Genomic DNA, 57,671 nt, shown 5'->3' on the forward strand with positions numbered 1-57,671 from the left:
TGGCCGCGGGTCAGCAGGACACCACACAGATCAGCTATACCGTCAGCGACGGTCAGGGTGGCACTTCTACCTCGACACTGACCGTGACGGTGACCGGTACTAACGATGTGCCGGTGGCCCGCGCCGATACCGGCAGCACGAGCGAGAACGCCACCCTCAACGTCGCCGCCGCCCAGGGCGTGCTGGCCAATGACAGCGATGTCGACGGCGGGACGCTAACGGTGAGTGCGGTCAATGGCGTGGTAGGTAGCGTGGGGCAGTCCATCGCTGGCTCCAACGGTGGCACCTTCACACTCAATGCCGACGGTAGCTACAGCTTNNCAGATCAGCTACACCGTCAGCGACGGTCAAGGCGGTACCGCCACCTCGACACTTACCGTGACGGTGACCGGCACCAACGATGCGCCAGTGGCCCGCGCCGATACCGGCAGCACCGGTGAAAATGCCACCCTCAACGTCGCCGCCTCTCAGGGCGTGCTGGCCAACGACAGCGATGTCGACGGCGGCACCCTGAGCGTCAGTGCGGTCAATGGCGTGGCAGGGAGCGTGGGGCAGTCCATCGCGGGCTCCAACGGCGGCACCTTCACGCTGAACGCGAATGGTTCCTACAGCTNNTCGCCTGGCCGCAGGTCAGCAGGACACCACCCAAGTCAGCTATACCGTCAGCGACGGCCAGGGCGGCACCGCCACCTCGACACTGACCGTGACGGTGACCGGCACCAACGACGTACCGGTCATCACGGGTGCCGACACCGGCTCGGTGATCGAGGACAGCAACGTCAATGTCTCGGGTAACCTGACGACCAACGGTGCCTTGACGGTCACCGACGCTGACTATGCCCAGAGTGCCTTCGTGCCAGGCAATGCCAGCGCTGCCGCCGGCACGCTGGGTGCCCTTGCCATCACGGCCGGGGGGAACTGGAGCTATAGCGTTGCGAACAGTGCCGTGCAGTATCTGAAAGCGGGTGAGAGCAAGATCGAGAACTTTACCGTGACCACTCTCGATGGCACGGCGAAGACGATCTCGGTGACCATCGTGGGTACCAACGAGCTGCCAGAGGCACGGGATGTCAGTGTCACCGGCACCGAAGATCCGTCACCGCTCATCGCGGTCAACCTGTCGGGTACGGATGTGGATGGTTCGATCGCCAGCTTCCAGATAACCGCCCTGGGGGCCAACGGCAAGTTCTACAGCGATGCGGCAGGCACCCAGCTTCTGACTGCTGGCGCCAACGTCGCGGCTAGCAACAATGGAGCGACGGTCTACTTCAAGCCCGATGGCAACTGGTCGGGTGCCACTTCGCTCAAGTACACGGCGACCGACAATCAGGGTGGCAAGGATGCGACGCCGGCGACAGCCACGATCAATGTCACGGCAGTGGCGGATGCGCCCTCGTTGACGCTGAGTGGCAATAGCGCCAACGGGCAGGGACTGCTGCGCGAGACCTTCGCCATCAATTCGCTCGGCAACAATGGCAACGGCGCTGATCCCAAGACCATGCAGACTGCCATCGACGGTGCCGGTACGCCGACGAGCAGCGGTAATACCACCACTGCCGCAAACGGCGACGTGGCCGCCGGTACCGCGACTCACCTCTCCGGCCTGATGTATCTGGAAGCGGGCAAGACCTACGCCTTCAGCGGGGTCGGCGATGACAGCATCCGTCTGCTGGTCGGCGGCAATGTGGTTGCTCAGGCCACCTGGGGTGGCTCCGCCGGTGCCTACTCAGGTTCGTTCAAGCCGAGCGTGAGCGGCTACTACACGCTTGACCTCTATCATCACAACCAGGCGGGCGCGGGCAACTACAGCCTCAATGTCGGCGTCAACGGTGGCACTGCAGTCCCGCTCAACACTTCCAACTATGTGCTGATGCAGAACGTCAGCGCGCTCGACGCCGCCAACGTCAACCACTCCGGGCTGCTCGGCGGCGACGGTAATGGCAACGGCTACTATCAGCTCTACGCCATGAACGAGGGCGACGAGGACTCGGTAATCCACCTGTCCAAGATCGCGGCGGCACTGACCGATACCGACGGCTCGGAGACGCTCGGCGGCGTCAGGCTGAGTGGTATTCCGGCAGGTGCCACCCTGAGCGATGGCAGTCATACCGTCGTCGGCAGCAGCGGGCAAACCAGCGTGGATCTAAGCGGTTGGAATCTCAACACGCTGACGCTCAAGCCGGCCGCCAACTACAACGGTACGATCAACCTGACCGCCGCGGTCACCTCGACCGAGGGCAGCAACGGCGACAGCGCGACGACCAGCGTGGCGATTCCGGTCACCGTGCATGCGGTCAACGACGCGCCGGTGGTCGCGGCCCAGGGATACAGTGCCACCGTCTCCGAGGAGGGGCTGCCGGGCGGCGTGCCGGATACGCAGGGTACGTCCGACACCACGGATTCGGCGACCGCCAGCGGCCGCGTGATAGCCACCGACGTCGATGGCGACAAGTTGACCTATACGCTTACGGCGCCGACCACGGTGTTGACCTCGGGGGGGGCGGCGATCACCTGGAGCGGCAGCGACAGCGGCACGCTCATCGGATCTGCCGGTGGCAAGGAGGTGATTCGCGCCACCATCGATGCCAATGGCCAGTATCAGATCACCCTGAAGGCTGGTGTGGACCACCCCGGCAAGGGCGAGGACACACTGAGTTTCAACCTCGGGGTCAAGGTCAGCGATGGCAGCCTGAGCGCCAATACCAGCGTCGCGGTCACCGTCGAAGACGACTCGCCGGTTGCCCAGTCCCAGTCGATCAGCTTCGTGCAGGGTGCGATCAGCACCAATGTGCTCCTGATCGTGGATACCTCCGGCAGCATGAACGACAAGGTGACCGTTGGTGGCGTCGAGCAGACGCGTCTCCAAGTGCTGCAGCAGTCGATCAAGGAGATGTTGACGAAGTACGACGACATCGGAAACGTCAAAGTGGCGCTGGCGCCGTTCTCGGATCAGCTCGATAGCTCACCCAAACAGTGGATGACGGTCTCCGATGCACTCAAGGCGGTGGATGCGCTGCAGGCCAATGGCGGCACCAATTATGACTACGCGCTGAGCAATGCCCAGACTGCCTGGAACGGCAGCGGCAAGCTGACCGGTGAGGTGCAGAACGTCTCGTACTTCTTCTCCGATGGCGAACCCACCTTGTCGAGCGCCTACCCGACGGCATCACAGGCCAACCCGGGCAACACCGTGGACGTCAATCGGGGCGACGGTATCGATGCCAGCGAAGAGGCGGCCTGGAAGGCGTTTCTCGGCAAGAATGCGATCGACTCACTGGCACTGGGGATCGGTGGTGACGTGAGTCAGACCTATCTCAACCCGGTAGCCTACGATGGCCGCACCGGCGATAACACCGATGCGGTGGTCATCACCAATCTCGATACGCTCTCGAGTGTCGTGAACGGTACGGTGCAGATGCCGCTGCTGCAGGATGGCCTGTTGAGCGGTACCGCGCATGGGTTGTCTTCATTCGGCGGGGATGGCGGCTACATCAAGAGCCTGGTGGTCGATAGCGTGACCTACACCTTCGACAAGAGCAGCGGCGCTGTCACTGTCTCCTCGAGCGGGGCCGTCTACACCTATGACAGCAGTTCGCACCAGCTCGGCATCACCACGGAGCTGGGCGGCAAGTTGGTCATGGACATGGATGACGGAAGCTACCGCTACACGGCCAAGCTGGGCAGCTTCGGCACCGACGCCATTCGCTACACCCTGAGCGACGCCGACGGTGACACCGCCAGCGGGGTGATGAACATCAACGTCAAGAACGGCGTCACCTCGGCGCATGACGACCACATCATCACTAATATCCTGAGTCCGAGCCTGAGTATTGGCGCCGACGTGCTGCTCGCCAATGACGCCATTGCGGCGGGTAGCACGGCGACCACCAACGGGCTGACGCTGACCACCGGCTGGAAGGATCGTGCGGCCGATTTCACCGCGACCAGCGTACAGACCCAGGACAAGCGCAACGCCGACAGTTTTGCCCTGGATCGCGGCAGCTTCTCCACCGCTGCCCAGGCAGCCAACACCGCGGCGACCGTGGTGCGCGGTAGTCTGGCCGGCGGCAACTGGCTGTCGGGATTCGGCAGCAATGCCAACGATCTCATGACACTGACCCTGCGTGCCGGAGAATCCCTGACCCTGGCGACCACCGTCGCTGGGGGGGTGGCCCTGGCCTACAAGGGCGCGGGGGATAATGGCTTCACCGCGCTGGCCAACGGTGGCACCTTCACCAACTCGAGCGGCGGGGACAAGAGCTACACCGTTGCGGTCATGAACGTGAAGGACAGTGGCTCCGGGATCTTCGACGGCTATGGCGCCGAGACCTATGACCTGTCGATGAAGATCGGCTACGCCAACGCCGCCGATACGGCCTCGACGCTGAGAACCGACTACACCCTCACCGACAGTCAGGGGAGCACCGACACGGCGTCGGTGACCGTCGACTACCAGCGCGGACAGACATTGACCGGCAGCGACGGCGACGACACCCTGATGGCCAACGACAGTGGCACGACGCTCAATGGGGGCAAGGGCGACGACGTGCTGATCGGCGGCAAGGGCAATGACATCCTTACCGGTGGTGACGGCGACGACATCCTGCGCGGGGGCGAAGGCAACGATACCCTGAGCGGTGGTGCCGGTCGCGACACCTTGACCGGCGGCGCCGGCAACGACACGCTCGACGGCGGCGCTGGCGCTGACCGTCTCGAAGGTGGCAAGGGCAACGATATTCTGACGGGCGGTGACGGCAGCGATACCTTTGCCTGGATGCGCGGCGACCAAGGCGCCCCGAGCGCCCCGGCGATCGATCGCATCACCGACTTCAAGGGCGGTGACGGCGGTGATCGGCTCGACCTCTCCGATATGCTCGACATCGGTAACTCGAGTCTTTCCAACGCCGACCTGGCCTCACTGGCGGCTCAGCAGTTGCACTTCGTCAAGGGCGAGGCCAGCGGTGCCCCGGGTACCGCCACCAGTGGCGGCTCGACGCTGGAAATCAAGACAGGTGGTCCGGACGGTGCCGTGACGCAGAAGATCGTCTTCAGCAACGTCGACATGACAACGCTCGGCGGTTCGGATACCGAAATCATCAAGTCGCTGCTGGATCACGGCAACCTCAAGACGAATCTCGACGGCTGAGGATGGCCGCCGAATGACAGGAGACCATTGGTTTGGTTGATGAACCGACACCGCTTCGTCCGGATCCGGCCGGGGAGAAGGAGATCGACCCGCTACTGGGTGCGCTGGTCTTTCTCTCCCGCCATCACGGCTCGCCGAAATCGGCCGATGTGATCAGCGACGGCTTGCCGCTGGACGATGGCAGGCTGACGCTGTCGCTGGTCCCGCGAGCCGCACAGAGAGCGGGGCTCTCGGCAAAGCTGGTGAGTCAGCGCGCCGATCGCGTGGCCGACATCCTGTTGCCGTGCATCTTGATCCTGCAAGGGCGGCGCGCCGTGGTGATGCTGGCGCGCGATGCCCAGCGCCAGCAGGCGACGGTCTACCTGCCGGAGGCGGACGGTACCCAGACCGTCGACATGGAGTCGCTGATCGAACAGGCCACCGGCCAAGTGATCTACGCTCGTCGGGAACACCGTTTCGATGCGCGGGCGCCGGAAACGGTCAAGCTCGCAGAAGGGCACTGGTTCTGGTCGACGCTCAAGCTCTCGACACCGATCTATCGTGACGTTCTGATCGCCTCGTTATTGATCAATCTGTTCGCCCTGGCGGCACCACTGTTCACCATGAACGTCTACGACAAGGTGGTGCCGAACCTGGCGTTCGATACGCTCTGGGTGCTGGCGACGGGGATGGCGATCGTCGTCGGTTTCGACCTGCTGATGCGTCAGATCCGATCGTGGTTTCTCGATACGGCGGGCAAGAAGTCGGAGGTGCTGCTGTCGGCCAAGATCTTCGCCAAGGTGATGAATCTGAGGATGGAAGCGCGCCCGGTATCGGTAGGCGCTTTCGTCAAGCATCTGCAGGAGTTCGATTCCGTTCGCGATTTCTTTACCTCGATGACCATGACCACCCTGGTCGATCTGCCGTTCGCGATTCTGTTTCTGCTGGTGGTATGGATCGTCGGCGGTGCGCTGGTGTGGGTGCCGATCGTTGCGCTGCTGATCCTGATTGGCTACAGCATCATCATCCAGTGGCCGCTGAAGCGCTCGATCGAGCTGGGCTCGCGCCTGGCGACGGAAAAGCATGCGCGGCTAGTGGAGAGTGTGGCCGGGCTGGAGAGCATCAAGCTTGCCAATGCCCAGGGCGAGACCCAACGCCGCTACGAGCGGGCGGTCGGGGAGATCGCCAAGTGGGGCGTCAAGAGCCGTAACCTCTCGACCTCGGTCTCGTCGCTGACCATGTCGGTCAATCAGCTCTCCACCGTGGCGCTGGTGGTGCTCGGGGTCTACCTGATCGGCAACGCCCAGCTGTCGATGGGCGGGCTGATCGCGGCCGTGATGCTGACCGGCCGTGCGCTACAGCCGTTGGCGCAGATGGCGCTGCTGATCACGCGTTTCGGTCAGACCCGCAGCGCCATGGCGGCGATCGACCAGATCATGCACCTGCCCGACGAGGTCGAAGAGGCCAAGAACTACGTCCATCGCGACAAGCTCAACATGCGCATCGAGTTCGATCACGTTGGCTTTCGTTACGGCGAGCAGTCACCGGAAGTATTGACCGATGTCTCGTTCACCATCGAACCGGGGGAGCGGGTGGCGATCATTGGCCGCATGGGCGCCGGCAAGAGTACCGTCGAGCGGCTGATGAGCGGTCTCTATCGTTCGACCGCGGGCAGCGTGCGAATCGACGGGCTCGATATCAACCAGATCCATCCCGCGGACGTGCGCCGGCATATCGGGTTCGCCGGCCAGGACAGCTCGCTGTTCTTCGGCTCGGTTCGCGACAACATCATCCTCGGCCACCCCTATGCCAGTGACGAGGCGGTTCAGCGCGCGGCGGATATCGCTGGGGTGGGCGAGTTCACCCGACGCGATCCCGATGGCCTGGATCGCCAGATCGGCGAGGGAGGACGACTGCTTTCCAGCGGACAGCGCCAGACGGTGCTGCTGGCGCGAGCGATTCTGACCAATCCTTCGCTGCTGCTGCTGGACGAGCCCGGCTCGCACATGGACAACCGCGCGGAGGCAATGCTGCGCCGCACGTTGCGTGACCTGCCCCGAAGCCAGACCCTGGTGCTGGTGACGCACAAGAGCTCGATGCTGGAAGTGGCCGACCGGATCATCGTGCTGGATTCCGGTCGGGTGATCGCCGACGGGCCCAAGCCCACCGTTCTCAAGGCACTCAACGAGGGGCGTGTCCAGGCCCCCGCGGAAACGAACTCCGCAACGCCCCAGGCCGACGGCCAGCAGGAGGTGCGCCATGGCCAGCGCGGATAATGTCGTCAAGTGGCCTCGGCCAAGCGCGCGCGAGCTCGAGCTGGCCGACGATGCCAGCGCCGCCACACTGCTGGCGACGCCGTGGCGATCGCGCATCATCATCTGGGTGCTGTTGGCTGCGCTCATCGCGTTCCTGGTGTGGGCAGGGCTGTCGAGCATCGAGGTGGTGACGCGTGGCACCGGGCAGGTGGTTCCCTCTTCCCGGCTACAGACGATCCAGAACCTGGAAGGCGGCATCGTCCGCGAGATCTACGTCGAAGAAGGCGACGTGGTCGACGCCGGCCAGCCGCTGGCACGGATCGATCCGACGCGAGCGACCTCCGACCTGGCGGAACGCAACTCGACCCTGGCCGGCTTGCAGGCCTCCGTGGCGCAGTACCAGGCGGAGCTTGCCTCGGTCACGGTATCGCCCGACGCCCCGGAGTGGCGGGATCAGGTCAGCGTGTCGGCCCAGAAGATTCCACTGAGCGATGAGTTCGAGGCCACCAATCAGGATATCTACAGCGCCGCCTCCAGCGCCTACAGCGAGCGGATCAACGGCCTGCGTTCCCAGCTCGATCAGGCGGCCGCGCAGATCCAGCAGCGTCAGCAGGAACTGCAGGAGTTGCGGGCCAAGGCGGATTCGCTGTCGCGCAGCTATCAACTGTCACGCCAACAGTTGGGTATTACCGCGCCGCTGGTGAAGGAAGGCATCGTCTCCCAGGTCGATCTGCTCAATCTGCAGCGTCAGGTCAACGATCAGCGCGGTGAGCTGGAGTCCGCGCAGCTGTCGATCCCGGCCAAGCAGTCAGAGTTGCAGGAAGCCATCAGCAAGCGTCGGGACGTTGCCGCGCAGTTCCGGTCGCGAAGCGCCGACGCCCTGACCGAAGCGCGAAACAAGCTCGACAGTCTCCAGCAAGGGCGCGTCAGTCTCCAGGATCGGGTAGATCGCACCCTGATCACGTCGCCGGTTCGAGGCAGCGTGCAGTCGATCAACGTCAATACCATCGGCGGCGTGGTCGATCCCGGTGCCAGCCTGATGGAGATCGTGCCGATCGAGGACCAGCTGCTGGTCCAGGCGAAGGTCTTGCCGCGGGATGTGGGCTTCATTCGTGTCGGCCAACCCGCCACGGTCAAGTTCTCGGCCTATGACTTCACCATCTACGGCGGCATGAAGGGGCAGGTCATGCGAATCAGCCCGGACACCGAAGAAGATGAAAAGGGCAATACCTTCTATGAGGTGACGGTCCGCACCGATAGCAATCATCTGGGCAAGAACGTCGACGACCTGGCGATCATTCCAGGCATGCAGGCCACGGTAGACATCATTACCGGTGAGCAGACCATTTTGCAGTACCTGCTGAAGCCGATACTTCGGGCGCAGCAGGGCGCAATGCGTGAACGCTGAGTGCGCAGCGAGACAAGAAACGGGGTGAGACAAGCGTGATGATGAAGAGATGGGTTCTGTCCGCCGGTATCGCGACATTAGCCGGCAGCGCTCAGGCGCAAACCTTGACCGAAGCCGTGACCCAGGCTGTCATGGAGTATCCCAGCACGCGCACCGAGATGGCGCGCTACCAGCAGAACCTGGAGGACGCCCGGGCGCAACGGGGCGCCTATCTTCCCTCGCTCGATCTGGAAGCGCGTGTCGGCTATGGCGAGAACGAGAGCGAGACCAACGGCGTCTCGCAGTCCAGCGACCCCCACAGCTATCGGCGCGCCTATCTCACGCTGTCGCAACTGATCTGGGACGGTAACACGACGATCGAGCGCATCCGCCAGGCGGATGCCGAGAGCGACTACCAGCGCTGGCAGGTCGCGGCGGCGGCCAATCAGGTGGGCCTGGTCACGGTTCAGAGCTATCTCGACGTGTTGCGGTCGCAGCGCCTGCTGGAGCTGGCGCAGCGCAACGTCGACACTCATCAGCGCATCGCTGCCGACATCCGGCGCCGTGAGGAGTTGGGGGCCGGTACGGCTACCGATACCAGCCAGGTCGATGGCCGTCTTGCCCAGGCCCAGGCGAGCCTGATCGCCGCACGCAACAACCTTGACGACGCCGTTTCCGCCTTCATCCGCTATGTCGGCGAATCGCCCAAGAACCTGACCTTGCCGGAGGACGTCGACATGCACGGCGTGCCCGGCGACTTCGATGCCGCCATGGCCATGGCTACGGCCAACAACCCGCTGGTCATTTCCGCCTCCCATTCGATCGCCGCTGCCCAGCACGAGGTCGCCGCCGAACGTGGCAATTTCCTGCCCACCTTCCGCGCCGAGGCGAGCCGACTGGCCAGCCGCGATTACGATTACGAAGGCAATGACGCGGATGACTGGAGTGCCGACTTGGTGATGTCTTGGAATCTCTATCGCGGCGGCATCGACGCCGCCGAGATGCGCTCCCGGGAAGAGTCGCTGCGTGCGGTGCGCTACGACAGCGATCGCTCCCTGCGCGAGATCCGCGACGAGCTGCGGTTGGCCTGGAACGCGCGCGACTACGTCACCAGCCAGTTGCCGTTCCTGCAGCGTCATGTCGAGGCCAGCGAACAGACCCGCGTCAACTATCGCAAGCAGTTCGACATCGGCCGCCGCACGCTGCTCGACATGCTCGACAGCGAGACCGAACTCTATGATGCCCAGCAAGCCCAGGTCCAGGCGACGTTCGCGCTGCGCCAGGCCAATTACCGATTGCTTTCCGCGACCGGGCAACTGCTGGACACGCTCCAGGTGGACACTGCCATGATCGGTGACGCCGGTGATCGTTACCCCGGGGTGAACCCTGCCAACGACCGCCCAAGGGGCTGACGAGGAGAGCTCCATGAGCCTGTTTCGACGTTCGATCGCCATCATGGTCGGCCTGCTGTTCCTGTTCTCGGCCGGTATCTTCGCGATCGAAGTGCACCAGACCCGAGCGTCCCTGGCCGAGCGCCAGCAAGCCGACGTCGATAATCTCGCCCAGGCGTTGAGCCTGTCCCTGGTGCCGTTCGTCGAGATCGGTGACTGGACCAGTGCCGAAACACTCATGCGAGCGGCAGCCGATGGCGGCTCGGTGCGCCAGCTCCGCCTCGAAGCCGTGGGAAGGGAAGAGCCTCTGGTGATCGGCTCGCGACGCGATAGCGACACACCCCAATGGTTCCAGCGTCTGGTGGTGCTGCCCGACGCCATCAGCGAGCGCGAGATCAGTGGCGGCTGGTCGGCGCTCGGCAGCATCCGGGTCGAGTCGGAACGAGCCGGCGCCTACGATCAGCTCTGGTATCTGGCACTTCAACTGCTGACCTGGCTGGCGATCGGCATGCTGGGCATCGTCGTGCTCTGCGTACTGGGATTCAAGCTGCTGCTAGGCCCGCTCAACCGGCTCTCTCGCAGAATCGCCGACATGCAGATCGACGGTTTCGACGAAGCGCTGGAACCCAGCCGTATCCGCGAGCTTCAGGGGATCACCGAGTCGGTGAATCGACTGGGCGCCAGGCTCAACCAGCAGTTCGAGCAGCAGGCGGAACAGGTCGTCCGTCTGCAGCGCCTGACCGAGCAGGACGCGGTGTCGCAATTGGGCAACCGGGCCTACCTGGCGCGGTCGCTAGACGAGTGGCTGGCGGCACCGGTGGGGGGCGCGCTGGCGATCCTGCGCATCGATCATCTGCAGGAGCTCTACCGGCGTGACGGTTTCGAGGCTCGGGACCAGGCGATCCGCAGCCTGGGCAGTCAGCTCAAGGGGGCACAGCTGGAAGGCCGTGCCGTTCTGGCTGCCCGGCTCTCTGCCGAGGAGTTCGCGTTGATCCTCCCGGATTGCGACGACGAGACGCGGGAGCGATGGCTCAGGGATACCCTGGATCGTCTCGACGATGTCGTCGATGCCAATCCGCTGGTCGAGACCCGTTTCGAACACACGCGGGCCGGCCTGGTGTTGAAGGAGCCTGGCATGACTCGCGAGGGCGTACTGGCCAGGGCGGATAGCGCCCTGCGCGACGCGATCGAACTGCGTCAGCGCTGGGTCGTGGTGCGTCCTGAAAATACCTTGGCGGCGCGGGGCCGGCAGGAGTGGCGCCAGATCATCGATCGGGCGCTGGAGACGCGCAGTCTCAGCTTCGTCGCGCAGCCGGTATTGCGGGTCGATGGCAGCGAGCTGCACCGTGAGGTGTTCGTGCGTCTCGACGAAGAGGGAACACAGCATCCGGCTTATACCTTCCTCCCTGTCATCAACCATTTTCAGTTGGGGGCGAAGCTCGATCGCGCGGTACTGGAGAGTCTGGGCGAGAACGTAGCGCGCTTCGAGGGCAGGCTGGCAATCAACCTGACGGCAGACTCGTTGGCGGAACCGGCGCGTTACCGCGAGTTGATCGGCTGGCTCGAGTCTCACCCTCGCGTCACCGAGCGGCTCGACCTGGAGGTCAGCGAGGAGATCGCGCTCGATCATCTCGATGTCGTGCAGCAGTTGTTCCGAAGCGCGCATCGCCTCGGCGCCCGCTGCGGTGTCGATCGCTTCGCGAGAAACCTCCAGGCGATGGCCTACCTGGCCAGGCTACGTCCCGATTACGTCAAGATCGACCAAGGCTTCTTCGTCCGCGAAGAGGTGGATACCGAATTCCTGAGAAGCCTCTGCATGGCGGCCCATCAGGTCGAGTCGCAAGTGATCGTGACGCGGGTCGAGTCGGATGAACAGCGTCAACGGGTGGAGGCGGTCGGCGCCGATGGTTATCAAGGCTACTTGGCCCCGATCTCCCCGTTGGCATTGAAGTGACCCCGGGGCACCGATTGGCCGGCCGGGCCTGAGCCGATGGTGACGAGCATCGTTCGAGGGAGCATCGGCCACCTGGCCCTGCCGTTGCTGGGCCTGCTTGGCCTGCTGGGCATGTTCCAGTTCGGGCCCGTGGCCCAGGCCCTGCCAAAGTTGCCGCCGAGACAGGAGGTGGTCTCGATCTATGGTCAAGCGGGATGGCAGCGCATCCAGCAGTGGCAGGTGCTCATCGATCGGCTTCAGGGGCGCTCGGTGAGCACGCAACTGGCCGGGGTCAACGACTTCTTCAATCAGTTGCGTTTCGTCGACGATATCGACGTCTGGCACGTGGAGGATTACTGGGCCACGCCCTTTGAGTTTCTCGGAGTCGGCGCGGGGGATTGCGAAGATTTCGCCATGGCCAAGTACCTGACGCTGCGCGAACTCGGCGTGCCGGACAGTCAATTGCGCCTGCACTACGTCAAGTACATTCCCTACGACCAGTTCCATATGGTCGTGACCTGGGCATCGAGCGCGACGACGCCACCGGTGGTGCTGGACAACATCGACAAACGGATCGAGCCGGCGTCCCGTCGAAACGACCTGCTGCCGATCTACAGCTTCAACGGTAGCCATCTCTGGATCAGCAAACTGGGAGGAGGCGGGCGTGAAGTCGGTGAATCCAGCCGGCTGAGTCTGTGGCAGAACTGGCAGCAGCGGCTGGATGACGGCTCGCTGCGGAACCCGCGGCGATGATGACATCGCCGGTATCGGGTATGAATTTCGAGGGAGACGAACGGATGAAGGCAAAGGCGACGAATCTCAACCCGTGGGTGAATGCGAGAACCGCAGTGCGGCGGCAGGCATGGCTCATGTCGATACCCATGGTGCTATGGCTGACGGCTTGCGCCTCGAACACGACGAACCACGACGTCGTTGTCGACCGGCCGACAGCCCAGGGGCCCAGCCAAGTCAGTGCCGACAATGTCTTCGATACCGCCGATAGCGATGGGGATGGCTCGTTGCTGCCACTGGATATCGAACGATTGGGGCTGGGTGGCGACTGGCACACCCTGGATGCGGATGGGAACGGCGCAATTTCACGCCAGGAGTTCCGGGATCAGTTCGCGTCGCCGCTGATCCAGGCGACCCTGCGGCTTCCAGGTGACGCCAAACCGATGCAGCCGCTGGTCTCCAGCGATTTCCTGTTGCCCCCCGAACCACCGGCCCAGCGCTACGTGCCCGCGCCGATCGAGACGGCGCCACCCGCGAGCATGACGGTGCCGACCGATGCACCGCTGGTGATTCCGGTATTGATCGACGATCAGGAAGCCGCCGCGATCGACCAGGCCGCCAGTGACGTGGCCACGCCCGACAGCGGCGACGCAACGGAACCGGTCAACTGAACGGCAGGCGGGGAGGTGGCGTCAAATCTCATGTATGACCGAATCAGGAGGTGGTTCAAGACCATGTTCTCAACGACCCCCATCGAGCGCTCCGCCGAAGCTCAGGCTGCCGTCGACCGCGCCTGCCGGGACCTGGCGCTCTATCACTTCATGAGCTGCCCGTTCTGCCAGCGCGTTCGCCATCAGATCCAGCGTCTGGCGCTGCCCATCGAGTTGCGCGACATCCAGCGGGATCCGGAGCGCCGCCAGGAGCTCATGGCGGGCGGAGGCCGCACCATGGTGCCGTGCCTGCGCATCGAGCAGGGAAATGGCGAGGTCGAGTGGATGTATGAGTCCGCCGATATCAATCGCTACCTCGCGGATCGATTCGAGGCGCGTTGACCAGGGTGGAAAACGGCGGTGACGCCGGGTGGCGTGTTTTCGTAGAATGCCGGTTCCCATTGATCAAGATTCAGGAGTGATGTCATGGCACAGGCCAGCGCCCGCCATATTCTCGTCGACAGCGAACAGCAGTGTCTCGAACTCAAGCAGCAGATCGAAGCCGGCAGTGACTTTGCCGAAGTGGCCCGCCAGCACTCTACCTGCCCCTCCGGTCGTCAGGGTGGCGAACTCGGCACCTTCGGGCGTGGCCAGATGGTCAAGGAGTTCGATGAGGTCGTCTTCAATGGCGCGGTCAACGAAGTCCACGGACCGGTCAAGACCCAGTTTGGCTATCACCTGCTGGAAGTGACCTCGCGCACCTGATCGCTTTCCCCCGGTTTTCCAGCGAGCCGCCTGTTGCCGGGCGGCTCTCGTCGATCCATCGCTCTCTTTCGTTTCTCTCCTGCGCCCCGTAACGATCCTCCTGGCCTGCGATTCGCCCGCCGCGAGCCCACGTGGTGAGAACAAATCTTTACCAATCTCCCGTTTCCACCTCCCAGCGGCGAACTATTCTGAAGTTACGTCCGCCGTTCCCGATCTCTTCGCATCGACGGCGGACGGATAAGGATATCCACGGATAACGAGGTAGCACCCATGACGACGCATTCGAAGTCGGACAAGACGGAAGGCAAGGTCGACAAGGTAGCTGGCAAGGTGAAAGAAGCTGCTGGCAAAATGACCAAGGATCGCGAACTCGAAGGTAAGGGCAAAGCCCAGCAGGCCAAGGGGGATGCCAAGTCCGCCAAAGGCAATCTGAAGGACGCCACCAAACCACGCCACTAGTCAGCACTGAATCTCGGTACACCGAGTCTGTCGGGCGTTGAGTGCCCCGCTAGGACTCTTCACGCAGCGGCCCCGTTGGAAAACGGGGCCGCTGTCGTTTGGAGAGGATGGCAGAGGCTGCCGCTCAGGCCTTGCCCGGCCGGTTGTACACTTCCAGGTCCAGCTCTTTTTCGCTCTTGCCGACCAGTGTCGTGACCATCAGGTCGCCGGCCACATTGACGCTGGTCCGCGCCATGTCGAGGATTCTGTCCACACCCGCGACGACCCCGATCGCCTCCAGCGGCAGGCCGATCTGCGCCAGCACGATCGACAGCATGATCAACCCGGCACCGGGGACGCCTGCCGTTCCGATGGAGGCCAGCGTGCCGGTGAGCACGATCATGCCGTAGTCCATCATCGAGAGGTCGGCCCCTACCAGCTGCGCCACGAATAGCGCCGCGACCCCCTGATAGATCGCGGTGCCATCCATGTTGATGGTCGCGCCCACCGGCAGCACGAAGCTGGAGACGCCTTCCGAAACGCCCAGGTTCTTCTGCGCGCAGCGAATCGAGACCGGCAGGGTGCCGGATGAGGAGGCGGACGAGAACGACACCACCAGGGCGTCGATGATTCCCTGCAGATAGCGCACCGGGTTGAGGCGACCGATCAGACTCAGCAGGCCGGTGTAGACGACCAGTACGTGAACGAGACAGGCGAGATAGACCACGCCGATGACTTTGGCCAGCGGCAGCAGTACATCCAGCCCGTACTGACCGGAGACGTTGGCCATCAGGCCGAAGACACCGAAGGGCGCAAACGCCATGACGATGGCGGTGAGCTTGTACATCGCCTCGGCGAAGCTCTCGAAGACCCGCACGACGGGTTCGCCCTTTTCGCCGATCAGCATCAGCGAGATGCCCAGGCCGATGGCGAAGACGATGATCTGCAGAATGTTGCCCTCGATCATTGCCTGCAGCGGATTCGATGGCACCAGGCCGACCACGATATCCACCAGCGAGGGCGCTTCGCCCGCCTGCTGCGGCGCGCTCATGGAGGCATCGGCGCCGGCACCCGGCTGGAAGATCGTTGCCGCAATCAGGCCAATGACGATGGCAAACGCGGTAGTGACCAGATAGAGCCCGATCGTGCGAGCGCCGACACGCCCCATCTTCTGGGGATCCCTCATGCCGGTGATGCCGACCACCAGTGTCGAGAAGACCAGCGGCACGATCAGCATCTTGATGCCGTTGATGAAGATATCGCCGAGAGGCTTGAACAGGCTGGCCTGCTCGCCCATCACCGCACCGGCAAGAACACCCAGCACCAGGCCGGCGATGATCTTCTGCCACAGGGGAATACGACGCCACAGATTGGGGCGGGAAGATGTTGCTGTCATTCACGGGCTCCTTGTGCAGGCCAGATTGCCGGGGGCAAAAGCGCGCATTCTACCCATCCCGGGACCCTTTGCGATCCGCTCATTCGAAAATGGGATGGCGTATAACTCGGTTGCGACCAAAGTCTCGGTGTGTCGGGTCGGATGTAGAAGCCTGCGTCGACACTTGTAGGCGACGCAGGCCTGCTGGCACGGCGGTGTCAGATTTCTCGGTAGAGCTCGCCGCCTTCTTGCTTGAACCGCTCCGCCTGCTGCTGCAGACCGGCTTCTCGCTCGTCTCTGGGGATGTCGGCGGCATCGCCACCAAATCGCTCGCGCACCTCCTGGGTGATCTTCATCGAGCAGAACTTCGGTCCGCACATGGAGCAGAAATGCGCCACCTTGGCCGAGTCCTTGGGCAGGGTCTCGTCATGGAAGGCGCGTGCCGTGTCCGGGTCGAGGCCGAGATTGAACTGATCCTCCCAGCGGAATTCGAAGCGCGCCTTGGAAAGCGCGTTGTCGCGTCGCTGCGCACCCGGATGCCCCTTGGCCAGGTCGGCGGCGTGGGCGGCGATCTTGTAGGTGATGATGCCGGTCTTGACGTCGTCCTTGTTGGGCAGGCCCAGATGCTCCTTGGGGGTGACATAGCAGAGCATGGCGCAGCCGTACCAGCCGATCTGGGCCGCGCCGATGCCGGAGGTGATGTGGTCGTAGCCCGGGGCGATATCGGTGGTCAGCGGGCCCAGGGTGTAGAACGGCGCCTCGTCGCAGCAGGCGAGCTGCTTGTCCATGTTCTCCTTGATCAGTTGCATCGGCACGTGGCCGGGGCCTTCGATCATCGCCTGCACGTCATGCTGCCAGGCGATCCGGGTCAGCTCGCCCAGGGTTTCCAGTTCGGCGAACTGGGCTTCGTCGTTGGCGTCGGCGATCGAGCCGGGGCGCAGGCCGTCACCCAGCGAGAACGAGACGTCGTACGCCTTCATGATCTCGCAGATCTCCTCGAAGTGGGTGTAGAGGAAGCTCTCCCGGTGGTGCGAGAGGCACCACTTGGCCATGATCGATCCGCCGCGGGAGACGATGCCGGTGACGCGCCTGGCGGTCATCGGCACATGGTGCAGGCGCACGCCGGCGTGGATGGTGAAATAGTCCACGCCCTGTTCGGCCTGCTCGATCAAGGTATCGCGGAAGATCTCCCAGGTCAGGTCCTCCGCCACCCCATCGACCTTCTCCAGCGCCTGATAGATCGGCACCGTGCCGATGGGGACCGGCGAGTTACGGATGATCCATTCGCGAGTCTCGTGGATGTTCTGCCCGGTGGAGAGATCCATGATGGTGTCGGCCCCCCAGCGGATGCCCCAGGTCATCTTGTCGACCTCTTCCTCGATCGAGGAGGTCACCGCCGAGTTGCCCAGGTTGCCGTTGATCTTCACCAGGAAGTTGCGGCCGATGATCATCGGCTCGCTCTCGGGATGATTGATATTGGCGGGGATGATCGCCCGGCCGCGAGCGACTTCGTCGCGCACGAATTCGGGGGTGATCTCCGCCGGCAGATTGGCGCCAAAAGAGTCGCCCGGATGCTGGTGATCCAGCATCGGATCGCCTGATGCGGCACCGCCCTGGCGTCGTCGCTGGTTCTCGCGAATGGCGATGAACTCCATCTCCGGGGTGACGATGCCTTGTCTGGCGTAGTGGAGCTGGGTCACGTTGGCACCGGGTCTGGCACGCCGCGGCGTGCGCTGGAGCTGAAAGCGCAGATTGGCAAGGCGCAGGTCGGCCGCGCGGATCTTTCCGTAATGGGAGGTCGGGCCGGTAAGCGGTTCGGTATCGCCGCGCTCGTCGATCCAGTTGCGTCTGAGTTCGGGCAAGCCACGGCGCAGATCGATCTCGGCGGCGGGATCGGTGTAGGGGCCGGAAGTATCGTAGACGGTGATCGGCTCGTTGGGCTCCAAGCCTTGGCTGGTCTTTGTCGGCGACAGCGCGATCTCTCGCATCGGGACGCGGATGTCCGGGCGCGAACCCTCGACATGGATCTTGGTCGACGCGGGCAGCGGGGCGATGGCGGCGCTGTCGACGCGAGCGGTATCGGAGAGAAACTGAGGTGATTTCATGGTGCTTTGTGCCTCGGGCATGACGTTGGGGTCAGGCCGGCGCACAGCGTAGGCGGGAGGAGCGCGAATCGACGGGATGGCTTCCAGAACGTGAGGCGCTCCGCTTGATCCCTACGCCGGTACTAGCCGGATCAGGTTCGTCGGGATCCGCCGTGGCGCCGGGCCCGGGGAGGCGCTGCGCAGGACGATCTCAGCCGGTTCCACCGGCACCCCGTCAAGCTGGCGATGACTGGCATCGCCATGGCCAGTCTGTGGCGAGGGCCGGGTCGGGTCAAGCGGAGTTTGCGGCCGGATCGTCAGGCGGCTCAAGTCGCTTCGGCATGTCGAACCAGGTCGACGAAATGCCGTGTCTGGGGCGTCTGCTGGTGGCGGAGGTGGGTCAGCCAGACTTCCGAGACGGCATCGTCGTCACTGATGGGGCGGTAGCGCACATTGTCGATCCGGATGTGTCGAAAGGAGGCCGGCAGAATCGAGACACCGAGCCCGCCGGCAACCAGACTGATGATGGTATTGGGGCCGCCGACCTCCTGAACCAGTCGTGGCGTCAGGCCCCGCTTGGCGAACAGGGCGTTGAACTGGTCCAGCAGACCGGTGCCGGCGGCCGGCGAGAAGTAGACGAACGGATGCAGCGCCAGTTCGTCGAGTGTCAGTGGCGCGGCACTGCCGCCGAGCGGGCCCTGGTCGTTGACCACCGCTATCAAGGGTTCGCGGATCAAGGTAAAGGCGTCGAGACCCTCCGGCAGCGTGGCCGGACGCATGATGCCGATGTCCAGGTCGCCCTCCAGCAGCGGCTTGATCTGGCGGCGGCTGTTGAGCTCATGCATGCGCAGGTCGACATCCGGGTAGCGCTGGCGATAGTGCATCAGCGTGCGCGGCAGCAGCGAGGTCAGCGGCACCGAGGTGGTGAAGCCGATCCTGAGCTGGCCGGTTTCGCCGCGCCCGAGGCGAGAGACCAGCCGTGAGGCGCGCTCGGTGCGAGCCAGTATCTCCCGTGCTTCCTCCAGGAACAGAAGACCCGCCGCGGTCAGTTCGACACGCCGATTGGTGCGCGTCAGCAGGCGGGTGTCGAGTTCGGTCTCCAGCGCCCGGATCTGCTGGCTCAGCGGCGGCTGGGAGATGCCCAGCCGGGCGGCGGCGCGGCTGAAATGCAGCTCTTCCGCGACGGCCACGAAGTAGCGCAGATAGCGAAGTTCCATTGAGTCGCAAAACCTCTCAAAAGCATCGAATAATATATTAGAAAGCTTAATCGAGGCGGCGTAACCTACCAATTGTTGAATACACGCCATCCGGGCAGGGCGGTCTCCCAGCCTCGGCTCTGGCTCCGGCTCTGATATCGAGAGCGAGACCGAGAACGGGAGAATCGGGTTGTCCCGCCACACATCATCCGAGATCCATGACGCGACACGGGCGGCGAATCGCCAGTTGGAACGCGAGATGGATGTTGTCGAGAATGATTTCATCGAACGTGGCCGGGCCGGTTACCGGCCCACCATGCTGGCGCTTTTCCTCGGCGCCTTTTCCACCTTCGTGCTGCTTTACTGCGTGCAGCCGCTGATGCCGATTCTTTCCGACGCCTTCGGCATCGACGCCGCCACCAGCAGCCTGTCGCTGTCGGTCTCGACCGGTATGCTGGCGACCGGGCTGCTGATCACCGGGCCGATCTCCGATGCGGTGGGGCGCAAGCCGATCATGACGATCGCACTGTTGTCGGCATCCGCTTGCACGCTGCTGGCGGCGGTGATGCCGAACTGGACGGGGATCCTGATCATGCGCGCCCTGGCGGGGCTGTCGCTGTCGGGGCTCTGCGCGGTGGCGATGACCTATCTCAACGAGGAGATCCATCCGCGCTACGTCGGCCTGTCGATGGGCCTCTACATCAGTGGCAACTCGATCGGCGGCATGAGCGGACGCCTGATCAGCGGGGTGATGGTGGATTGGGTGCCGTGGCGCTGGACGCTCGGCATCATCGGTATCGTGGCGCTGATTGCGGCGATCCTGTTCATGCGCTGGCTGCCGCCGTCGCGTCACTTCTCGCCGCGTCCGCTCAACTGGCGCAGCGTGCTGTCTGGATTCACCGTTCACTTCAAGGATCGAGGGCTGCCCTGGCTCTTTGCCGAAGCGTTCCTGCTGATGGGCGGTTTCGTCACCCTCTACAATTACATCGCCTACCGGCTGCTGGCGGAGCCGTATCAGGTCAGTCAGGCGCTGGTGGGGCTACTCTCCATCGCCTATCTCTCGGGCACCTATAGCTCGGCCTGGGCGGGTTCGCTGGCTGACCGCCTGGGGCGCCACCGGATCTTCTGGTTATTCATCGTGATGATGCTGGCGGGGCTGGCGATCACGTTGCTAGAACCGATCAGCCTGATTTTGATCGGCATCCTGATCTTCACCTTCGGTTTCTTCGCCGCCCACTCGCTGGCCAGCGGCTGGGTCGGCCAGCGTGCCAGCCAGGCCAAGGGGCAGGCGTCGTCACTCTATCTGTTCAGCTACTATCTCGGCTCCAGCGTCGCCGGGACGCTGGGCGGCGCATTCTGGTTCTGGGGCGGCTGGAACGGGGTGTCGCTGTTCATCGCGGTATTGCTGCTGGTCGCGCTGGCCATTGGTGCGCTACATCTCCGGCGGCTCGCTTAGCGGGTCGTTATCGCCATCGACACAAAAAAGCCGCCGATCGGAATCGGCGGCAATCACAAGACGTCGAGGGACGCGAGAGAAACGGTATTACTTGGCGAACAGCTGACCCATATCCTTGAACGCCTTGAACTCCAGCGCATTACCGCACGGATCGAGCAGGAACATGGTGGCCTGTTCGCCGGGCTGACCCTTGAAGCGCACGTAGGGCTTGATCACGAACTGGGTGTCGAAGCCCTTCAGGCGCTCTGCCAGGGCTTCCCATTCGCTCCAGCCCAAGATGATGCCGAAGTGGGGCACCGGCACGTCATGGCCGTCGACCGGATTGGTGTGCGCGGACTCCTGAGACGGCGTCGGCGGGTGCTCGTGAATCACCAGCTGATGGCCATAGAAGTCGAAATCGACCCACTGCTCGCTGGAGCGGCCTTCGCTCAGACCGAAGGTCTCGCCGTAGAACTGGCGTGCGGCGGGCAGATCGTGAACCGGAATGGCGAGGTGGAAGGGGGACAGTGCCATGGGAGTTCTCCTGAAAGTCGTTGGCCTGGGCGTCATTGATGTCGAGTCATTCTGGACGCGATTAAATTTGATGGAAAGCGCATAATATTGCTGTCTGATATCAAATTATTTGTATTCTAGTGGGCGTCGATCCCATGCTCAGAGAGCTCAAGACCTTTCTCGCCGTGGTACGCCACGGGACCTTCTCCGCCGCTGGTGGGGCGGTGGGGCTGACCCAGTCCGCCATCAGCACCCAGATTCGAAATCTCGAGGCCGACCTCGGCGAGCCGCTGTTCGAGCGTACTGGGCGCGCCGTCAGGCTCAACGCTGCCGGACGCCGACTGCTGCCCCGGGCCGAGGAGATGCTGGCCCTGGCCGATCGCATTCGCAATGCCGATAGCGATGACCTGACCGGCGAGTGGCACCTCGGTGCCATCGCCAGCGTTCAGAGCGGGCTGCTGCCCGATGTGCTGCGAGCTTTGGGGGTCTCGGCACCCGGAGTCATGACCCGGATCGTGCCCGGTGTATCGCTGACACTGCTCGATCAGGTCGACAAGGGCGACCTGGACATGGCGATGATCGTCCAGCCCCCCTTTGCGCTACCCGGCGATCTCCACGCTCGCGTGATCGCCCGCGAACCCTTCGTGATGATAGCGCCGGCCGATAGCGATGGTGAGAGCGTCGAAGCACTGCTCGAGACCCATCCGCTGGTGCTCTACGACCGGGGCTCCTTCGGTGGACGTCAGGTGGTCCGCTTTCTCGAGCGGCGGCGACTGCGTCCGGCGATTCGGCTGGAACTCGACGAGATCGACGCGATTGCCAGAATGGTCGAATTCGGTCTGGGCGTGGCGCTGATTCCGCTGACCGGGCTGTGGCGACATCGGCAACCGCCGCCGGTAAGGATCGTGGCGTTGGGAGAGCAGACGTTTTACCGCGAGTTGGTGATGGTCTCGCGCCTTTCACCGACGCAGTCGCCGCTGGTGGCGGTGATCGAGGCAGCATTGACGACAGCCGGCCTCGAGGAGATCGGGTGATCGACGCCGGAAGCTCAAGTCTCCCGATAGGCCGCGCGGCAGGTCGATATCACCAGTTCCCGGAACCAGCGATGAGCCGGGCCGGCACCCAGCCGCGGATGCCACAGCGCCGAGATCGTGAACGGATCGATCGGTGCGGGGAGCTCGAACGCCACCAGGGGTTTGGGATCTTCGTGCCGTTGCACCGGCATCAGGCAGGAGTGGGGTACTAGCGTGATCCGATCGGTGTGGCGAGCGATCCGCAAGGCATCCGAGAAGCCCGGCACGATGACGCCGAATTCCCGGTCGAGGCTGAGTGCGCTCAACGCCTTTTCCATCGGTCCGGTGAATTCGCCGCTGGGAGACGCCATCACGTGCCGACACGCGGCAAGGCGTTCCCGCGTGATGGCGCTATCGAGCAACGCATGGCCCTGGCTCGCGACGCCGACGAAGCGGTCTTGAAATAGCCCCCGCGTCAGCAGCTCCGGCGCGGTGGTCTCGATGACCCCGACCTCGAGGTCGAGCTGCCCCTCACGCAGGGGTTCTATCGCTTTGGTCGGCTTGGGCACGAAGCGCAGGCACACCCTCGGCGCGGCTTCCGCAATGGCATTCACCAGCGGCACCGAAAAGCGCTCGACGAACGACGCGTTGGTGCGCAGGGTGAACGTCCGCTCCAGCGTCGAGAGATCGAGGTCGTGTGGGCGTGGACGCAGGATCGAGCGCGACTCCCGCGCCAGTTCATGAACGCGATCGCGTAGCGAGGAGGCGTGGGGGGTAGGTACCAGCCCGCGCCCCGCCCGCACCAGCAGCGGATCTCCCGTCGCCTCGCGCAGACGCTTGAGCGTGCGGCTCATCGCCGACGCGCTGAGGTTCAAGCGCTTCGCGGCCGCTGTCACGCTGCCCTCTTCCAGCAGCACGTCCAGTGCGATGAGAAGGTTCAGATCGATGTCGTTCATCGACTCACGGTAACCGAGACCCTGCTTCTGGACTAGCGTTTGATGCAATGATCATGTGCATGTCATGCGTCTGGTGCGTTGTCACGCCGACCGCCATCCTTGAGATGAACCCAACATCCATGAGGTCACTTCCCATGACGACAATTGCCAATCGCCTGACCGCCCTGATCGTGGGCGCCTCGCGGGGTCTGGGCCACGCCATCGCCGCGGAGCTGCTGGCGCGAGGCGCGACACCGGAAACCGAGTGGGACGTCATCGGCACGGTTCGCGCCGGTGCCGAGCAGACGCCGTTGCACACCCTGGCGGACGACAATCCCGGCCGGGTCGAGATCGAGACCCTCGACGTCACGGATCCGGATCAGATCGACGCGCTGCACCAACGCCTGGCGGGGCGGTCGATCGATCTGCTGTTCGTCAATGCCGGGACCACCAACCGGGACCCCGATCAGGCCATCGGCACCATCTCCACCGAAGCGTTCACCCGGATCATGATCACCAACGCGCTCAGTCCGATGCGCGTGATCGAGAAGTTCGAGCCTCTGGTGCCGACGTCGGGACTGATCGGCGTGATGTCTTCCGGGCAGGGCAGCATCGCCAACAACGAGAACGGCATGCGCGAGCTCTACCGGGGCAGCAAGGCCGCGCTCAACATGTTCATGCGCAGCTTCGCGGCGCGTCACGCCGCTACCGGACGGGCAGTGCTGGTGATGGCGCCGGGCTGGATTCGTACCGACCTGGGGGGAGATGACGCGCCCTATACGATGGAAGAGGCGGTGCCAGCGATCGTCGATGTCCTGCTGGAGAAGAGAAGCCGGCCGGGCATCGAGTATCTCGACCGCTTCGGCAAGATCGTGCCGTGGTGAGGCTGTCGCCATGCATCTGATCGGGATCGAAGAGCATTTCCTGACGCCGGAGATCGATCGCGCCTGGCGCTCGCTGGGGCTGGAACAGACGGACCCGAGCGTGGCGCTGCATGCCGGGACCTGGCACGGACGGCTGATGAATCTGGCCGACGAGCGTCTGGCGCTGATGGATGAAACGGGGCTGGACGTGCAGGTCCTCTCGCTGACCACGCCGGCACTGCACGACCTGGGTGTGGAGAGTGTCGATATCGCCAGACGCACCAATGACACCCTGGCGGCGGCGGTCGCCCGGTATCCGCAGCGCTTTCAGGCGCTGGCGACGCTACCCGTCTCGCAGCCCGAGGCGGCGGCGCTGGAGCTCGAGCGCTGCATCGACGAGCTCGGCTTCAAGGGCACGATGCTGTGTGGACGGGTCGGTTCGCGGCACCTGGACGATCCCGCCCTGATGCCCATCCTCGCCCAGGCGGAAAGCCTGGGCGTGCCGGTGCTGCTGCACCCGCGCGTGCCGCCGCCGGCGGTGAGACAAGCCTACTATGGTGGGATATCGCCGGCGCTCGATACGGCTTTGGCGACCTACGGCCTCGGTTGGCATTACGACGCCGGTCTCCAGTTTCTACGGCTGGTGCTGGCTGGCACGTTCGACCGTTTGCCGCGACTGCAGGTGATTCTGGGCCACTGGGGCGAGATGGTGCTGTTCTATATCGAGCGACTTGCTGCCATGGAGCGTGTGGCGTCGCTCTCCCGGCCCATTGCCGACTACTGTCGCGCCAATCTCTACGTCACCGCCAGCGGCATGTTCCTGCCGCACTATCTGGCCCGGGCGGCGGCGGTGGTCGGTCATGAACGACTGCTGTTCTCCACGGATTTTCCCTATCAATATCGCGCGGGCGGCGATGCGCGGGCTTTCCTCGAGCGGTGCGGCCTGGCGGGGCGTGCCAAGGCGGCCTTCGCCCATGGCAACTGGCAACGTCTCACCCGGGGAGCGGGCGTGTCCTGAGCCCGCTCCCGACGATTGCGTGAAACGAACGCGGGGAAAGAATTCGCTGATCATCGGGCGCCGGACCCCCTAAGCTGTGGGTACTGATACCGAGGAGTCGTCCATGTCCGTGCCTGACCCTGTCTCCACCGCCAGACCCCGCCGTATCGTCGCCCAGCACTCGGCCATCCGCGACGATATCGGCGATCTGACGACTCGGCGCCCACTGCCGGGGCCGCGCCTGTCGCAGCTCGATCCCTTCCTGTTTCTCAATCATCACGGCCCGCAGGTCTATCCGCCCAATAACCATGGCTTGCCGTTCGGTCCACATCCGCACCGTGGCTTCGAGACGGTGACCTTCATCCTCGAAGGCTCGCTGGCCCACGCCGACAGCGCGGACCATCAGAGCGTGATCCACGCCGGCGGCGTGCAGTGGATGACCGCCGGCAGCGGTATCGTCCACGCCGAGATCTCCCCGCCCGAGTTCCTGCGTGACGGTGGGCCGCTGGAGATTCTGCAGCTGTGGATCAACCTGCCGGCTCGGCTGAAGATGAGCGAGCCGCGTTATATCGGGCTGCAGCAAGCGTCGATTCCGGCGATTGCCCTGGCCGGTGGCGGTGAGCTGAACCTGATAGCGGGTGAGTTCGAGGGCCAACGCGGGCCTGTCGAGAGCCTGACCGATGTGTTCATGTCGACGCTGACGCTAACGGCAGGCGCTTCCCCTACGCTGCCGGCCCCGGCCGGGCGACAGGTCTTTCTCTACCTGATCGATGGCGAGGTCAGCGTCGGCGGCGACGACGTCAAAGCGCAGCACCTGATCGAGCTGGAAACGCAGGGCGATCGCGTCGAGTTGACGGCGACCACCGAGTCGCGGCTGATCTTCGGCCATGCGGCGGTGATCGATGAGCCGGTGGTCTCCCATGGCCCGTTCGTGATGAACACCCGGGAGGAGATCGTCGCGGCCATCGATGATTACCAGGCCGGGCACTTCGGCGGACTGGCCCAGTAGCGCAGTGGCTCGCGCCGACGCTCAGCGTTTGCTGTAGAGCCTGTGCTTCCGATAGCCGGGCACGAGCTGTTGCTCTTGCTCGGTTTTCTTCCAGCGTTTGTACTCCCACTGGTACTGCACCGGATCGAGCGCGATCGCTGACTCGACGCAGGCGTTGACGCCGAGCGCCGATACCTTTTCATCCGTGTCATAGACGCGGTCATCGGCGGCCAGGAAGTGGATCGCGAAGCCGCGGCCCTCGGGCAGGCGCCTGGCGACACCGGTGACGACGCGAGCCTGGGTCCGCGCCACCAGCTTCGGCAGCAGTGTGGCGGTGTAGGCGGGGCGGCCAAAGAAATCGGCGAATACGCCACTGCCCCAGTCGGGCTCCTGATCGGGCAGGATCCCGACGGCTTCGGCGCGCTTCAGTGCCTTGAGCAGGGCGGCGACGCCGCGCGGGTTGGTCGGTACCAGCTCGGCCCCCATTCGCTCGCGGCCGTGACGGATGACCGGATCGAGGTCGGCCATCTTGGGCGGCTCGTACATCGCGGTGAACGGGAAGTGGCTCGACAGCCAGAAATTGAGCACCTCCCAATTGCCGAAGTGGGGCGCCAGCACGATCACGCCGCGACCTTCGGCGCGAGCCTCGTCCAGCAGCTCGCGACCATGGACCTCGACGATCGAGGCGTCGACGCGTCTGGGATCGGCGATCCAGGCGAATCCGAGCTCCAGCATGGTTGCCGCGGAGTGACGCAGGCTGGCCTGGATCCGGCTGCGACGCTGTTCACCATCGTCGTCGGGATAGGCGACTTCCAGATTGCGTCGGCTGACGTGGCGTTCCCGCCGGGAAACGGCATACAGCACGCGGCTGGCGGCACCCGCGAGCGACCACATCGTCCTAAGCCGGCAGTGTGACAGCAGGCGCCAGAGCAGGTGAATGGCGCGAGCTTGAAGACCTTCGATCATTCGTCTCTCTTTCTCTCGGTGCACGTCATTGTCGGATCTCTCGGTTCGGCGTCCCGGCACGATGAGTGGCAGCGTCGCGACCGGGAGCTGACTTTCGGTATCACCACAGCCAGCTATCGACCTTGTCCGGCGCGCGGCGTTCCTGCAACGCCTTGAAGCCGATGACGCAGCGAACGATCAGCCACACCGCCTGCAGCGCCATCAGCACGAAACCGATCAGCACGAAGGCGAGCACCCAACTGATACAGGCGTAGAGCAGCCCGATCCAGAAGGTGCGGATATGGTAGCGGTAGTGCTCGTCCAGCCAGCGCGGGCCATTGCCGCGGTAGACATAGGCGATGATCACGCCGATCACCGGGGTGATGCCGGTCACGAAAACGCCCAGCAGCAGGGCGTAGACGATCATGGCGAGGGTGGTGTCGGGACACCTGGCATCGGTGTCCGATTCGGTGACAGGATTGTCGATCGGTGAAACCATGAAATTCCTCTCGGCGGCGCATCGGTAGTTGACCGCATTTTGCCGTCGAGAGGCTCCGGGTGCCAGCCTGAACGGAGGCGCCGCAGGAGAGGGACGTTCGCGCTATTCGATCAGCAGCCGGTCGCGGCGGCGATCAGCCGCTGCCTCCACCCGCGGATCGCGGCCGCCTCGCAGGATCGAGTTGCCCTCGAATAGCGTGCGCTGGTCGATGGGCGCGGGGTCGAGCCAATCGGCGGCGTGCATCTCGCCGCTCTTGCCGTAAACGGCGAGGGCGTTGTCATAGGTGACCTGGCGTACCACGGTCTCGGCAACCCCGGATTCGAGCGCCAGCCGCGCCGTCTTGGGGACGCCGAGACAGTCCGAGATCCCCCAGTCGCAGGCGCTGTCGACGATGATCCGGTCGCCGCCATACTGTTTGAGCAGCTCGACCATTCGTGCGTTGCCCATCTTGGTCGACGGGTAGATCGAGAAACCGGCCCAGTAACCGCGATCTAGCGTCTCGCGCACGGTCTCCTCGTTGTTGTGATCGATGACGACCCACGAGGGATCGAGCCCCATCTCCTCGCAGACGTCCATCGAGCGCGAGGTGCCGCGTTTCTTGTCCCGGTGCGGCGTGTGCACCATCACTGGCAATTGGAGCTGCTTGGCCAGTGCCAGTTGGGCGCGAAAGTACTTGTCCTCGAGTGGGGTCTGCTCGTCATAGCCGATTTCACCGATGGCGACGACGCCCTCCTTGAGAGCGAATCGTGGCAGCCACTCCATCACACCCTCCGCCAGCGCCTCGTTGTTGGCCTCCTTGGAGTTGAGGCCGATGGTGCAGTAGTGACGGATACCGAACTGGCCGGCACGGAAGCGCTCCCAACCCACCAGGGAGGAGAGGTAGTCGACGTAGGTACCGACGAAGGTCCGGGGCTGGCCGACCCAGAACGCCGGTTCGACCAGGGCCACGATGCCGGCGGCGGCCATGGCCTCGTAGTCGTCGGTGGTGCGAGACACCATGTGGGCATGGGGATCGATGAACATCTCAGGCGGCCTCTTTTTTCAGGGTGAGGTGGTTCCAGTCGAGACGTCCGTCCGCGACCAGTGCGGTGATCTCCGGCACCGTCTGAAGCAGGTCCCGGGCGTAAAGGGTATCGGCCGCGAGCAGTGCCAGTACCGCCGCGCCGCGCTCCTCCGGCGTCCCCGCCAGGGCCCGTTGCAGGGCATCGTAGGCCGCAACGCGTTCGGCGAAGGGCCCGACACAGCGCCACAGTTCAGGACTCACCTCGCGCCCGGCCGCCCATCGTTCCCGGGCGTAGTCGAGCAGGATCGCGGCCAGCTCCGCGTTGACCCGCGAGTCCAGGCCGACGATGGGGGAGAGTCGGCTACCGACGAACAGCGCCTTGAGCACCATATGGTTCCAGCGATGCTGGTCGAAGTGGTCGCGCGGATAGGGGTTGCCGTGCACGATGGACTCGAACACCGCTCGCATGTTGGAGCGCAGCCCCTCGCCTACAGCGTCCGTCAGCGACTCGGGTCGGGGATAGAGAGCCAGTCCTCGATAGAGCGTGATCAACTCGCGGGCATCGGCGGTCCGGACCAGATCCCGGAACGTGTCCGAAAACGGGCGGGTGCCCTCGAAGGCGAGCAGGGCAGCGATGCGGGCCGCTCCATCGAGGCTCCAGCCCTCGGGACTCCAGCCCGGATAAGCCTGGTTCGCCATCGCCAGGTCCTGTGGAGTGAGCCTCAGGTCCTGCTTGCCGAGTCGTCGCGGCACCAGGCCGAGAAACAGATGGAGATCCTTCTCGTTGCCGCTCTGGCCCAGCGAGGCGTACTGCCCGACGAGCCAACGGGCTTGATCCGGGGCCTGACGGCAGGTCCAGTCGCGCAGTAGCTTCAAGGGTGTAACGGACATGTAAATTTCCGGGCCAGTGATTTCAGAAGCCACTTTATCGGGTCGCCAAAAGAATCCCCAAGCTCAATTAACTGGCCAGTCGAGGGGTCAGGATCCAATGCTGAAACGGACTTATCGAATGACTTTTTTGCCCCGATAGCGGGTCGGTACCTTCACTTTTCTAGTGATAATTTCTCAAAATCGGGCGTTGGCCGTCGCGTCGATTGTCTGTCCTTATCCCAACTGATATGCAGTCTTTACAGATCGTTGCGATGAGGTCGTGACGATGGAATCTCACGCTCGAATCGGCAGGTCGGCGCCATGCACAACACCTTGGTAATTCTCGTGGTCGGGCTGACGCCCCAACTGGTCGGTGAGCATACACCGGCTCTGAAACGGCTCGCGGAGCGCGGTGGTTTGCGGCCATTGAATACCGTGACCCCGGCGGTGACCTGCAGCGTTCAGGCGACGTTGATGACCGGCTTGCCGCCAGGTCGGCACGGTGCCGTGGCCAACGGCTGGTATTTTCGGGATCTTTCCGAGGTCTGGTTCTGGCGCCAGTCCAACCGCCTGGTGGCGGGCGAGAAGATCTGGGAAGCCGGGAAACGACAGAATCCCGACTTTACCTGCGCCAAGATGTTCTGGTGGTACAACATGTATTCGACGGCGGACTGGAGTGCCACGCCTCGACCGATGTATCCCGCCGACGGTCGCAAGCTGCCGGACCACTATACCTACCCGCCGGAGCTGCATGACGAGCTCGATGCCAAGCTGGGAACGTTCCCGCTGTTCACCTTCTGGGGCCCCATGGCGGACATCTCGTCGAGTCGCTGGATCAGCGACGCGACGCGCCATGTCATGGAGACCCGCAATCCCACGCTGACCCTGACCTATCTGCCGCACCTGGACTACAACCTCCAGCGCCTGGGACCGGACCTGTCGCATCCCGAGTTGCAACGTGATCTCCGGGACGTCGACGCCCTGTGCGGCGAGTTGATCGACGCCGCCGATCGGGAAGGCCGAAGGGTCATCGTGGTGTCCGAGTACGGGATCACGCCAGTGCGCGAAGCCGTCCATATCAATCGCGCGTTGCGCGAGGCCGGTCTGGTCTCGGTTCGCCGAGAACGGGATCAGGAGCAGCTCGATGCCGGCGCGTCGCGCGCCTTCGCGGTGGCCGATCATCAGGTGGCGCACATCTACGTCAGCGATCCGGCAGAGGTGCCGACGGTCAAGGCGCTGATCGAAGGTCTGGATGGCGTGGAGGCCGTCTGGGGCGAGGCCGAGAAGCGGGAAAACGGTCTGGACCATCCCAACTCGGGGTCGCTGGTGGCGATCGCCCAGCCGGATCGCTGGTTCAGCTACTACTACTGGCTGGATGATACCCGGGCGCCGGACTACGCCCGCACCGTCGACATTCATCGCAAGCCGGGATACGACCCGGTGGAACTGTTCTTCGACCCGGCCCTGAAGTCGCCCAAGCTCTCGGCGGGGTGGCGACTCGCCAAGCGGCGGCTGGGGATGCGCCAATTGCTGGATGTCATCTCGCTCAAGGACACCGCGCTGGTCAAGGGCGCCCACGGACGGCTGACCGACGATCCCGGCCAGGGCCCACTGGTGATCTCGTCCGAACCGGACCTGCTACCCGCAGGGCCGGTCGAGGCGCAGGCGTTCAAGGCACTGGTGTTGGCCCACGTGTTCGAAGGCGAGGAGGGCGATACGGCCAGCCGCGAGACCGCCGTCGACGATGCCAGCGTCTGAGGCAGGGTAAAAAGGCCGGGCCCGCCTCNNNGAGGCGGGCCCGGCCGTGCGCGTCAAGCGAGGCGGAAACCGAGAGTGTCGGCGCTCCCACCGGGTGGCGTCCGGCGCTTCAGGTCCCGGACGTCACCCGTTGCAGTACCAGCGTCGCGGCGAAGGCCAGAACGCCCAGCAAGGCCATTCCGCTGGCGCCCATGGCCGCCATCAGCGTGGCGTCGTAGAGCGAGATGGCGGCGATCAGGCCCACGACGGCGCGTGGCACGTCTCCCGCCGCGCGACGGGATAGCCACAACAGGCAGCGCGCGCCCCAGATCAGATAGCCGAGCCACAGGATCAACGCCAGCAGCGACGGTTCGGGACCGGTCAGCATGGCGGCCAGCATCAGCGCCACCGGTACCGACAGTACCGCCAACGGCCAGGCGGCGCCCAGCCGGTTGGTCGCTTCCTGGCGGGCGGCGTAGGTCAGGCCAATGACGTGACAGGCCAGGCCGACGGCAGCCCAGATCACCGCCGGATCGAGGGTGTCGGCAACCATCAGCGCGGCGGTGAGGTAGGTCAACAGCCGGCACGCCCCCATCAGCAGCGGGCTCCAGCCGATCCGCTTGTGCCACCAGTCATAGCCCAGGATCGCGGCAACCAGCGCCAGGCCGGTCATGCCGGCTGGCGGATGGCTCAGAAGCAGCAGCCCGCTTCCCAGTGTCAGCATCGCTGCGCCCAGCAGCGTGACGGTCAGGCGGCCGACGTCTCCCCGGGGAATGGGCCGATCGGCACGTTCGCGGGCATCGATCTCGGCATCGCAGGCGTCGTTGAGGTACATGCCGCCGAGATAGAAAAGCGTCAGTGCCAGCAGCGACGTCCAGAGCCCGGCGGTATGCCACAGCGCGGCGCCACTGGCGCCCGCCAGGGCGCTGCCGGCCAGCACGTTGCTCCAGACCGTGGGCAGGTTGGAAACGCGCCCCAGCTCCAGCCAGATCCTGGCGCTCCGCTTCCCTGCGGGCCCCGCCGTGGTCACGCCAGCTGTCGTTCGACCCAGGTCAGCTCGCGGGATATGGCCGCTTCCACGCTCTCCGTGCGCAGGTTCTCCGGTAATACCTGCCATGTGTAGGTCTCCACTTCCAGGTGCTGAGAGATCGGTCGCTGGCGATGCAGGGCGAGAATGTCGACCAGGAACGACTGGGTGGTCTCGAAGGGCGCAATGGCGTCCACGAAGATCGGCACATGAAAGTGCACGCGCCACTCTTCACCATCGGCTCTGGCGTCGTCGGCCAGTGCCTCGGGCAGGTCCGCGTATCGCACCAGTCCCTCTGCGGTGGAGACCACGACCTGGTGCAGGTAGGTGCGCTCGCAGAACGGCGCCAGGGCCTCGCGCTTCGCCGCGTCGATCCGTGGAACGCGTAGTGCGGCGCTCAACTGCAGCTTGTGGATCGGGACGCCGGCGGTGCGCAGTGCCTCGATGCTGGCGGCCGGATCCTCGAACTCGACGGCGGCATGGCAGACGTCGTAGCAGACGCCGAGATGGCGCGGCAACGCCTCTCTCGATGCCTCTGGGGAGAGTCCGGTCAGCTCGCTCAAGCGTGCCACGGCGGCATCGGAGTAGAGATAATCGCGGAAGAACGCGATGGTTTCGTCGATGGTCTCAAGGAAACAGTGCGGCTCGGGCTCCAGCGCGATGGCGATGGTGACCTGGGTCTGCCTGGCGAGCTTGACGCAGTGGGCCGCCGCCTTGAGCAGGTTTTCCGCCATCGCCGGCGCGGCCCCCTCGGCCAAGGGCTTGTAGGTGCCGGGGACGGTGCTCAGGCTCAGGGTGTCGCCGGCGACGCCAAGCTCCACCATCAGGTCGGCAAGCCAGCAGGTGTAGTCGAGGCGCGCGCGCTGCTTCCAGTCGGGTTGGTAGACAGCCTGCTTGACCGGGATACCGTGGAAAGGGCCGAACGGAAACCCGTTCATGGTCACCACGCGATAGTTTTCCCGCGCGAGGATCTCCTTGAGCTCGGCCCGTGCCTCGGGCGCGCGGAGTTCCTCCAGCGCCTGGGCAGACAGGCGCAGACCCACGCCGAAGGGCGCCTCGGGGCACACGTTCTGGCGTACACGCTTGACCGGCCCGAGCAGCGCCTCGCGCACCGCCTCCCAGGACTGAGTCGGGTGAATATTGAGACAGTAGGTCAGTTGGCCCAGATCATCATGCAGCTGCATCACGGTTTGCCTCTTCGCGCAGCCAGTCGATCGCGGCTGTCATGGTGGTTTCATCGATCTCGTGGACGTCGTGTCCACGGCCCAGCGCAGCCAGCAGCGTGATCGTCAGCTCACCGCCGAGATGTTGCTGAAACTCCTTGAGTCCCGACATAACGGCCAGATCGCCGTCATCGCCGAGCTCCATCAACTGGCTATGGAAGACCGGCAGCCCCAGCCGCTTCAGCAGCCACACGATGCGCCACTCGGCGCCGGCGGGGAGCAGGCCCGTGAGCACGGAGTATCGCGCGTCCAGGGCGATGCCGATGGCGACGGCCTCGCCGTGCCCGATGCCGTGATGGGTCAATGCCTCGAGCTTGTGTGCCGCCCAGTGGCCGTAATCCAGCGGCCGCGACGAACCCTGTTCGAACGGATCGCCGCCGAGGCCGATCTGCTGCATGTGCAGTTCGGCGCTGCGTCGGATCATCACCTCCTCGGTACGCGGATCGAACTCGGCCAGCGAGTCGGCGTTGGCTTCCAGCCAGTTGAAGAACTCGCCGTCACGGATCAGCGCCACCTTGATCGCTTCGGAGATGCCGGCCAGCCGGTCGCGCCGCGAGAGCGTGCTCAGGAAGTCGAAGTCGTTGAGCACCGCCCAGGGCGGGGCGAAGGTGCCGATGAAGTTCTTGTAGCCCTTGAAGTTGACCGCATTCTTGACCCCGACGCCGCTGTCGTTCTGCGACAGTACGGTGGTGGGCAGCCTGATCAGGCGGACGCCGCGGTGACCCATGGCCGCGGCAAGCCCGAGGGCGTCCAGGACCGCGCCGCCACCGATGACGATCACGTAGGCGTGGCGATCGACACCGTAGCGCCGGATGCCCTCCAGTACGTCGTCGATGGTGTCCAGATTGGCCTTCACGGACTCGCCACCCGGCACGGTAATCGGCGCCGCCAGCAGTGTCAGCCGGTTCGCATGGGCGGTGAAGTAGGCCTCGATACGACGGTTCAGATCCGGCCAGGTCGCCGCCACACCGCTATCGACGTAGACCAGGCAGCGATGGGTCTTGCAGGGCTCGCGGCGCGAGATGAAATCGGCCAGCAGGGCGTTGTCGAGGGAGAAGATCTCCCGGGTGAAGGCCACGGGATAGTCGTAGGCGACGGCAAAGCGTTGCCAGTGGATGTCCGACGATGCTGCGTTCCGGTTGGCCTCGAGAGGTTGCACGGGCGGCCAGTGCGGCGTGCGGGGCGGCGAATCGAGGGCGAAGTCGCCATCGATCGAAAACGATAATGCGGGCCGGTTCATGGGGTTGTCGCCTGCGTAAGGGTCCAAAAATGAAAAAGCGGACCACTTCATCATGAGCGATCGCGCTTGGCCTCTGGTTCGGGTTGCACCGGATTAGCTTCGGGCTTGGACGGGGCGGGCGACAAGAATGGTTCTTCTGCTACGAATCATGAGCCGCTTATCGGTCGTGAGCATGAGTTGCCACGAGCAGGTAACGAGTCTGGGCTAGGGCGACTCGCGTGGTGCGGGTCACAATCCCTTACGAGCGGTACTGGAAAAGCATGCCAGGCCAGAGAGCATGGGTAGGGGCATGCCGAATCGAGTTCGTCCTGGTCTTCACGGATGGGGCCCAGCTCTTGTCCTATCCCCGCTTGTAGAAAGCCTCGATCGCCATAGGGCCGCTGCACGCGTTGATCGGGATGTTGCTTCTGGCGTTGGGGTCTCTTCAGGACGTCATCCCACAGGTGTCCCACAGCGGCCGAGTCAGCCAAACAAAAAATGTTCATGTGAGTAATTTTTACACTCCTTGTTTGCATCTGAATATTTTTCATGCCATCTTGACTGATACGGATCAGTGGGAGGCCTTCCTCACTGCCGTCGCTCGAGTGAGGTGTTCGGGCGATACTTTCCAAAAACAATCACAGATGTTGGGAGACAACGATGAAGAGCAAGTCCCTCGAGTTTGGCCATGTTACCGGTCTTCTACGTCATGCCGGCTTTGCACTTGCCATGACGGTCTCTCTGACGTCCGTTGCGCACGCGGCGGACATGAGACTCAAGTTTGCCGGCACCGTGCCCGTGGATCATCAGGGCACCAAGATGATGAAACAGATTGCTGAAGAAATCGAAGATGCGGACGTCGGACTGAAGGTCAGCGTCTTCCCCGCGAATCAGCTGGGTTCAGGTGAGGAGCTATTCGAAGACGCCAGTCGCGGCAACATCGACTTTGTCATGGGTTTCATCTATGCCAACAAGGATCCGGTATTCGAAATCAACTCGATGCCCTATCTCGCGAGTGACTGGGATGAGATGCAGTCGATCGTGAGAAACCATGATTCCGCATTCAATCAGATCATGGCGGAGCATCTGGATAAGACCGGGCTACATCTGATCGAAAATAATCCAGAAGGTTTCGCCAACGTTGTGGCGATGAAAAAGCCGGATCACTGGGATGATATTGGCGACAAGAAAATGAACATTCGTGTCTGGTCTTCCAATATCGTCAACGACACCATGAAAACACTGGGGTTCAACACCACGACGATTGCGTGGGCCGATATCTTCCCATCAATGCAGTCGGGTATCGTCGATGGCGCTGAGTGCTGCACCAAGCAGGAAGCCTATACCGTTTTCGCCAAGAGTGGTGTTGGAAAATACTACATCGACTATAACGCTTTCATGGGAATTTCCACCTTCTATGGGGCGAAAAAGACCTGGGAAGAGATGAACGACGAGCAACGTCAGGTCGTTTCAACCGCGTTCAAGCACGCTGCAGACGATTACTTTGCCTGGAACAAGGAAAACGACGCGAGTTTCAAAAGTAAATTGGAAGACGCAGGCTACGAAGTGCTGACGCCTTCTCCCGGGAAGGCCGCAGCCATGAAAGAGCGGGTGCGCAGCATTATCTGGCCTAAAGTCGGAGAGATCGTCGGCAGCGATATCATCAAACGGCTGCAAGCGGACATCAAATAATCCGAATTCCGGTATTGATGGAGTGGGTGCAGGCATCCGCTCCATCATGATGTCAGTTTGTCACCGTTCGAGATCCTACCATGAGTCAGACAAACCCTGTCCTGCCGGCGGCCTTTCTCGTGCCGCTGAACGTCGCCAAGAAAGTGATGAGTTTCATTATTATCGCTGTTGGCTGTCTGATGGCGGTCACTTTTTTTGCCGTTGTCATTTTGCGATACATTTTTCATGCAGACCTGTTCGCCTATGAAGAGTGGCTGATGGCAGCCGCCTTCTGGATGTTCTTCATGGCAAGTGCGATGGCCACTCATGATCGTATGCATATCAATGCAGACATCCTTGGCCTTTTGATCTCCAACCCTAAATGGATCAGGCGTCGCGCTATCGTCGTCAGTCTTCTGGAGCTGGTCATTCTGGCTACGCTGACGTGGTGGGGCTACCTGATGGTCGCCGAGGAGTTCGCTGCCTACCCGGGGTGGCAAACGACGATTGCGTTGAAAATCCCTTTCGTGATTCCGCGTTCTGCCATCTTCATCGGCTTTCTGATGATGACGGTGTTTACCGCGCTTCAACTGTACGTCGCCATTATCAACCGGCCCAGTGAAGAACTCGAGACCATTGATAATGCCAAGGAGCGCACTTCATGATCATCGCTGGTAGCGTTATCCTCCTCTGCGCGTTGCTGCTGCTGGGCTTGACCGTGCCGTTGGCATTCGGCGGTGTGATGATCTTCCTAGCCTTCTTGGGCGGCCATGACGTCACGGGCTTCCTGCCGACCGGGCACTGGAAGATGAACTCCCTAGTCATTCTCGCCATTCCACTCTTCATCCTTGCCGGCGCCATCATGGAGCGGGGCAAGATTGCTGCACCTCTGGTCAATCTGGCCGAGCTGTTCATCGGCCATATACGCGGTGGGTTGTCGACCACCGCCGTGATAGCAAGCGGTATCTTCGGCTCGATTACCGGCAGTGCCAACGCCACCTTGACCTGTATCGGTAGCGTGATGATGCCGCACCTGCGCCGTGCCAATTATCCAGAGGGACTGTCCGCCGCGCTGATCGCCAACGCCAGCCTGCTGGGCTTGCTGATACCGCCCAGCGCTTCTCAGATTCTCTATGCATGGGTGGCCCAGCAATCCGTCCTGGCATGCTTCCTGGCAACGGTCGTGCCCGGCGTGATTCTCATCGTGCTGCTCTGCGTGACCAATCAGTTCATGCTACGCAAGTACAAGGACCTCAATCTACAGCCCAAGGTCGAATCGCTGGGACCTGAGCTGGCCAAGCGCTCTCGGCGCGCCGTTCCCGCTTTGTTTATGCCAGTGATCATTCTCGGCGGCATCTACGGCGGCATCATGACGCCGACCGAGGCGGCAGGCGTGGCGGTCATCTATGCTGTGCCCATTGCTATCTACGTGTATCGAGGCCTGACGTGGAAGACGTTCTTCCAGACCATGAGGCAGGGCGGTGTCACGGTCGGTGTGGTCATGGTGATGATCTTCATGGTCCTCATCGTCAGTCGACTGTTGATTTTCGAGGACATCCCGGGCATCGCTCAGGATCTCGTCTACTCTATCAGCGACAACCCGATCGTCATCCTGCTCATGGTCAATGTAGTCATGATTCTGATCGGCATGCTGATGGATGACATCAGCGGACTCTTGTTGTCCACGCCTCTTCTGCTGCCTATCGTGCAGAGCGTCGGCATGGATCCGATCCATTTCTCCGCCGTGCTGGCCGTCAATCTGGGTATGGCGAATGTGACGCCGCCGACGGCGCCATTGCTGTATCTCGGTGCACGCGTGACGAACACACCGGTCAGCAAGATGTTGAAGCCGACGCTGATGTTCATTCTGTTTGCCTGGCTGCCGACGTTGATGCTGACGACGTTTTTGCCTGAGTTGTCACTTTATCTACCCCATCTTCTGCTGGGCATTCGGTGATTCCGGCCGGCACGAGAAGCCATACGACTGAAAGGCCAGTGAGTCCGCCATGAGTCAATATCAGAAGCTCCAGGATCAGTTGAAGAAAATGATGCCTGAGCTACCGCCGGCGTTGCGTCAGGCGGCCAGCTATTTTCTCGATAACCCGGGTACGGTTGCCACATTGTCCATGCGTCAGCTCGCGGCAACCACGGGGATCTCTCCCGGCAATCTCCCCCGGCTGGCCAAGGCGCTGGGGTATGCTACCTACGGTGAGCTTAGGCAGGTCTATAGTACCCACGTTCAAGATGGCGGTATCGGTGACTACCATCTCCGCGCGGGGACGTTGCAAAGCGAGGGGGAAGGGCAGGGAGGCGCCAAGATCTGGTCGGATTTCATGGCCGCGGCGCATCGAAATATCGATTCCCTGTTCGGTTTCAACTCGTTGGCATCTGTCGAGGCCGCCGCCGATCGAATAGTCGCTGCCGAAACCGTCTATGTCGTGGGGATGCAGGCGTCACTGTCCAGCGCAAACTACGTCAAGTACCTGGGTACGATGGTGTCGGAGAAGTTTCGCATCGTGGCTGGACAAGGCGGTATTTTTGCCGACGATATTGCGGATATGACTGATAGGGATGTCCTGCTCGTGATCTCGCTGCGCCCGTGCAGCGAACACTCGATTCGTCTCGCTACAGAAGCGAAGTCGCGAGGCGCTTTCGTTATTGGATGTACCGATAGCGAAGCTTCCCCTCTTGCACTGACAGCGGAAAGCGTATTGCTGGCACCAGACAAGAGTCCAATGTTTTTCGACTCCTACCTGGCGGTGACGCTGTTGCTTGAGGTGTTAATGGGATTCGTGACGTTGCGGTCGAGCGGTGCGGTCAAACGCATTGAAGAGATCGAGGCTGGCAGGGCTAGGATGGGCGAATACTGGAAAGAAAAGGATGACTGAAATGACCCTGAACGGGGTTTTGAAATTGATGGCATGTCAGGTCGATATTCCACCAATGACGACGGCCGAAGAGCGTAACAAACATCTTGAATCTCTCTCTTTTCGAGTGTGCGAAAAGCTGAGTAAGGAGAAAGTCGATGTCGTCGTATTGCCGGAACTTTCCAGCATCGAATATTCGCGAGAGGCTTTCGCGTCGCTTGCCGAGCTTGCCGAGCCGACCGAAGGATCCTCTTTTCACACCTGGCGCGCTGTCGCGATGGAATACAAGACTCACGTCGTCTACGGATTCGCCAGGCGCGACGATTCCGGCAACTGCTATATTTCCATCGGTGTCGTGAATCCTCAAGGGGAGCTTGTCGGATACTATGACAAGCTTCACCTGGCACAGTACGGCGCTTCGATGGAAAAGGAATACTTCTCCCGTGGCAATCATCTCTCCGTATTCGAAGTCAATGGTTTTCGACTGGCGCCGATCATTTGCTACGACATTCGGATTCCCGAGCTCTCCCGCACACTGGCCGTTGCCTATCAGGTGGATGTTATCTTGCATTGCGGTGCGTATTACCGCGATCGCTCTTTTCATACCTGGCATGACTTTGCGCTAACGCGGGCCATCGAGAATCAGTGCTATTTGCTGTCGTTGAACCGTGCTGGCAAGAGCTACGGCAATTCGCTGTTCTGTCGGCCTTGGCATGATGAGACGATGGAGCCGGAAACGTTCTGCGAGCATGGCGAAGACATACGCGTTGTCGAATTGAGCAAGGCAGAGTTGGATGACGTGAGAACGACCTATTCCTTTCTCGCCGACCGGCTGGGCGCCTATGAGCTGCTGCGTGTGAACGATTGAACGCTGCCAGATCGGGACAACGGGCACGCATCGGCGTGCCCGTTTTCACTTGGCGAATACGGTTTACATATTGGGATAGTTCGGCCCGTCTCCACCCTGCGGTGTCTGCCACTCGATGTTCTGGCTCGGGTCCTTGATATCGCAGGTCTTGCAGTGCACGCAGTTCTGGAAGTTGATCTGGAATGCGGGCGTACCTTCCTCATCCTTGACGACCTCGTAGACGCCGGCCGGACAGTAACGCTGGGCCGGTTCGTCGAAGCGTGGCAGATTGACGGCAATCGGGACGGTCACGTCCTTGAGGCGCAGATGGCTCGGCTGACTCTCTTCGTGGTTGGTCGCCGAGTAGGCGACATTGCTCAGTCGATCGAAACTCAGCACGTTGTCAGGTTTCGGGTAGTCGATGGGCGTGAAGTCCTTCGCCTCTCCGGTCGCCAGGGCATCGGTCTTGCCGTGCTTCAGCGTGCCAAACAGAGGCTTACCGACCAGACTCGCCCACCACATGTCCAGTCCGCCGAGTGCGAGGCCGCCCCAAAGCCCATATTTAGACCAGAGCGGTTTGACGTTCTGGACCCGCTTCAGATCCTGTCCGACGGCACCCGTGCGCAGCTCGGTTTCGTAAGCGGTCAATTCGTCGCCTTCGCGATTGGCCACGATGGCTTCATGAGCCGCTTCAGCTGCTGCCTTGCCCGAGAGCATGGCGTTGTGATTGCCCTTGATACGCGGCACGTTGACCAGGCCCGCCGCGCAGCCGAGCAGGGCGCCACCCGGAAAGACGACTTTCGGAATCGACTGGTAGCCACCCTCGGAGATCGCCCGGGCGCCGTAGGCGACTCGCTTGCCGCCCTCGAGCAGCTCGGCCACTGCTGGATGATGCTTGAAGCGCTGGAACTCCTGGTACGGCGACAGATACGGGTTGGCGTAATCGAGATGAACGACGAAGCCGATGAACACCTGTAGGTTTTCGGCGTGATAGATGAAGGACCCGCCGCCGGCGTTACTGCCGAGTGGCCAGCCCATGGTGTGCGTGATCGTGCCCTCGCGATGTTTGGCTGGATCGACGTCCCATATCTCCTTGAGACCGATACCGTACTTCTGTGGCTCACGGCCTTCGCCCAGATCGAAGTGCTCGATTACCTGCTTGGAGAGTGAGCCCCGAACGCCCTCGCCAAGCAGTACGTATTTGGCGCGCAGCTCCATGCCCGGCTCGTAGTTCGGTCCCGGCGTGCCGTCGGCGGTCTTGCCGAACTCGCCGGCGACGACACCGGCGACCCGTCCGCCGTCCCACACCAGTTCTGAGCAGGCCATGCCGGGAAATATCTCGACGCCGAGCGCCTCGGCCTGCTCGGCCAGCCAGCGACAGACGTTGCCCATCGACACGATGTAGTTGCCGTGGTTGCTCATCAGCTTCGGCATCGGAGCGTTGAGCAGCCTGCGCTGGCCGGTTTCGCTGAGCATCAGGAAGTTGTCTTCGGTCACGCGGGTGTGAATCGGCGCGTCGCGCTCGCGCCAGTCGGGCAGCAGCGCATCGAGTCCGCAGGGGTCGAGGACAGCGCCGGACAGAATATGGGCGCCGATTTCCGAGCCCTTTTCCAGCAGCACCACCGAACGCTCGGGGTCGAGTTGCTTGAGGCGAATCGCGGCGGAGAGCCCGGCCGGCCCGCCACCCACGATCACCACGTCGTAGTCCATGCTCTCGCGTTCGATCACGGTCACCTCTTCATTGTTCGTCATGGCACCGGCGGACTCGCGTCAGAGGCGTTCGCGCCGGCGAGCGTCGGGTCGCCGGACATGGCCGGGAGCCGCCGTTCAGCCCACGCGGTCGGCGGAGTAGCTGCCGGGGGACGCGGGAAAAACCACAGTCTTCGGGCCGTTGGGGAACACCCGGCGGTTGGCATGGGCATGGATGGCGCGAGCCAGTACGGAGGCTTCCACGTCGCGGCCGATGCTGACGTAATCCTCGGCGGACTGGGCGTGGGTCACGCGGGTCGTCTCCTGCTCGATGATCGGCCCTTCATCGAGATCGGCGGTAACGTAGTGCGAAGTGGCACCGATCAGTTTCACACCTTTCTGAAACGCCTGTCGGTAGGGGTTGGCACCCTTGAACGATGGCAAGAACGAGTGGTGGATATTGATGATACGGCCGGACATCTTCTGGCAGAGATCGTCGGAAAGCACTTGCATGTAACGGGCCAGCACCACCAGCTCCGCGCCACTCTCCTCGACCAGAGCGAGCAGTCGAGCCTCGGCTTCCGGCTTGTTCTCCGGGGTGACCCGGATGTGATGAAACGGGATGTCGTTGTTCACCACCAGCTTCTGGTAAGCCAGGTGATTGGAGACGACGGCAACAATCTCGATCGGTAGAGCGCCGATGCTGGTGCGGTAGAGCAGATCGTTCAGGCAATGGCCGTAGCGGGAGACCATGACGAGCACTTTCATCTTCTCGTCCTCGCCATGGATACCCCAAGCCATCTCGAGCTCGCGGGCGATGGGATCGAAGCGCTCCTTGAGTTCGTCCTGCGTCACGCCGGTTTCGGCAACCGCGCTGATACGCATGAAAAAACGGCCGGTATCGGGGTCGTCGAACTGGGCGCTGTCGGTGATCGAGCAGCCATTGTCGGCGAGGAATCCGGCGATCGCCGCGACCACGCCGCGACGGGAAGAGCAGGTTACGGTCAGACAATATCGAGACATGCGAAAAGCTCCAGGGGCATTCAGGCCGGCACGGGGCTGCGCTCGGCGGATTCGATCTGTCGACGGCAGGCGTCGAGGGTATTGGCAAGCAGGCAGGCGATGGTCATCGGACCGACGCCGCCAGGCACCGGTGTGATGGCGGAGGCCACTGCCAATGCTTCTTCGAAGGCGACGTCACCGACGATGCGGCGTTCGCCACGGGCGCCTTCGAGGCGATTGATCCCCACATCGAGGACCACGACGCCGGGTTTGAGCCAGCTGCCGCGCACCAGATTCGGCACGCCAGCGGCCACCACCACGATATCGGCTGCACGTACCATGGCGGCGATATTGCGGGTATGACGATGTGCGACCATGACCGAACAGTCGCGCTGCAGCAGCAGTTGAATCAACGGCCGGCCGACCACGTTCGAACAGCCGATGATCGTTGCCACTTGGCCACGCAGGTCGCCCAGCGTCTCCTCGAGCAGCATCAGACAGCCCAGCGGCGTGCACGGCACGAGAGCCGGTTCACCGTTGGCCAAGCGGCCGACATTGACCGCGGTGAAGCCGTCGACGTCCTTTTCCGGGGCGATCGCGTCGATCACGCGGGCGCGGTCGAGAGGCGCGGGTAGTGGTAATTGAACCAGGATGCCGTGGATTTGCGGGTCGCGGTTGAGTCGCGTGATAAGCGCGAGTAGTTCCGCTTCGGCCACCTCGGCGGGCAGGCGGTGCGCGATACTGCGCATGCCCGCTTCCTCGGTGCGACGGATCTTGCTGTTGACGTAGATCTCGCTCGCCGGATCCTGTCCGACGAGTACGACGGCCAGGCCTGGCTGGATATCGCGTTCCGCGCGCAGTCGGGCGGTGGCTTCGGCCACCTCGCTCAGCAGGCGAGCGGCGCGGGCGCGGCCGTCGATGAGACGTGCTGTCATCCCAGCTTCTCCGTCAGTTCCGGCACCAGCTCGAACAAGTCGCCGACCAGACCGTAGTCGGCAATCTGGAAAATCGGCGCGTCCTCATCGCTGTTGATGGCGACGATCACCTTCGAATCCTTCATGCCGGCGAGGTGCTGGATCGCGCCGGAGATACCGCAGGCGATATAGAGATCCGGTGCCACCACCTTGCCGGTCTGGCCGACCTGCCAGTCGTTGGGGGCATAGCCGGCATCGACCGCCGCGCGGGAGGCGCCGACCGCCGCGCCGAGCTTGTCGGCCAAGGCGTCGATGATGGCGAAGTTGTCGGCGGAGCCGATGCCGCGCCCGGCGGAGACGACGGTCTTGGCCGAGGTCAGCTCGGGACGGTCCGAGCTCTCTACGCTATCTTCGATCCAGGTGGAGAGGCCGCTGGCGGTGGGGGCGTCGATCGACTCGACCGTGACTGCGTCGGCGCTGGCCGACGGCTCGAAGGCTGAGGTGCGCACGGTCAGCACCTTGATGCGGTCGCTCGAGGTGACGGTCTGAATCGCGTTGCCGGCGTAGATCGGGCGTTGGAAGGTGTCCGTGTCCTCGATGGCGATGACGTCGCCGATGATCATGACGTCGAGCAGCGCGGCGACACGGGGCAGGATGTTCTTGGCATCGCTAGTTGCCGGCGCGACGATATGGCTGTACGTCTCTGCCAGCGAGACCAGCAGCGCGCCGGTCGGCTCCGCCAGACGGTGGGCCAGCGCTTCGCTATCGGCGACGATGACTCGGCTCACCCCCTCGATCTTCGCGGCGTCGGTGGCGGCGGACTCCAGCGAATGACCGGCGCACAGCAGCGTGACCTCGCCAAGCTGGCGGGCGGCGGTGACGGCGCGGGCGGTGGCGTCCAGCGCCAGGCCGGCGTCGGTGGTTTCTGCCAGTAACAGGACTGCCATCAGATCACCTCCGCTTCGTTCTTGAGTCTGTCGATGAGCTCATCGACGGAGTCGAGCTTCACGCCTGCCTGACGCCCGACCGGCTCTTCGGTCTTGACCACCGTCAGGCGCGGCGTGACATCGACGCCGAAGTCGGCGGCGGTCTTCTCGTCGAGCGGCTTGCGCTTGGCTTTCATGATGTTGGGTAGCGACGCGAAGCGTGGCTCGTTCAGGCGCAGGTCGACGGTAACGATCGCCGGTAGCTGGACGTCGAGCGTCTGCAGGCCGCCATCGACCTCACGCGTGACGCGAGCGGTGTCGCCGTCGATGGCGAGGCTTGAGGCGAAGGTCGCCTGGCTCCAGCCGAGCAGGGCGGAGAGCATCTGGCCGGTCGCGTTCATGTCGTTGTCGATCGCCTGCTTGCCGGCGATGACCAGGCCTGGTTGCTCGCTGTCGATCACCTTAGCCAGCAGTTTGGCGACCGCCAGCGGCTCGATGTCCTGCTGCACATCTTCGGTGGCGACCACCAGAATCGCGCGGTCCGCGCCCATGGCAAGCGCGGTGCGCAGGGTTTCCTGGGCTTGCTTGATACCGATGGAGACCACCACGACTTCGGATGCCGTGCCTTGCTCCTTCAGGCGGATCGCCTCTTCCACCGCGATCTCGTCGAAGGGATTCATCGACATCTTCAGGTTGGCGAGGTCGACGCCGCTGCCGTCCGGCTTGACGCGGACCTTGACGTTGTAGTCGATCACCCGTTTGACGGGCACCAGGATCTTCATGAAACACCTCGTTGTTGGTCTTGGGAACGTCGTCTTTGTCTTTGAATCGTCGTCATGAAAAAGGGCTTCTCCCGCTCGCCGGCATCGATTCGCCCGGATTTGGCGCAAGGCTTCCCCAACCCACCTTCGTGGTTCGAAGGCGGGCGATGGCGACCATCGGGTCAGTGGGGTAAGCCGCTGCGCGGCGAGTCTTATGGCGTTGGCATCGTCAGTCTGGCATCGCCGGCAGGGACGTCAGCACCGCGTCGATCGCGCGGCCGAGCAGGTCCACCAACTGGTCGAGTTCCGCCTCGCTGGCGATGAACGGTGGCGCGAGCAGGACGTGATCGCCGTGCTTGCCATCGCGAGTGCCGGGCATCGGGTAGCAGATCAATCCCTCGGCAAAGGCGGCTTTCTTGATCTTGCCGGCCACGCCCAGGGTCGGGTCGAACGGTCGCTTGGTGTCCCGGTCGGCGACGATCTCCAGGCCGCGGAAGAGCCCTCGGCCCCGCAGGTCGCCAATCTGAGGATGGCCGCCGAAGCGTTCGGCCAGTGCGTTGGCGAGATAGTCCCCGCGCGCCTTGACCTGTGTCACCAGATCGCGCTCGAGCAGCTCCTGGACCACCGCGAGACCGGCAGCCGTTGCCATCGGGTGGCCGATATAGGTATGCCCGTGCTGGAAAAATCCGGAACCCTCGGCCAGCGTACGATAGATTGCATCGGTGCAGAGCATGGCGCCGATCGGCTGATAGCCGGCACCGAGGCCCTTGGCGATGCAGACGATATCGGCGTTGATGCCCTCGGCTTCATGGGCGAAGAGGTGGCCGGTTCGGCCCATGCCGCACATGACCTCGTCGAGGATCAACAGCACGCCGTACTGGTCGCAGATCTCGCGCACGCGATGGAAGTAGCCGGGCACGGCGGGCACCGCACCGAGCGTGGCGCCGACCACCGGCTCGGCGATGAACGCCATGACCGAGTCCGGCCCCAGGCGCAGAATCTCGGTCTCGAGTTCATTGGCGACGCGCTGACCATAGGCCTCCGGCGTTTCGTCGGCCGGGCGCTCGGCGTATTCGTAGCAGGGCGAGATATGGCTCATCTCGACCAGGATCGGCGCGAACTGGGCGCGGCGCAGGGCGTTGCCGCCGGCGGAGAGTGCCCCGAGCGTATTGCCGTGATAGCTCTGCTTCCGCGCGATCAGGTGGCGACGGCCGGGCTCGCCGCGCTCGACGTGATACTGCCGGGCCAGTTTGATCGCGGCCTCCACCGCCTCGGAGCCCCCGGAGACGAAATAGACCCGGTCGAGATCGCCGGGAGCGTTGGCGATGAGCAGGTCGGCCAGCGCCTCGGCGGGCTCGGAGGTGAAGAAGCCGGTGTGGGCGAAGGCGAGCTGATCGGCCTGGGCCTTGATCGCCTCGATGACGCGGGCGTTGGCGTGGCCGAGGCAGGAAACGGCGGCGCCGCCGGAACCGTCGAAGTAGCGCTTGCCATCCCGATCGATCAGGTAGCAGCCATCGCCGCCGACGGCGGTCGGTAGCTCAGCGTGGCAGTGACGCCCAAAGACATGACTCATGACGGTTTCCTCTCTGCAAAGGTGTCCTGTGCGTGGGGCGGCTGGTCTAGCAGTGACCGGACCAAGGTGCCGACGGATGCCGCGTTATCGGCGTGCGGCTGGCCGTTGGCGCCGCTCAGGCTGTTCTCGAAGCCAACGCGCACGTCGCCGCCTTGACTGGCGGCATCCACCAGGCATTCGTGTTCGCGCGGGCCGAAAGCACAGACCATCCACTGGCCGATGCCGGGCAGCGCCTCACGCAAGGGCGCGAGATCGGCCGGTGACGATACCTGGCCCTCGCGGTAGCGCCCGAGTACGAACAGCACACTCTCCTGATCGGGGCGCACGACGCCGCGTGCGCGCCAGTCGATCAACTGCTGGATATCGGCGACTTCGTAGAGGATGTGCTGCACCTGGGTACCGTTGTCGGCGCAAGTGGCGTAGACGTCGGCCGCCAGCGCCGGCTCGCGGGCAATCTCGCGTACCGAGATCGAGGCCCAGGCAGGCCGGACCTGACGCAGACACGCGAGCTGCTCGGGCACCGTGAAACGTCCCGCCGCTTCGGTGGTGATCTGCAACTTCATGTCGGGTATCCGCAGACCGAGTTCAGCGAGCGTCTCCCGGTAGCGTCCGGCGTCGAGCGAGTGCGCCCCCTCGGCATCGCGAACGTGGAGATGCAGCGCATGGGCGCCGGCGGCGTGGCAGGCTGCCGCCGTTTCGACGATCTCCGCCGTGGTGACGGGCAGGGCGGTATGGTCCGCCTTGCCGCGTCGGGCGCCGTTGGGCGCGACCATGATCAAGGGACGGGACATGGCATTAGACCTTCATTCGTGAGCCAGTTGGGTCGAACAGCGGCCCGAGCGTGACGGTGGCATCGAAGAGCTGCCGAGCGATATCGACCTGTACGCGAGCGCCGTCTTCCAGTGGCACGTCGCTGTGGCCGAGTGCCACCGGCTTGCCGATGCGATAGCCGAAGGCGCAGGAGGTAGTTTGTCCGACGATCTTGCCATCGACATGGATCGGCTCGTGGCCCAGTGGCACCGCCGTCTCGTCGTCGAGTGTCAGCGAGATGACGTGCGAGCGGGCGCCGGCTTCACGGGCGGCCTCCAGCGCCTCTGCACCGATGAATCCACCAGATTTGCGAGTGGCGAAATCCAGGCCGGTGGCGATCGGTGTGACGTCGCCGTCGAGCTCATGGCCCATGGCGCAGAACCCTTTCTCGATACGCATCGAGGTCTGAGCGAACATGCCGGCCGGCTTGGCACCTGCGGCGGTCAGTGCCGTATAGATGGCGTCGACGTCTGCCACCTGGCAGGTGATCTCCCAGCCCGCCTCGCCGACGTAGGACAGCCGCGCGGCGCGCACCGCCTTGCCGGCAAGCTGGGCCTCGGCGTGCTTGAAGTAGCCGATCTCGTCCAGGCCGCTGGCGCCACACTCGGCCGCGACGCGGGCGGCCTCCGGCCCCATCAGGCCGAGCACGGCGTAGGTTTCGGTGTTGTCGGTCAGGGTGACGTCGAAGCCGTCGCTGTGTCGACGGAGCCAGGTCAGGTCGCGCTTGATCGCGGTGGTGCCGACGAACAAGCGGTAGTGGTCGTCTGCCAGGCGCTGGGCGGTGAGGTCGGACTCGAAGGTGCCGCGTTCGTTGAGCATGGCGGTGTAGATCACCGAGCCGGGGGCGCGGCCGACCTGACCGGCGCAGACCTGGCGCAGGAAGCGCTCGGCGTCCGGGCCCTCGACCTCTATCTTGCCGAAAGGTGAAGCGTCGAAAATCGCCGCGTGCTCGTGGGCGGCCATGACTTCGGCACGCACGTTCTCGAACCAGTCCGGACGACCGAAGCGCAGCGCCGGCTCGGCGGTCTTGCCGAAGAACAGCGGACGCTCCCAGCCATAGAATTGGCCCATGTGTGCCCTGGCGGTGCGATATTCGCTATCCAAGGGGAGTTTGCGCAGATCGCGGGCGGTCTTGAGCTGCTTGCCGGGATAGGCAATGTCGTAGTGGGTACCGAGGATTTCCGGCGCCCTGGCCATCAGATGCTCGACACTGTTGAAAATAGGTGCGAAGCGCTTGGCATCGGCTTCACTGAGATCGTAGGCGGTGTGGCCGTGAACGATGGCATAGGCCAGGTTCATGCCGGCACCGCCGCCGGAAGCGATGCCGACGGAGTTCATGCCGCAGCCGAGGAACAAGCCCTTGGTCTCGGCGGTCTCGCCGAGCATGAAGGTGCCGTCCGGGGTGAAGCTCTCGGGGCCGTTGAGCAGCATCTTCACTTCGGCGTTTTCCAGTGCCGGCAGGCGGTGCAGCGCATTCATCATCATCGGCTCGAAGTGATCCCAGTCTTCCGGCAGCAGGCCGAACTCGAAGGTCTCATTGAGTACGCCCGGGGCAATGGGCTTGCCCATCGGTTCGAAGCAGCCGACCAGCAGACCGCCGGAGTCGTCGCGCATGTAAAGATGGTTGTCATGATCCGACAGCGTCGGCGTATTGCCGACGATACCGTCGATCGGCTTGGTCAACAGGTAGAAGTGCTCGCAGGCCAGTGCCGGGACTTCGGCACCGGCCATGGCGCCGACCTCCCGCGACCACAGCCCGGTGCATAGCGCGATGGCGTCGCACATGACCGTACCCTGAGTGGTCTCCACCCCCTTGACGCGACCGTTCTCGGTGAGGATGCCGGTGACGCCGGTCTTCTCGAAGATGCGCGCGCCTAGCGATTTGGCCCCCTTGACCAGCGCGGCGCAGACATCGGAGGGCGAGACGCGGCCGTCATCCGGTGACCAGACCGCGCCGAGCACGTCCTCGTGGTTCATCAGCGGCCAGCGCTCCTTGGCCTCGTCCGCCGAGATCGAGACGGCGTCGATGCCGTAGGCGTGGGCCAGGGCTTCCTGGCGCTTGATGTGCGTCAGGCGGCCCGGGTTGGTTGCGATCGATAGCGATCCCTTCTGAATCCAGCCCACCGACTGGCCGGTCTCCTTCTCCAACTGCGAGTAGAGATCCACCGAGTATTGAATCATCTGCGTCAGGTTGCGCGAGTTGCGCAGAGCGCGAACCTGGGCGGCTGAGTGCCATGTCGTGCCCGAGGTCAGCGCGTTGCGCTCGAGCAGAATGGCATCCGATACGCCCATCTTGGCGAGATGATAGAGCGTGGAGCAGCCCATGATGCCGCCGCCGATGACGACGACGGAGGCATGGGAGGGGAGAGAGTCAGCCATGAATCGGTTCCTGAGGGATCTTGTTGGGAAATGGCCGGAGAGGCTTGAAACTCATTTTGCATCCGGAACAAATATAGTCAATAATTTAAAAAAATAACGTTTGTATTTTTATGAGTGTGATGAGGAGCGCCCGAAAACCATGGACCCCGCGTTGAAGAACCGAGTCTTGTCCAACCTCAAGGCGGCCATTCCTGAGCTGCCGCGGGGGTTGCGCAGTGTAGCCAAGTACATCATCGATCATCCCTCGGATTTCGGGCTCGACCCGGTGAGGGAGACGGCGCGCAAGGCCGGCGTGAGCACCTATACGCTGATTCGCCTGGCCGAGCGCATGGGGTTCTCGACTTTCGATGAGCTGCGCGAACCCTTCCGTCATGCGCTGGTATCGGCTACCGGTGGCGATCAACCCCTGTGGATGGAGAGCCTTCAGCAAGCCGGTGAGCTTGGGCGCGTCCAGGCCGATGCCTCGCGCAACACGCTGTCGATCGTTCAGCGCTCGCTCGAGCATCTCGACCCGGCGCGGCTTCAACGAGTGGTCGACCTGCTGCTGAGCGCCAACGATGTCTATCTGACCGCTGTTCGCGCCAGTTATGCCATGGCGTTCTATTTGCACTATGTGGGGCGCATGGCGCTACCGTCGCTGCAGCTGATTCCTCGCCACATGAATAGCGCCATCGACGACCTGCACACGGCCGGTGAGGGCGACGTGATGATTGCGATCACGCTGACGCCATACTCGCGGGAGACCATCGAAGCATGTCAGTTCGCGCAGCGCCGTGGGCTCAAGCTGATCCTGATCTCCGACAGTGAAATCGTGGCGCCGGATTTCAGCGCCGACGAGACGCTGATCGCGTCCGTGCTCTCCACTCATCACTTCGGCTGCTATACCGGCATGATGGCGGTCATCGAGACACTGCTGGCGATGCTGGTAGCGCAGGGCGGCGATGAAGCGCAGCAGCGGATCAAGTCCTACGAGACACTGCGCCAGGAAAGCAACGCCTATTGGGTAGCGCAGAAAGGAAGCTGATGGCTCGGACAAGGGTAAAAAACATTCGTCTCCAATGAAGGGGCCCTGTAAATGGGCCCACGCGGCAATTGCCGGCATGGGCCTATCAGCGGTTACGACTGCTGGTCGTGGCCTTCCTCCGGCTCTGAAATCGACTTGCTAGATCGCACTCAGGGCATCGCCCGTAGCTGCCTGCCTGCGTTTTCGCCGACGCTGGATGACGATCACCAGGCCCAGTACAGCGAATGTGGGCAGATAGAAGAGCTCCTTCGGCAGGCGGTCGTTGGCGACTTCAATACCGGTGACCGTCCAGTCGAAGTCGACCCCTTTCTGCTCTGCCGGTCCGCCGAAGGCAATGCGTTCGACGATGACCCTGCCATCCCGGCTTACTAGATCGATGCCGGCACTCTGGGAGAGCCGGTCGGCACCGGAGCGACCGGCTTGGCCCAGGGGCAGCAGATAGGTCGAGGAGACGAAGTTGCCATCTAGCGTCTCGCCCTCGAAGCCGACGCGCAGACTGGTGTCGTCTGGCGCGGCTTCGGCCAGCGCGAAGATCTCCGCGGGCGGTTCGTGCGTCCACTCTGGCTGGAACTGGTCGAGCCAGAAACCGGGACGGAAGAGACTCAAGGCGATCACGATGAGCGCGGTGGACTCCCATAGCCGTGAACGGGTCAGGAAATGGCCCATGGTGCCGGCCGCGAAGATCAGCATGGCGACAGTGGCGACAAGGAAGACGATGATGGCGTGATACCAAGTCACGTCAATCAGCAGCAGGTCCGTGTTGAAGATGAAAAGAAACGGCAACAAAGCGGTACGGATCGAGTAGAAAAATGCCTGAAAGCCGGTCTTGAGCGGATCGCCCCCGGAGATGGCGGCGGCGGCGAAACTGGCAAGTCCTACTGGCGGTGTCACGTCCGCCATGATGCCGAAATAGAATACGAACATGTGCACGGCGACCAGCGGTACCACCAGTCCGTGCTGTGCACTGAGTTCGACCACGACACCGGCCATCAGCGAGGAGACGACGATATAGTTTGCCGTCGTCGGCAGTCCCATGCCGAGCACGATCGAGATCAGCGCGACAAAGACCAGCATCAGCATCAGATGCCCGCCGGAGAGGAATTGGACGAATTCCGCCATGACCTGGCCAATGCCCGTCAGTGTGACCGAGCCGACGATGATGCCGGCTACTGCCATCGCGCAGGCCAGACCGATCATGTTGCGAGCGCCCTCGATCAAACCGTCGATCGCTTCCCGGAATCCAGTGGACATGCCAGTCACCCATTCGCGCTCACCGCGAAACAGCGCCTTGAGCGGACGCTGGGTCAGCAGCACCAGCAGCATGAAGCTCGTCGACCAGAACGCCGAAAATCCCGGCGATTTGCGCTCAACCATCAACAGGTACATCAACAGGAAGATTGGCAGCAAGTAATGCAGGCCGCTCATGAAGATCTCCTTGGTCGGCGGCAGCGACTGCATGCCGTCGATGGAGAGATCCAGGTCTCGGCGGCGGGCTCCGATGCGCACGGCTAGCACGTAGAGCGCGAGAAATGCGGCGATCGCTATTGGTAGGGCCGCAGTGCCCAGCATCGTCCCGAGCAGATCGACGGCCCTGCCCGAAAGCCACAGTACGCTGCCGGCGATGACGATACCCCCGCAGATCGCGACGACCGTCGAGAGCATCACGCGGATCGGGCTTCGCGAACTGGTGCCGGTCATGCCCATCTTTATCGCTTCGAGATGCACGATGTAGAGCAGGGCAACGTAAGAGATGGCGGCAGGTAGAATAGCCGTCTTGACCACCTCGACGTAGGAAATGCCGACATACTCGGTCATCAGGAAGGCGACCGCGCCCATCACCGGGGGGGTGAGTACGCCGTTGATCGAAGATGAAACCTCGATGGCACCGGCTTTGGATGGCGAAAATCCGACCTTTTTCATCAGTGGAATGGTGAAGGTGCCGGTGGTGACCACGTTGGCAATCGACGAACCGGAAATCAGGCCCGTGGCTGCGGAGGCGATGACTGCGGCCTTGGCTGGCCCGCCGCGGAGATGTCCCAAGGCGGCGAACGCCAGCGACAGAAAGTAGTTGCCGGCGCCGGCTTGATTGAGCAAGGCACCGAACAGGACGAACAGGAAGACGAATCCTGAGGATACCCCCAGCGCCACACCGAAAACGCCTTCAGTCGTCAGCCACAGATGACTCATGGCGCGCTCGACCGAGGCTCCGCGCCAACGAATGACGTCGGGAATTAGTTCGGAGGAGCCGAAGAACACGTAGGCGAGGAATATGGCCGCCACGGCCATGAGCGGAAAACCCAACGACCGGCGAGCGGCTTCCAGAAGAAGTACGACGCCGATGCAGGCAAAGACCAGATCCTGTGTCGAGGGGGCGCCGGAACGGGCTGCGAGTTCATCCCAGAACAGGTAGAGATAGCTAGCGCAAAATGCTGCCAGCAGTGCAGTTACCCAATCCGTGAGAGGGATGGTATCGCGAGGGCTGCGCTTGCGAGTCGGGAAGGCCGTGAAGGCCAGGAACACCGCGAAGGCGAGGTGAATCGAGCGCGCCTGCGCGTTGTTCACAACGAATAGCCCGAGCTGGTAGGGGATCGGTGACGCGATCCAGAGCTGGAACAGCGACCATAGCAGAGGCACGATCCAGAGGACGCTTCGATTGAAACGTCCTGTCGGCTCGCGTGCACCGGAGTCGGCCTCCGCCATCAAGTCGGTGGCGACCGCTTCGTCGGCTGATGAAGTATCGGAGTCTTTCACGGCTTACACCTGGAGAGTCGCAACCCGCGAAACGAGAGGCGGGTACCATGAGCGAGGCAAACGAGAAAGGCGCCGCCGGCGCTTGCCGACGACGCCCAGGGAGGGTCGCTTACAGCCAGCCGCGTTCCTGGTAGTAGCGAACGGCGCCAGGGTGCAGCTTGGCAGTCAGGCCGGCAGAGATCATCTCCTCCTCGTTCAGCCGGGCGAACGCCGGGTGCAGACGCTGGAAATCACTGAAATTGTCGAACACCGCCTTGACCACGGCGTAGACCTCGTCGTCCGCTGTTTCGGCGGACGTCACCAGGGTGGCGCGTGGCCCCCAGGTGGGGATGTCATCGGGGTTGCCGTTGTACATGCCGCCAGGGATGGTCGCCGCGGAGTAGGCGGGATTCTCTGCCAGCAGTTTATCGATGTTGTCCCCTGCCAGCGGGATCAACTTGACGTCGCAGGTAGAGGTCGCTTCCTGAGTCGAGCCGTTGGGCAGGCCGGCGGCCCAGACGGTCGCATCGATATTGCCATCGCACAGCGCGGATGCCTGCTCGGCGGATGTCAGCTCGGCCGCCATCGAGAAGTCGCCGTCCGTCAGGCCGGAGTACTTCATCAGCGTTTCGGCCAACACGCGTGTGCCTGAGCCGGGATTGGCGATATTGACGCGATGTCCCTTGAGATCGGCGACCGTCTCGATGCCGCTGTCGGCTCGCGCCATCAGGTGCATGGGCTCGGGGTGTATCGAGAACAGGGCTCGGAGATCGTCGTAAGCACCGTCGGCGCTGAAGGCGCCGGTTCCGGCGATGGCTGCAGCCTGAACGTCGGACTGTACTACGCCGAATGTCAGCTCTCCCTGCCGGATCGTGCGCACGTTGTAGACTGACCCACCGGTGGACTCCACCGAACAACGCAGACCGTTATCGTCGCGGTTGGCATTGACCAGACGGCAGATGGCGCCGCCAGTCGGATAGTAGACGCCGGTTACGCCGCCGGTGCCGATCGTGATGAAGTTTTGATCCTGTGCCTGGGCAACCGATGCCAGAGACAGGGTCGCTGCCAGCGCTGCGCTCAATCCCAGTTTGATGGAATTCATGAGATTACCTTTTGAATTTGTTTTATTTGCCCCGCCGGCGGTTTTTGGGTAGGGCTCGCGAAGGAGAATTGACGAGCGAGGAAGATGAGTCAATATATAACTAATGTTTTTATTTTTTGCTGTCGGCATTTCGTTGTGAGTGTCGTCTAGGTGCTCTATCGTCATCTTGATATGCGATGTCTTTGGTTCTTTTATCAATTGAAACAGGTCTTTATGGTTTTTGTTTATGTTTTGGGAAATATTTGGGTTTTAGTTGATGACAAACGTGTTGAAATTTAGGGCTTGGGCTCGATGCTCCTCCTGGATGTCAGGGCAATGCTTTCAATGATCTTGGTGTCGGTTCTTATATGTGAGGTATAAATAGTTTTTAAATTAAAATTGACTGGATATTTGCTTTCAGTAAGAAGGGCGGGTTTTTATGTTTTTATAGTCATTCGCGCTCAGGGCATCGCCCGTAGCTGCCTGCCTGCGTTTGCGCCGACGCTGGATGACGATCACAAAGCCCAGTACAGCGAATGTGGGCAGATAGAAGAGCGCTCTCGGCAAACGGTCGTTGACGACCGATCGATAACGATGATGCGGGCCGGTTCCTGAGGTTGCCGCTTGCGTCAGGGGCCGAGAAGGAAAAAGCGGACCGCTTCACCACGAGCGGTCGCGCTTGATCTCTGACTTGAGTTTAACCAGGGCAGCGTCGGGCTTGGACGGGATCCTCGGGAGCGCGCGTTGTTCGGCCATGCGCCCTCGGACTGCTTCGCCATCACGGGCCGAGTTGTTTCCAGTCATCCCTTCAGGGGCGAGGGAGCGACGTCGTCCGGGATGGGGCAGCGGTAGGGCTCGCGTCGGGTCGCCCTGTCCAGCTCCGCCCGGGCCTCGGCCAGGGTAGCCGGATCCTGCATGAGCGCGACGGCGGTGCCGGCCATCACCTTGGCCGCCTGGAGCATGCCCTTGTGGCCCAGCGAGCTGCGCCCCTGGGCGACCACCTGCCAGGTGTGCAGCGGTGTGCCCAGGGCAAAGCAGTTGACGTAGCACTGGGCGGTCGGCACGACCCAACTGACGTCGCCGACATCGGTGGAGCCGTACATGAGCGCCTCGCTGGCACTGTAGGGGGCGAGGTCGTCGACCAGCGCCCTGTCGGCGAGCCCCTCGACGTAAGCCTCGCCAGCCTCACCCCCGGTTGCGACGATGTTGGCGTAGGTGGTGCGCAGGTCGTCGTCGCTGACCGTTGCCTTGATGCGCTCCCCATAGGCGATCTCTTCGGGATCGTGACGCGGCGGGCCGAACGCCTCGAACCGTGACTGCATCAGTCGCTCCAGGGTGCGATTGGGGCGATAGCCCGAGCAGGCCTTGTCGAACGTCATCTCGACCTGGGTGCCGGTCATCAGCGCTGCGCCCTCGGCGATTTTCTGGATGCGTTCGAAGATCGCCTGGACATCGCTCATGCGTCGGGCGCGCATCAGGTAGAGCACCTCGGCGTCCGCCTGGACGACGTTGGGAGAGGCGCCGCCGGTGCGAGTGATCGAGTAGTGCAGGCGTGCGTCCGGCACGATGTGCTCGCGCAGATAGTTGGCGCCCACGTTCATCAGCTCCACGGCGTCCAGCGCGCTACGCCCGAGATGCGGCGAGTTGGCGGCGTGGGCGGAGGTGCCCTTGAATCGGAAGTAGGCCTGGATATTGGCCAGCGTCGGCGTCGAGAAGATGGCGTTGAACGCCTGTGGATGCCAGGTGAGCGCGGCATCGACATCGTCGAACACGCCCTCGCGCACCATGAAGGTCTTGCCGGAGCCCCCCTCTTCGCCGGGGCAGCCGTAGAAGCGCACGGTGCCGGAGAGCGCGTTGTCGGCCATATAGTCACGAACGCCGACCGCGCCGGCCAGTGCGGCGACACCGAGCAGGTTGTGGCCGCAGCCATGACCGTTACCGTTGTCGATCAGGGGTTCGGCCCGGCTGGCTTCGCCGCGCTGGCTGAGCCCGGCCAGGGCATCGTATTCGCCGAGCAGGGCGATGATCGGTTTGCCGGCGCCGTAGCTGGCGACGAAGGCGGTCTCGATGCCGGCGATGCCGCGTTCGACGCGAAAGCCCTCGGCTTCCAGCGCCGCACTCAGCGTTGCCGCAGAGCGGGTTTCCTCGAACCGGGTCTCGGCCAGTTCCCATACCTGGTTGGCGTGATCGATGAAGCGATCGCGCTTGTTCTCGATCAGGGTGTCGAGCTGCCGGGTGGTGGCGTCGGTCGCGATTGCGTCCATGAAATTACCTCTCTTCAGCTCTTCTCGGAGTGTCGGCGAAGCGCCGGGGTGTCTGCCTGCAGGGCCAGATGGGCCAGGGTGTGGATGGCCACCGCCAGCACGTCCTCGTCGAAATCGAAGCATTGATGATGGTGGCCGGCGGCCAGTTCGGTGCCGAACACCATATAGGTCGCCAGCCCGCCGCGTTCCCGCACGCGCTGCATCATGGTGGTGGCATCCTCGGAGCCGTAAGGGCGATTTTCGGTCGCGATCACGCTATCGATCCCGGGAAGACCGGCGATGTGCGAGTGGATGAAATCGACCAGCGCCGGGCTCGGTTCGCAGTTGCGCGCTTCGCCGGCAAGGCGGTAAGCCATCTCGACGTCCTGCATCGCCGCCGCGCCACGCAGCACGGCCAGCGCTCGGCGTTGCATTTCCTCGTCGATCTCGCTTGTCTCGCCCCGGGTCTCGAGCTTGAGCGTGGCGGTGCCCGGCACCACGTTGCGACCGCTGCCGGCGCTGAGCACGCCGACGTTGATGCGCGAGGCGCCGGCGC

The 57,671-nt window shown here is 63.2% G+C and carries 47 protein-coding genes and 1 riboswitch (1 of these 48 running past the window's edge); of the genes, 23 read left to right on the top strand and 24 right to left on the bottom strand.

Annotated features, from left to right (window positions below; all coding sequences use genetic code 11):
• The 11 genes from DOM56_RS12835 to DOM56_RS12890 all read left to right on the top strand — a co-directional run.
• The coding region (locus tag DOM56_RS12835; protein ID WP_157958234.1) for an Ig-like domain-containing protein at nt 1–440 on the top strand (440 nt) is incomplete at its 5' end.
• A 158-nt stretch (nt 441–598) separates the two neighbouring features.
• The gene (locus tag DOM56_RS12845) at nt 599–5,146 is read left to right on the top strand and encodes a VCBS domain-containing protein (RefSeq protein ID WP_110709400.1); all 4,548 of its coding nucleotides are present in this window, start codon (nt 599–601) and stop codon (nt 5,144–5,146) included.
• A 32-nt stretch (nt 5,147–5,178) separates the two neighbouring features.
• A complete protein-coding gene (locus DOM56_RS12850) occupies nt 5,179–7,401 on the top strand; it encodes a type I secretion system permease/ATPase (protein ID WP_198655772.1) in 2,223 nt (740 codons plus the stop codon).
• The gene (locus tag DOM56_RS12855) at nt 7,385–8,788 is read left to right on the top strand and encodes an HlyD family type I secretion periplasmic adaptor subunit (protein ID WP_110709402.1); all 1,404 of its coding nucleotides are present in this window, start codon (nt 7,385–7,387) and stop codon (nt 8,786–8,788) included. Before DOM56_RS12850 ends, DOM56_RS12855 begins: the two co-directional genes overlap by 17 nt.
• Before the next feature lie 41 nt (nt 8,789–8,829).
• Nucleotides 8,830–10,179 carry a TolC family outer membrane protein gene (locus DOM56_RS12860; RefSeq protein WP_157958236.1) on the top strand — a complete coding sequence of 450 codons (1,350 nt, stop codon included), beginning with the start codon at nt 8,830–8,832 and terminating at the stop codon, nt 10,177–10,179.
• Between the two features lie 13 nt (nt 10,180–10,192).
• Nucleotides 10,193–12,112: an EAL domain-containing protein gene (locus tag DOM56_RS12865; RefSeq protein ID WP_110709406.1), complete on the top strand. Its 1,920-nt coding sequence runs from the start codon at nt 10,193–10,195 to the stop codon at nt 12,110–12,112.
• Nucleotides 12,113–12,151: 39 nt separating this feature from the next.
• A complete protein-coding gene (locus DOM56_RS12870; protein ID WP_232822286.1) occupies nt 12,152–12,844 on the top strand; it encodes a transglutaminase-like cysteine peptidase in 693 nt (230 codons plus the stop codon).
• Nucleotides 12,845–12,960: 116 nt separating this feature from the next.
• Nucleotides 12,961–13,494, top strand: a complete 534-nt coding sequence (locus tag DOM56_RS12875; protein WP_157958237.1) for an EF-hand domain-containing protein — start codon at nt 12,961–12,963, stop codon at nt 13,492–13,494.
• Nucleotides 13,495–13,557: 63 nt separating this feature from the next.
• Nucleotides 13,558–13,875, top strand: a complete 318-nt coding sequence (locus DOM56_RS12880) for a glutathione S-transferase N-terminal domain-containing protein (RefSeq protein WP_198655773.1) — start codon at nt 13,558–13,560, stop codon at nt 13,873–13,875.
• An 84-nt stretch (nt 13,876–13,959) separates the two neighbouring features.
• On the top strand, nt 13,960–14,238 hold the full coding sequence (locus tag DOM56_RS12885; RefSeq protein WP_110602898.1) for a peptidylprolyl isomerase: 279 nt from the start codon (nt 13,960–13,962) through the stop codon (nt 14,236–14,238).
• A 270-nt stretch (nt 14,239–14,508) separates the two neighbouring features.
• Nucleotides 14,509–14,697, top strand: coding sequence for a CsbD family protein (locus tag DOM56_RS12890; RefSeq protein WP_110709413.1), 189 nt, complete (start codon nt 14,509–14,511; stop codon nt 14,695–14,697).
• Between the two features lie 124 nt (nt 14,698–14,821).
• On the opposite strand, the gene DOM56_RS12895 is transcribed toward DOM56_RS12890, so the two are convergent.
• The 3 genes from DOM56_RS12895 to DOM56_RS12905 form a co-directional block, all read right to left on the bottom strand.
• Nucleotides 14,822–16,072 (bottom strand): dicarboxylate/amino acid:cation symporter, encoded by a 1,251-nt coding sequence (locus tag DOM56_RS12895; protein WP_110709415.1) that lies wholly within the window; start codon nt 16,070–16,072, stop codon nt 14,822–14,824.
• Nucleotides 16,073–16,269: 197 nt separating this feature from the next.
• Complete coding sequence (thiC, locus tag DOM56_RS12900) at nt 16,270–18,156, bottom strand: phosphomethylpyrimidine synthase ThiC (protein ID WP_198655774.1); 1,887 nt, start codon at nt 18,154–18,156, stop codon at nt 16,270–16,272.
• A 91-nt stretch (nt 18,157–18,247) separates the two neighbouring features.
• Nucleotides 18,248–18,380: riboswitch (TPP riboswitch) on the bottom strand.
• 81 nt (nt 18,381–18,461) lie between these two features.
• Nucleotides 18,462–19,352, bottom strand: a complete 891-nt coding sequence (locus DOM56_RS12905) for a LysR substrate-binding domain-containing protein (protein WP_110709419.1) — start codon at nt 19,350–19,352, stop codon at nt 18,462–18,464.
• Between the two features lie 238 nt (nt 19,353–19,590).
• On the opposite strand from DOM56_RS12905, the gene DOM56_RS12910 reads away from it, so the two are divergent.
• Nucleotides 19,591–20,787 carry an MFS transporter gene (locus DOM56_RS12910; RefSeq protein ID WP_110709739.1) on the top strand — a complete coding sequence of 399 codons (1,197 nt, stop codon included), beginning with the start codon at nt 19,591–19,593 and terminating at the stop codon, nt 20,785–20,787.
• An 87-nt stretch (nt 20,788–20,874) separates the two neighbouring features.
• On the opposite strand, the gene DOM56_RS12915 is transcribed toward DOM56_RS12910, so the two are convergent.
• Entirely contained in the window at nt 20,875–21,300 is a 426-nt protein-coding gene (locus tag DOM56_RS12915) for a VOC family protein (protein WP_110709421.1), read from the bottom strand.
• A gap of 134 nt (nt 21,301–21,434) precedes the next feature.
• On the opposite strand from DOM56_RS12915, the gene DOM56_RS12920 reads away from it, so the two are divergent.
• A complete protein-coding gene (locus tag DOM56_RS12920) occupies nt 21,435–22,313 on the top strand; it encodes a LysR family transcriptional regulator (protein ID WP_110709423.1) in 879 nt (292 codons plus the stop codon).
• 14 nt (nt 22,314–22,327) lie between these two features.
• Here the strand turns inward: DOM56_RS12920 and DOM56_RS12925 are convergent, their stop codons facing one another.
• Nucleotides 22,328–23,248, bottom strand: coding sequence for a LysR family transcriptional regulator (locus tag DOM56_RS12925; protein WP_110709425.1), 921 nt, complete (start codon nt 23,246–23,248; stop codon nt 22,328–22,330).
• A gap of 134 nt (nt 23,249–23,382) precedes the next feature.
• Between DOM56_RS12925 and DOM56_RS12930 the strand changes: the two genes are divergently transcribed.
• The 3 genes from DOM56_RS12930 to DOM56_RS12940 all read left to right on the top strand — a co-directional run bounded on the left by DOM56_RS12930 (nt 23,383) and on the right by DOM56_RS12940 (nt 26,096).
• The gene (locus DOM56_RS12930) at nt 23,383–24,111 is read left to right on the top strand and encodes an SDR family NAD(P)-dependent oxidoreductase (protein WP_110709427.1); all 729 of its coding nucleotides are present in this window, start codon (nt 23,383–23,385) and stop codon (nt 24,109–24,111) included.
• Between the two features lie 10 nt (nt 24,112–24,121).
• On the top strand, nt 24,122–25,108 hold the full coding sequence (locus DOM56_RS12935; protein ID WP_110709429.1) for an amidohydrolase family protein: 987 nt from the start codon (nt 24,122–24,124) through the stop codon (nt 25,106–25,108).
• Nucleotides 25,109–25,211: 103 nt separating this feature from the next.
• Nucleotides 25,212–26,096, top strand: a complete 885-nt coding sequence (locus tag DOM56_RS12940; protein ID WP_198655775.1) for a pirin family protein — start codon at nt 25,212–25,214, stop codon at nt 26,094–26,096.
• Nucleotides 26,097–26,117: 21 nt separating this feature from the next.
• Here the strand turns inward: DOM56_RS12940 and DOM56_RS12945 are convergent, their stop codons facing one another.
• The 4 genes from DOM56_RS12945 to DOM56_RS12960 form a co-directional block, all read right to left on the bottom strand.
• The gene (locus DOM56_RS12945; RefSeq protein WP_110709431.1) at nt 26,118–27,041 is read right to left on the bottom strand and encodes a lipid A biosynthesis acyltransferase; all 924 of its coding nucleotides are present in this window, start codon (nt 27,039–27,041) and stop codon (nt 26,118–26,120) included.
• Nucleotides 27,042–27,141: 100 nt separating this feature from the next.
• A complete protein-coding gene (locus tag DOM56_RS12950; RefSeq protein WP_110709433.1) occupies nt 27,142–27,519 on the bottom strand; it encodes a DUF4870 domain-containing protein in 378 nt (125 codons plus the stop codon).
• 102 nt (nt 27,520–27,621) lie between these two features.
• Nucleotides 27,622–28,542 carry a TatD family hydrolase gene (locus DOM56_RS12955; RefSeq protein WP_110709435.1) on the bottom strand — a complete coding sequence of 307 codons (921 nt, stop codon included), beginning with the start codon at nt 28,540–28,542 and terminating at the stop codon, nt 27,622–27,624.
• Between the two features lies 1 nt (nt 28,543).
• The gene (locus tag DOM56_RS12960; protein ID WP_110709437.1) at nt 28,544–29,413 is read right to left on the bottom strand and encodes an EboA domain-containing protein; all 870 of its coding nucleotides are present in this window, start codon (nt 29,411–29,413) and stop codon (nt 28,544–28,546) included.
• Between the two features lie 300 nt (nt 29,414–29,713).
• Here DOM56_RS12960 and DOM56_RS12965 point away from each other — a divergent pair, with 300 nt between their 5' ends.
• Nucleotides 29,714–31,150, top strand: coding sequence for a nucleotide pyrophosphatase/phosphodiesterase family protein (locus DOM56_RS12965; RefSeq protein ID WP_110709439.1), 1,437 nt, complete (start codon nt 29,714–29,716; stop codon nt 31,148–31,150).
• A 109-nt stretch (nt 31,151–31,259) separates the two neighbouring features.
• On the opposite strand, the gene DOM56_RS12970 is transcribed toward DOM56_RS12965, so the two are convergent.
• Genes DOM56_RS12970 through DOM56_RS12980 form a run of 3 tightly spaced genes read right to left on the bottom strand, consistent with a single transcriptional unit; the run spans nt 31,260 to nt 34,619 of the window.
• A complete protein-coding gene (locus DOM56_RS12970; RefSeq protein ID WP_198655776.1) occupies nt 31,260–32,159 on the bottom strand; it encodes a UbiA family prenyltransferase in 900 nt (299 codons plus the stop codon).
• On the bottom strand, nt 32,156–33,340 hold the full coding sequence (gene eboE, locus DOM56_RS12975) for a metabolite traffic protein EboE (RefSeq protein ID WP_110709442.1): 1,185 nt from the start codon (nt 33,338–33,340) through the stop codon (nt 32,156–32,158). Before eboE ends, DOM56_RS12970 begins: the two co-directional genes overlap by 4 nt.
• Nucleotides 33,327–34,619, bottom strand: coding sequence for a 3-dehydroquinate synthase (locus DOM56_RS12980; protein ID WP_110709444.1), 1,293 nt, complete (start codon nt 34,617–34,619; stop codon nt 33,327–33,329). Before DOM56_RS12980 ends, eboE begins: the two co-directional genes overlap by 14 nt.
• 639 nt (nt 34,620–35,258) lie before the next feature.
• Here DOM56_RS12980 and dctP point away from each other — a divergent pair.
• The 5 genes from dctP to DOM56_RS13005 all read left to right on the top strand — a co-directional run bounded on the left by dctP (nt 35,259) and on the right by DOM56_RS13005 (nt 40,004).
• Nucleotides 35,259–36,290, top strand: coding sequence for a TRAP transporter substrate-binding protein DctP (gene dctP / locus DOM56_RS12985; RefSeq protein WP_110709446.1), 1,032 nt, complete (start codon nt 35,259–35,261; stop codon nt 36,288–36,290).
• Nucleotides 36,291–36,370: 80 nt separating this feature from the next.
• Nucleotides 36,371–36,934 (top strand): TRAP transporter small permease, encoded by a 564-nt coding sequence (locus DOM56_RS12990; protein WP_110709448.1) that lies wholly within the window; start codon nt 36,371–36,373, stop codon nt 36,932–36,934.
• Nucleotides 36,931–38,226, top strand: a complete 1,296-nt coding sequence (locus DOM56_RS12995; RefSeq protein WP_110709450.1) for a TRAP transporter large permease — start codon at nt 36,931–36,933, stop codon at nt 38,224–38,226. Before DOM56_RS12990 ends, DOM56_RS12995 begins: the two co-directional genes overlap by 4 nt.
• 49 nt (nt 38,227–38,275) lie before the next feature.
• Nucleotides 38,276–39,157 (top strand): MurR/RpiR family transcriptional regulator, encoded by an 882-nt coding sequence (locus DOM56_RS13000; RefSeq protein WP_110709452.1) that lies wholly within the window; start codon nt 38,276–38,278, stop codon nt 39,155–39,157.
• Nucleotides 39,150–40,004 carry a carbon-nitrogen hydrolase family protein gene (locus tag DOM56_RS13005; protein ID WP_198655778.1) on the top strand — a complete coding sequence of 285 codons (855 nt, stop codon included), beginning with the start codon at nt 39,150–39,152 and terminating at the stop codon, nt 40,002–40,004. The genes DOM56_RS13000 and DOM56_RS13005 overlap by 8 nt, the downstream gene beginning before the upstream one ends.
• A 63-nt stretch (nt 40,005–40,067) precedes the next feature.
• Here DOM56_RS13005 and DOM56_RS13010 read toward each other — a convergent pair whose 3' ends face one another.
• The 8 genes from DOM56_RS13010 to DOM56_RS13045 form a co-directional block, all read right to left on the bottom strand.
• Nucleotides 40,068–41,735 carry an electron transfer flavoprotein-ubiquinone oxidoreductase gene (locus DOM56_RS13010; RefSeq protein WP_245392325.1) on the bottom strand — a complete coding sequence of 556 codons (1,668 nt, stop codon included), beginning with the start codon at nt 41,733–41,735 and terminating at the stop codon, nt 40,068–40,070.
• A 75-nt stretch (nt 41,736–41,810) separates the two neighbouring features.
• Nucleotides 41,811–42,695 carry a formyltetrahydrofolate deformylase gene (purU, locus tag DOM56_RS13015; protein ID WP_110709456.1) on the bottom strand — a complete coding sequence of 295 codons (885 nt, stop codon included), beginning with the start codon at nt 42,693–42,695 and terminating at the stop codon, nt 41,811–41,813.
• Between the two features lie 20 nt (nt 42,696–42,715).
• Complete coding sequence (gene folD / locus DOM56_RS13020) at nt 42,716–43,609, bottom strand: bifunctional methylenetetrahydrofolate dehydrogenase/methenyltetrahydrofolate cyclohydrolase FolD (RefSeq protein ID WP_110709458.1); 894 nt, start codon at nt 43,607–43,609, stop codon at nt 42,716–42,718.
• Nucleotides 43,606–44,535: an FAD-binding protein gene (locus DOM56_RS13025; protein WP_110709460.1), complete on the bottom strand. Its 930-nt coding sequence runs from the start codon at nt 44,533–44,535 to the stop codon at nt 43,606–43,608. Before DOM56_RS13025 ends, folD begins: the two co-directional genes overlap by 4 nt.
• A complete protein-coding gene (locus DOM56_RS13030; RefSeq protein WP_110709462.1) occupies nt 44,535–45,296 on the bottom strand; it encodes an electron transfer flavoprotein subunit beta/FixA family protein in 762 nt (253 codons plus the stop codon). The genes DOM56_RS13025 and DOM56_RS13030 overlap by 1 nt, the downstream gene beginning before the upstream one ends.
• Nucleotides 45,297–45,504: 208 nt before the next feature.
• A complete protein-coding gene (locus DOM56_RS13035) occupies nt 45,505–46,848 on the bottom strand; it encodes an aspartate aminotransferase family protein (RefSeq protein ID WP_110709464.1) in 1,344 nt (447 codons plus the stop codon).
• A complete protein-coding gene (locus DOM56_RS13040) occupies nt 46,845–47,639 on the bottom strand; it encodes a 3-keto-5-aminohexanoate cleavage protein (RefSeq protein ID WP_110709466.1) in 795 nt (264 codons plus the stop codon). The genes DOM56_RS13035 and DOM56_RS13040 overlap by 4 nt, the downstream gene beginning before the upstream one ends.
• A 4-nt stretch (nt 47,640–47,643) precedes the next feature.
• Nucleotides 47,644–50,037 (bottom strand): FAD-dependent oxidoreductase, encoded by a 2,394-nt coding sequence (locus DOM56_RS13045; RefSeq protein ID WP_110709468.1) that lies wholly within the window; start codon nt 50,035–50,037, stop codon nt 47,644–47,646.
• A 139-nt stretch (nt 50,038–50,176) separates the two neighbouring features.
• Here DOM56_RS13045 and DOM56_RS13050 point away from each other — a divergent pair, with 139 nt between their 5' ends.
• The gene (locus DOM56_RS13050; RefSeq protein WP_110709469.1) at nt 50,177–51,061 is read left to right on the top strand and encodes a MurR/RpiR family transcriptional regulator; all 885 of its coding nucleotides are present in this window, start codon (nt 50,177–50,179) and stop codon (nt 51,059–51,061) included.
• Nucleotides 51,062–51,199: 138 nt separating this feature from the next.
• Here DOM56_RS13050 and DOM56_RS13055 read toward each other — a convergent pair whose 3' ends face one another.
• The 4 genes from DOM56_RS13055 to DOM56_RS13070 all read right to left on the bottom strand — a co-directional run.
• Nucleotides 51,200–53,812 carry a TRAP transporter permease gene (locus DOM56_RS13055; RefSeq protein WP_348627115.1) on the bottom strand — a complete coding sequence of 871 codons (2,613 nt, stop codon included), beginning with the start codon at nt 53,810–53,812 and terminating at the stop codon, nt 51,200–51,202.
• 109 nt (nt 53,813–53,921) lie between these two features.
• The gene (locus DOM56_RS13060) at nt 53,922–54,893 is read right to left on the bottom strand and encodes a TAXI family TRAP transporter solute-binding subunit (protein WP_110709471.1); all 972 of its coding nucleotides are present in this window, start codon (nt 54,891–54,893) and stop codon (nt 53,922–53,924) included.
• 779 nt (nt 54,894–55,672) lie between these two features.
• Nucleotides 55,673–57,136 (bottom strand): M20 family metallopeptidase, encoded by a 1,464-nt coding sequence (locus DOM56_RS13065; protein ID WP_110709473.1) that lies wholly within the window; start codon nt 57,134–57,136, stop codon nt 55,673–55,675.
• Nucleotides 57,137–57,150: 14 nt separating this feature from the next.
• Nucleotides 57,151–57,671, bottom strand: partial view of an amidohydrolase gene (locus DOM56_RS13070; RefSeq protein ID WP_110709475.1) — the 3' portion only. It continues 823 nt past the right edge of the window; only the last 521 of its 1,344 coding nucleotides appear in the window; its start codon lies off the right edge, out of view — the gene reads right to left on this strand; its stop codon occupies nt 57,151–57,153.

This window comes from Salinicola sp. CR57, assembly GCF_003206585.1.
Lineage (GTDB): Bacteria > Pseudomonadota > Gammaproteobacteria > Pseudomonadales > Halomonadaceae > Salinicola > Salinicola lusitanus.

Coding starts and splice junctions, on each gene's coding strand:
- DOM56_RS12955 (WP_110709435.1), bottom strand. CDS start 28,542: ATGTTCATCGATCCCCATGCCCACATGGTGTCTCGCACCACCGACGAC.
- DOM56_RS12930 (WP_110709427.1), top strand. CDS start 23,383: ATGACGACAATTGCCAATCGCCTGACCGCCCTGATCGTGGGCGCCTCG.
- DOM56_RS12980 (WP_110709444.1), bottom strand. CDS start 34,619: ATGAACCGGCCCGCATTATCGTTTTCGATCGATGGCGACTTCGCCCTC.
- DOM56_RS12940 (WP_198655775.1), top strand. CDS start 25,212: ATGTCCGTGCCTGACCCTGTCTCCACCGCCAGACCCCGCCGTATCGTC.
- DOM56_RS12895 (WP_110709415.1), bottom strand. CDS start 16,072: ATGACAGCAACATCTTCCCGCCCCAATCTGTGGCGTCGTATTCCCCTG.
- DOM56_RS13025 (WP_110709460.1), bottom strand. CDS start 44,535: ATGGCAGTCCTGTTACTGGCAGAAACCACCGACGCCGGCCTGGCGCTG.
- DOM56_RS12960 (WP_110709437.1), bottom strand. CDS start 29,413: ATGTCCGTTACACCCTTGAAGCTACTGCGCGACTGGACCTGCCGTCAG.
- DOM56_RS12885 (WP_110602898.1), top strand. CDS start 13,960: ATGGCACAGGCCAGCGCCCGCCATATTCTCGTCGACAGCGAACAGCAG.
- DOM56_RS12915 (WP_110709421.1), bottom strand. CDS start 21,300: ATGGCACTGTCCCCCTTCCACCTCGCCATTCCGGTTCACGATCTGCCC.
- DOM56_RS13030 (WP_110709462.1), bottom strand. CDS start 45,296: ATGAAGATCCTGGTGCCCGTCAAACGGGTGATCGACTACAACGTCAAG.
- folD (WP_110709458.1), bottom strand. CDS start 43,609: ATGACAGCACGTCTCATCGACGGCCGCGCCCGCGCCGCTCGCCTGCTG.
- DOM56_RS12925 (WP_110709425.1), bottom strand. CDS start 23,248: ATGAACGACATCGATCTGAACCTTCTCATCGCACTGGACGTGCTGCTG.
- thiC (WP_198655774.1), bottom strand. CDS start 18,156: ATGAAATCACCTCAGTTTCTCTCCGATACCGCTCGCGTCGACAGCGCC.
- DOM56_RS12860 (WP_157958236.1), top strand. CDS start 8,830: ATGAAGAGATGGGTTCTGTCCGCCGGTATCGCGACATTAGCCGGCAGC.
- DOM56_RS12990 (WP_110709448.1), top strand. CDS start 36,371: ATGAGTCAGACAAACCCTGTCCTGCCGGCGGCCTTTCTCGTGCCGCTG.
- DOM56_RS12935 (WP_110709429.1), top strand. CDS start 24,122: ATGCATCTGATCGGGATCGAAGAGCATTTCCTGACGCCGGAGATCGAT.
- DOM56_RS12950 (WP_110709433.1), bottom strand. CDS start 27,519: ATGGTTTCACCGATCGACAATCCTGTCACCGAATCGGACACCGATGCC.
- DOM56_RS12890 (WP_110709413.1), top strand. CDS start 14,509: ATGACGACGCATTCGAAGTCGGACAAGACGGAAGGCAAGGTCGACAAG.
- DOM56_RS13065 (WP_110709473.1), bottom strand. CDS start 57,136: ATGGACGCAATCGCGACCGACGCCACCACCCGGCAGCTCGACACCCTG.
- DOM56_RS12875 (WP_157958237.1), top strand. CDS start 12,961: ATGTCGATACCCATGGTGCTATGGCTGACGGCTTGCGCCTCGAACACG.
- dctP (WP_110709446.1), top strand. CDS start 35,259: ATGAAGAGCAAGTCCCTCGAGTTTGGCCATGTTACCGGTCTTCTACGT.
- DOM56_RS13060 (WP_110709471.1), bottom strand. CDS start 54,893: ATGAATTCCATCAAACTGGGATTGAGCGCAGCGCTGGCAGCGACCCTG.
- DOM56_RS12995 (WP_110709450.1), top strand. CDS start 36,931: ATGATCATCGCTGGTAGCGTTATCCTCCTCTGCGCGTTGCTGCTGCTG.
- DOM56_RS12965 (WP_110709439.1), top strand. CDS start 29,714: ATGCACAACACCTTGGTAATTCTCGTGGTCGGGCTGACGCCCCAACTG.
- DOM56_RS12865 (WP_110709406.1), top strand. CDS start 10,193: ATGAGCCTGTTTCGACGTTCGATCGCCATCATGGTCGGCCTGCTGTTC.
- DOM56_RS12880 (WP_198655773.1), top strand. CDS start 13,558: ATGTTCTCAACGACCCCCATCGAGCGCTCCGCCGAAGCTCAGGCTGCC.
- DOM56_RS12910 (WP_110709739.1), top strand. CDS start 19,591: ATGGATGTTGTCGAGAATGATTTCATCGAACGTGGCCGGGCCGGTTAC.
- purU (WP_110709456.1), bottom strand. CDS start 42,695: ATGTCTCGATATTGTCTGACCGTAACCTGCTCTTCCCGTCGCGGCGTG.
- DOM56_RS13010 (WP_245392325.1), bottom strand. CDS start 41,735: ATGACGAACAATGAAGAGGTGACCGTGATCGAACGCGAGAGCATGGAC.
- DOM56_RS12920 (WP_110709423.1), top strand. CDS start 21,435: ATGCTCAGAGAGCTCAAGACCTTTCTCGCCGTGGTACGCCACGGGACC.
- DOM56_RS13035 (WP_110709464.1), bottom strand. CDS start 46,848: ATGAGTCATGTCTTTGGGCGTCACTGCCACGCTGAGCTACCGACCGCC.
- DOM56_RS12905 (WP_110709419.1), bottom strand. CDS start 19,352: ATGGAACTTCGCTATCTGCGCTACTTCGTGGCCGTCGCGGAAGAGCTG.
- eboE (WP_110709442.1), bottom strand. CDS start 33,340: ATGCAGCTGCATGATGATCTGGGCCAACTGACCTACTGTCTCAATATT.
- DOM56_RS13040 (WP_110709466.1), bottom strand. CDS start 47,639: ATGTCCCGTCCCTTGATCATGGTCGCGCCCAACGGCGCCCGACGCGGC.
- DOM56_RS12945 (WP_110709431.1), bottom strand. CDS start 27,041: ATGATCGAAGGTCTTCAAGCTCGCGCCATTCACCTGCTCTGGCGCCTG.
- DOM56_RS12855 (WP_110709402.1), top strand. CDS start 7,385: ATGGCCAGCGCGGATAATGTCGTCAAGTGGCCTCGGCCAAGCGCGCGC.
- DOM56_RS13005 (WP_198655778.1), top strand. CDS start 39,150: ATGACTGAAATGACCCTGAACGGGGTTTTGAAATTGATGGCATGTCAG.
- DOM56_RS13000 (WP_110709452.1), top strand. CDS start 38,276: ATGAGTCAATATCAGAAGCTCCAGGATCAGTTGAAGAAAATGATGCCT.
- DOM56_RS13050 (WP_110709469.1), top strand. CDS start 50,177: ATGGACCCCGCGTTGAAGAACCGAGTCTTGTCCAACCTCAAGGCGGCC.
- DOM56_RS13045 (WP_110709468.1), bottom strand. CDS start 50,037: ATGGCTGACTCTCTCCCCTCCCATGCCTCCGTCGTCGTCATCGGCGGC.